A 54311-nucleotide genomic window follows, 5' to 3' on the forward strand; every position below is an offset into this window, starting at 1 on the left:
GCATCCGGCGGTGTTCGGGGTGCTGGAGGAGACGGAGCCGGGCCGTGGCGGGGAGATCCAGCTCACGGATGCGCTGCAGACCCTGGCCCGTCGTGAGGGCGAGGGCGGGGGCGTGTACGGGGTTGTGTTCCGGGGGCGCCGGTATGACACGGGGGACAAGCTCAGCTACCTCAAGGCCGTCGTCACCCTCGCCTGCGGGCGCGAGGAGTTCGGCGAGGACCTGCGGTCTTGGCTGCGTGACTTTGTGTCCGAGGGCGCCGACGTGCCTTCGGCCGCAGGCGCCTGACGACGATGTGGGGGCCGGGCACCTGGCCGGTCTCGCTCGGATCTGGCGATATCGGGCTGCGTCCGATACGCCTTTCGGACCGCGCCGAGTGGATGGCGCTCAGGGCGCGGAATGCCGAGTGGCTTGCACCCTGGGAGGCTTCCAATCCGCAGCCCGGGGGCAGCTTGCCCACCTTCCGCCAGATGGTGCGTTCGCTCAATCAGCAGGCGCGCGAAGCATCGGCGCTGCCGTTCGTCATAACGCTTGCGGATCCCCACAGCAGCCGTCCACCGATCGTCGGGCAGCTGACCGTTTCCTCGATAATCTGGGGCTCCGCGCTCATGGCCACGCTCGGCTACTGGGTCGACCACGAACACGCCGGGCGCGGCATCGCTCCTACGGCAGTAGCGCTTGCGACCGACCACTGCTTCTTTTCCCTTGGGCTCCACAGGATGGAGATCAACATCAGGCCGGAGAACGGGCCGAGCCTTCGAGTCGTAGAGAAGCTCGGGTTCCGGTATGAGGGCCTCCGGCCGCGCTATCTGCACATCGCGGGGCAGTGGGCGGACCACGAGTCGTTTGCGCTCACCGCGGAGGAAGTGCCCGAAGGCCTCACCGCCCGCTGGCTTGCATCGCGAGCCTGAAATCGGCGCGTCTTACTGCAGTATGACGACACACCGGGCGGAATCCGGCGGCCCGATCAGCTCGCCTCCTACGGTTTTGTCATGGACTTCACTCTCAGCAGCTCGACGGTGCTCGGCGCCGCCGTTGTCCTGTGGCTGCTGTGGGGTGCGCCTTACCTATTGCGCCGTCTCCGGCCTGCCGGAGAGACCGGCCTTCTGATGGCCGCGGCCAATCAGGACGACGACGAAGCGGCCCTTGCGCCGTCGTCGGTAGCTGGGTCACAGCGGACAGGGACTGCCACCGCTAAGCCAGCCCAAGCCAATGCCATGCCCGCCCGTCGATCCCCGGAGGAGGGGAAGCACGTGACCGACCAGACCCCAGCCCCCAGCAGGCTGCGAATCCGCTGGGGACGCTGCGCTCTGGCCGGCCTTGGTCTTCTTGGCCTCGTCGTGGCCGTGATCGGGGGTGTCCTCTCGGCATTCCAGATAGCAAGCGGTGCTGTTCCGCTCGGGGGCTTGGCTGTCCTCGTGGTTTCGGTTGCCACTCTGCGTCGGCTTGCAGTAGGGGACAGGCGCCGTCGCCTCGACGCGGCCTTCCGCTCCGCTATGACGACCGCTCCCGCTTCTTCACTGCAGGTGCCCGAGGCGCCCCGCCGCGAGGCCACGGAGGTGTTCGACCATCAGCCAGTTGCCGAACCGGCGCCCGCTCCGTTGAACCGAGACCAACTCCGTGCCGCCGCTCTCGAAGTGGCGCGCGCGGCGCAGAAGTCCGCCGCGGAGGCCGCGAGCCGTGAAGGCGTGGCGGATGCAGATCCTTGGGAGCCGGTCGAGGTCCCGAAGCCTGCCTACATGGAGTCTGCAAAGGCCGATCGAGAGGCGCCTGAACCCTTCGAGCGGCCGGAGCAGCCAAAGCCTGAGGGCAAGGTCACGCTCAAGCCGAAGCCGGAAACTGAAGACGTGCCCGGCGTTCCTACCGTGCCTTCCGCCCGACCGGCGGGGCGTGGGGCGCTCGGCAACTTGGACGCCGTGCTCCAGCGCCGTCGCGCCTGACCTGCGGCAGGGGAATGCGGCTATGGCGGCCGGCCGATAGTCTCGCTTCTATGACGCTCCTCGCTGTCGCGGGCGGCACTGGCCACGCTGGCTCCGCCGTCGTCCGTGAAGCCCTTTCGCGCGGTTATGAGGTCCGCTCGTTCAGCCGCCACTTCCCTCCGAAGGCCGCTGCTGTCGAGGGCGTCGATTACGTGCTCGCGGACGCTGCGACCGGCGAGGGGCTCGCCGCCGCGCTCGATGGCGCCGTGGCCGTTGTGGACGCTCTGGAGGTCCGCGGAAGGGCCGCGCAGCGCGCCTTCCCCGAAGCAGGACGTCGCCTGCTCGCCGCAGCCTACGGCTCTGGCCTCCAGCGCGCGGTCATGCTCTCGATCGCTCAATGCGACCAGGTGTCCTTCGGCTACTACCGCTCAAAGGTCGCCAAGGAGCAGGCGTACGACGGCGCGAAGCTGCCTACCGTCGTCGTGCGCGCCGCGCAGTTCCACTCGCTGTTGGCGGAGGTCTTCGCATACGGGAGCCGTCTCCATGTTGTGCCGTCCTTGCCCGGGGCCCAGATGCAGCCGATCGACACGGCGGACGTGGCGCGGGCGCTCGTGGACGCCGCCGTCGAGGAATCATCGCCGGATCACCTGCGGCGCACAGTGAGCGGGCCGGAGACCAAGCTCGTGCGGGATTTCGCGGAGGAATGGAAGGCAGCCGTGGGCTCGACGGCACGCATCCTGGACCTTCCGGTGCCCGTCCCTTACTTCTCTGAGGGCCGCAATCTCGCCCCGGGGACGGCCTACGGGACCACCACTTTCGCGCAGTGGCTCGAGGGGCGTCGAGGGGCCTAACGAATTTGTCTTGAACGTCTCCGCCCAGTAAGGTTGAACCCGCACCAAGTACCGCGGGGTCTTAGCTCAGTTGGTAGAGCGCTTCGTTCGCATCGAAGAGGTCAGGGGTTCAAATCCCCTAGGCTCCACGTTTTTTTGAACGCCCTCGGCACCAAGGCCGGGGGCGTTTTTGTGTGCCTGTCCGCAGGTTGCCCGGTCGTCTCCGGACTGATCGTCCCCGGACTGATCGTCTCGGACTGATCGTCCCGAACCCTGGTCCCTTAGGCCTGCGGCGGATACGGCTGCTGAGGATACGGCGGCTGCGGGTAGGCCTGGCTCGGGCGGTCGAAGCGCTGCCCCGCGGGATTAGGGGGCATGATCATGAACACGAAGAGCGCGATCCAGCCGAGCACGGGGATGAGTGCGAGCAGGAGGAGCCAGGCACTGAGGTTCGCGTCGTGCAGTCGGCGAGCGCCTACCGCGAGCGAGGGAACGACAGTCGCGAGGAACCACAGACCGCCAAGGGCGCTGGACGTCCCGGTGCTGCCGTTCCCGGTCGAACCGGCGGCGTTGATGATGCCCGAGACGATCGCGGAGGCGAGCGCCCACCACCAGTATTCGCTCCGGCTCGCCCGGCCCCAGAATACCGAGTACTTCTTCCAGAAGCGCTTGATCGCCTCGATAGGCGGTGCTCCGTAGTAAGGGAGCTCGAGCGGGACGTTGGCCTGAGTGGGATATTGGGGCTGATAGCTGGCCATAATTCGGCCCTCCTGCGCCGAGAGGTTCAATAGCGCCCATGCTAGGAGCGTGCGTGCCCCGGCCGGAAGGGCGGAAAGTCCCGTTAGCCGATGCCTGCAGGTACTCCCGCCCGCGATGCCCGGCCCGTCCGCACCGTGCGGCGGGAGATGCGCCGTTCGAGGTAGCGGGCGAGGTGGGAGATGAGGACGTTGGTCACCACGTAGACCGCCGCGATGACGAGATACGTCTGGATGAGGTGGTTCGTGTAGGCCGTGAGGTTGTTCGCGGTCTTCATGAGCTCGGGATAACTCACGGCGTAGCCGAGCGTCGTGTCCTTGAGCAGCACAACGAGCTGGGCCACCATCGATGGCACGACAATTCGCACGGCTTGCGGCAGGACGATGAAGCGCGTTGCCTGGGAATGGCGCAGACCGATGCTCAGCGCGGCCTCGACCTGGCCCGCTGGCAGGGCGAGGATGCCGGCGCGGAAGATCTCCGCCATCACCCCAGAGCTGCACAGCGAGATTGGGATGACGAGCTTCCAGAAGATGTCAGGGTTGATCCCGTACGTCGGGAGCCCACTCACAAAGATGTACACGACGAGCAGGAGCGGGACCGACCGAAAGAACTCGATGTAGATCGTGGCCGGCCAACGGATCCACGCCCGGCGGGAGGTGCGTCCGATCGCCATGAGAAGCGCGGTGGGGATGGCGATCACGGCAGATATCGCCGCAGCGATTGCCGTGTTGCCGAGCCCCGCCAGAAGGAACTGGATGTAAGGCCACTGTGTGAACTCGGCCCATCGATCGCCCGCGAGCTGCCCCGCGGCACCGAAGCGCTGGACTATGAGGACGACGACGGCGGCGATCACGATGATGCTCGCAGCCGTCACGAGCCGGATCACACGCCGGCCTCGGGGACCCACTGCGTCGAAGACATGCTCTTGGGAGCTCATCGTTGCACCCTCCATCGCTTCTCGAGCCAGGCTCCGAACCCTCCGGCGAGGAGGGAGATGATCACATATGCGAACGCGGCGACCATGTAGGCGGTCAGGCCGAGGGCGGCTTGGTTGTTGATCTCCGAGACCTGCAGGGTGAGGTCCTTCACGCCGATCACGCCGGCAAGCGAGGAACTCAGGAGAATGCCGATGAAGACGTTCACGAGCGGCTGCACCACGCTCCGGTAGGCCTGCGGGAACAGGACATGGCGGAGCACCCCGAAGAAATCGAGCCCGATGGACCGCGCTGCTTCAATCTGGCCCACCGAGACGGCGTTCACGCCCGTGCGGATCGCTTCGCATGTGAAGGCTCCGCCGAGCAGAGCCATCGACAGTGCGGCACATGTGAAGAGGTCGAACGTGATCCCGATGTCCGGCAGGCCGAACGTCACGACCACGAGCAGGCTGATCAAGGGGATGTTGACGAACAGCTCGACGTAGAGGCGTCCGACGGCCCGCAGCGGGACGATCGGGCTGATTCGGAAGGCCGCTGCGATCGTCCCGAGCACAAGCGAGCCGATGAAACTCACGGCGGTGAGCCGCGCCGTCATCCATAGGCCTGCGAGCAGCTCGGGCAGGTAGGTGGTGAACAGCTCCTGCATCGCGTTCCCGTGGCCTCAGGCGGTGATGGCGGGGGGAGTGGGTGGCTCCGTCTTGACGACCTGCCCGACGGTTGCCTTCCACAGAGCCGCCCACGAGCCGTCGGCCTCCATGACCTTGAGCCACGCGTTGACGAACGCAAGTGCGTCGCTGCCCTTGTGGAGGCCGATGCCGTAGGGGTCGGCGTTGCCGAAGGGCTGCCCGACGAGCTTCACGTCGTTGTTCTTGGCTGCGTCGGAGAGCAGGATCGACTGGTCGATCACATAGGCATCGACACGTCCTTGCTGGACCGCCGCGAGGCATTTCGGGTTGTCGTCGAACGTCTGGACGTTCGCCTTCGGGGCGTACTTCTGGAGGAGGGCGACGCCGGTGCTCGCCGACTGGGTGGCCACATTCTTGCCTGCGAGGTCGTCGACCGAGTTGATGTCGTTCGTGGTCGACTTGACGAGGATCGCCGACTGCGAGACGTAGTACGGCCCGGCGAAGTCGACCTTCTGCTGCCTGGCCGGGGTGATCGAATACGTTGCGACGACGAGGTCCACGGAGTTGTTCTGAAGGAGCGTCTCACGAGTGTCAACGGTTACCTGGCTCAGGTTTTCCTTGGGCTGGCCGGTGATGTACTTCGCCAGGAGCTGGGAGATGCCGGCATCGAATCCGGCCACCTTTCCCGTCGCGGGATCGCGGAGAGAGAAGAGCGACGACGTGTCCGTGCCTCCGCGGTTGATCACACCGCGCGCCTTGATGGCTTTGGCCCACGAGTTCGCGTCCACGAGCGAGGCATCAGCGACCGCTCCCTTTGCGAGGACGGCGTCGTAGGCAGCGAGGTCTATGACGGAACCAGAAGCTCCACCCGAGGACCCCGAACCCGAGGGGGCCGGGAGGGACGGGGAACTCGAGCACGCAGCGAGCGCACCTCCCCCCAAGGCCCCGATTCCGAGGCCAAGGAGCCCTCGCCGTGTGAGCTCGCCCTGACTGATCTTGAGTCGATCCATCCCAGTTCCTCCACTTCCCCTGATCACTTGCGAATTCTGCCCTCTGCGGCCCCGAGGCCGTTGGTTTCCTACCCGATGAGACCCAGCGTTCGCACGGACTCCCGTTCCTGCTCGAGCTCCTTTACCGACGCTTCGATGCGCACCTTGGAGAACTCCGGGACTTCGAGCCCCGGAACGATCTCCCAACCCCCTTCAATCGAACGGACCGGGAATGAGCTGACGAGTCCCTTGGGTACCCCGTAGGAGCCATCCGAAACGACGCCGGCCGAGGTCCAGGAAGCATCGCCGCCCAGCACCCAGTCATGCACCTGGTCGATCGCTGCGCTCGCGGCGCTTGCTGCTGAGGAGGCGCCGCGCGCCTCAATGATCTCCGTTCCACGCCGAGCCACTCTCGGAATGAACTCCTGCTCAACCCACTCTTGTTCGACGAGCGAGGCGATGGGCTGGCCGCCAGCGGTCGCATGAGTGATGTCGGGGTACTGGGTGGCCGAGTGGTTTCCCCAGATCGTCAGGCCGTCGATCTCGGAGGTACGGCACCCGAGCTTCGCGGCAAGCTGGGCGAGGCCCCGGTTGTGGTCGAGCCGAGTCATTGCGGTGAAGCGCTCGGCAGGCACGTCGGGGGCGTGCGCTGCCGCGATGAGCGCGTTGGTGTTGGCGGGGTTCCCGACGACGAGGACGCGGATGTCGTCAGCCGCGTGGTCATTGATAGCACGCCCCTGCGGACCGAAGATGCTGCCATTCGCGGCAAGCAGATCGGCTCTCTCCATGCCAGCCGCGCGGGGCCGTGCGCCGACAAGGAGGGCAACGTCTGCGCCGTCGAACGCCTCCTCCGCGCGGTCGGTGACGTCGATGCTGTCCAGGAGGGGGAACGCGCAGTCATCGAGCTCGAGAGCCGTGCCCTCTGCGGCGTGGACGGCAGCGGGGATCTCAAGCAGGCGGAGTCTCACCCGAGTCGTGGGACCGAGCATCGCGCCGCTCGCGATCCGGAACAGGAGTGCGTACCCGATCTGGCCCGCGGCACCGGTGATCGTCACTGTGGACTTCTGAGGCTCGGTCATGCTCCTCCTCCTGACGGGTCGTCGTCGGACGGAGCGCGCCCTCAGGCGCGCCGCAGGGCCAGTCTAAGCACGGCACACAGCGCGCTTACGCCATTTAGAGCCACTTACGCCACTTGAAGATGAGCCACAGTACGAACCCGGCGACCACCATGAGACCGAGCCCGTACGGGTAGCCGTACTGCCAGTCGAGCTCTGGCATGTTCTTGAAATTCATCCCGTAGATGCCCGTCACGAGCGCGGGCGCGAAGAAGATCGCCGCCCACGAGGAGATCCTTTTGACCTGCTCGTTCTGCGCGAGAGCCGTCTCGTTCTGGCGGCTCGCAGTGAGCGTCCCGTCGAGGACAAGGGCGTTCTGGAGGATGTCCCTGAACGCATCGGCGCGCGAGATCACCTGCTCTACGTGGTCGCGCACGTCACGGAGATTGCGTTGGAGCTCGAGGTCTACGTGATACTTCTCGAATCCCCGCTCGAGTCCTTCGATGAGGTGGCGCAGCGGGTGGATGGCGCGCTGGAACTGGATGACCTCGCGGGTGAGTTCGTAGATGCGCCGCGAGACGGCCGAGCTGCCTTGGAAGAGCTCGTCCTCGATCTCGTCGATATCGTTCTCGAGGCCTCCGACCACGGGCGAATAGTCGTCCACCACCCGATCCAGCAGGGCGTACAGGACGGCCTGGGGTCCGCACGCGAGAAGGTCGGGCTCGGCCTCGAGACGCTTCCTGACTTCCCCGACGCCCGCGGTCTCGGCATGGCGAACCGTGACCACGAAATTGGGACCGGTGAAGATGTGCAGTTCACCGAACTCGACGGTCTCGGTCGCGTCGTCGTAGCGGGCCGGCCGGAGCACGGTGAAGAGGATCTCGCCGTACCGCTCCGCCTTCGGGCGCTGGTGGGCGTGCACTGCGTCCTCCACGGCAAGGTCATGAAGGCGGAACTCGTGTGCGACCTGGGCCATTTCGTCGGGGGTGGGACGGTAGAGGCCGATCCAGGCCATGCTGCCGCCCAGGGCCTCGAGCGTCTCGAACGTCTGCTCGAGGCTTTCGGGGTGCGCCGCCCGTTGGCCCCCGACGTAGACGGCGTTGTCGATAATCGTCACTGGCACATTATGGCGTGGGTGGCTGGCACACCATCGCGCGGATCACTGACCCTCCTCGGGTGCCTTCGGTTCGCCTTCCGACCGGGCCCCTCCGACAGCATCGAGCGAACGGCGGAGCAGCTGGTCGGCCCGATAGCCGATATGAGTGTGCAGTGCCAAGACGGTCTCGGAGCGGATGACTCCGCGAATGCGCAGGACGCTGCGGAGAGCCGACTGGAGGCCGTGGGTGTCAGTCGCGGCAAGGCGGCACCAGATGTCACCCCGGCCCGAAATCTCGTGTGCTTCGAGGATCGAGGGGATGCGTCTCAGCCCCGCAATGACCGCGTCGAGCTCGCGGTGCACGACCTCGAGTGTCATGAAAGCCACGACGTCGTAACCGAGGGCTTCGAGATCGACTTCCCTGCCACCCCCGCGCAGGATCTCAGCGCGCTGGAGGCGACGGAAGCGGGACTGGACAGTGTTGCGGGCTACGCCGAGGCGTTCGGCCAGATCGGCGATCTGTGCTCTCGGGTCCTCGATGAGGGCCAGGAGGAGCTTGGTGTCGAGGGCGTCGAGCGTGCTCAATGATCACTCCGTTGTGTAGATCCATGAACTCTTCTGAGCATAACGCTCAATTGAGCTTCGAAGGATTGATCGCGAGAGTCAATAATCTCTGACACTTGCATCATGTCCCTCTTCGCTGAGCTCCGCATGCGTCCGCTCGAGTCTGCCCCAGCCAGGACCGATCGCGGCTGGGACGCGTCCCGCAGCGCCCGTCTGGCGCTCAGCGGGGGCACGCTGTTCGTGCTGCTCATCGGGGCCAACCTCGCCACCCCGCTCTACCCGCTCCTCGCGGCACGCCTCGGGCTGAACGCACTCGGCATCTCGGTCGCGTTCGCAAGCTACGTCGTGAGCCTCATGGCCGTCCTGCTCCTCGCTGGACACTGGTCGGATCACATCGGGAGACGGGCCGCTCTGACCCTCGCCGTCCTTCTGGGCATCGCAGGGCTGGCCGTATTCGCGTCCGCAGGGTCCCTGCTCATGCTCTGTGTTGGCCGAGCGCTCCATGGAGCCGCAGTTGCGCTGGCGACCGGGGCGAGTGCTGCCTCACTCCGAGAGCTGCTTCCCGGGCGTCCGCAATGGGCGGCTCGGGCCACGCTCCTTTCGAGCTCCGGAGGAGTTGCGCTTGGCCCGGTTCTGGGCGGTCTCCTCGCGGTGGGGAGCCAGCCGACGGCGCTGCCGTTTCTCGCCTGTGGGTCTGTCCTCGTGCTCTTGCTCGCCCCGCTCGTCCTCGTCCGGGCCCGGCCGGCAATGCGGCCACCGGGAGAGGTGCGCCGCTCGCGTCTCCTCGCCCCACGTGGTCTCTCGCTCGGTCTTGGGACTGCGAGGGGACTGTTCTGGAGGGCGGCCGCTGTGGGATTCCTGAGCTTCGCGGTCTTCGGTTACTGCCTCTCGCTCGCTCCGGGCTACTTCTCCGCCGCGCTCCACCTCACCTCCCTCCCAGCTGTGGGGGCGGTCGCGGGCCTCGCGCTCGCGGCGTCGGCTGCCGTCCAGCTCGCGGGCCGTCGTCGTTCTTCCTCACGGACCTCGATCCCTGCGGCGCCGCTGGGCCTTCTCCTCTTGGGGGCGGGCACGCTGGCCGCCGGGCTTGCCGCCCACGCGGCTGTCGCCGTCGTTCTCGTCCTGGCGATCGTGGCCGCCGGAGTGGGGCAAGGCATCGCGTTTCGTGCGCTCTTCGAAGAACTGGCCGCGGCAGTCGCGCCGGATCGGCACGCGCAGGCGGTGAGCGCGCTCTACGTCGTGACGTACCTCGGGAGCGCGGTACCGGTGGTCGGACTCGGCGCATTGGCGGCAGCAGTGGGCGTATCGACCGCCTCCGACATATTCACATCTGCCTGTGCGGCAGCCGCCGGGATCCTCGCCGTAATCTGCTGGCGGCCGCGTGGTAGCCGGGTTGGCCCGAGCTGATCAGTCCGGAAGCGGCCCGCGGCCGGGGATCTGCTCGAAGACGAGGGTCGTCTCAGTGTGGCCGACAACGGGGTCGGTGGTGAGGTTGTCGAGCACCCAGTCGCGTAGTTCTTCCGTGCTGCCGACGGCGATGTGGAGGAGGTAGTCGACAGCGCCGGACGTGTGGAAGGTCGCGAGCACACCCGGAAGTCCTGGCACCCTCGACGTGAAGGAATCGATCTGGTCGCGATCGTGGGCGCGCAGGCTCACCGAGATGAGGGCCTGGACGCTGCGGCCGACGGCGCTGAGGTTCACCTTCGCCTCGTAGCCCGTGATGATGCCCCGCTCGGACAGCGCACGTGTGCGCATGAGCGCTGTCGACGGCGCGATGCCCACGAGTTCGGCGAGCTGCTTGTTGGTCATCCGAGCGTCCTCGACGAGAGCCGCGAGGATCCGGCGGTCGACATCGTCGAGCGGTTCGGCCATGGCCACGGGGCTCCCTCCTTGGGCGGCTGACGGCAGCCACCCCATCCTAGCGGCCGGCCGGAGCGCCCTCCTCCGCGGGATGGACGACGGCGGCGACCGCGCCGGTTGCGAGTGCGAGGACGGCGATCCCAAGGGCGAGGCAACCCCAGCCGAGGTCTTGGAAGACGAAACCCCCGAGCCAGCCGAGGAGGCTGGACCCGGCGTAGTAGAAGAGGTTGTAGAGCGACGCGGCCTGGGCTTTGCCGGTGCTGGCCAAGGCGCCCGTCCAGCCCGAGCCGAGGCCGTGGGCGGCGAAGAAGCCGGCGGTCAGCGCGACGAGGCCCACGAGGATTGCGGGGAGCCAGTCGACGGCTGTCAGCAGGACACCCGCGGCCATCACTGCCATGCTTGCCACGACGACACTGCGGCGCCCGAATCGCTGGCTGAGGCGGGCGGCATACCCCGACGAGAACGTGCCCGAGAGGTAGGCGAGGAACAACAGGCTCGTGATCGCCACCGGGAGTCCGAATGGTTGCGCCTCGAGCCGGTACCCCAAGTAGTTGTAGACCGCCACGAATCCGCCCATGAGCGTGAACGCCTGAAGGTAGAGCGCGAGGAGGCGGCGGCTGCGGAGCTGGCGACCGAGCAGCTGCACGGCGTGCCGCGCACTTTCGCGCACGCCCTGGGGACCAGCATCATGCCGTTTCCGCAGGGGGACGAATCCGCGCTGCCGGGGCGCTAGGGCCACGAAGGCTCCGGCCGCCACGGCTCCAAGGACGGCGACGGCGAAGATCGCCGCCCGCCAGCCCCACACGTCGGCGAGGGGGCCCGCGACTAGCCGACCCAGGAGGCCGCCAACAGTCGTCCCGGCAACGTAGGTCCCGGCGGCGAGGGCGGCATGTGCTCGCTGGACTTCCTCGTTGAGATACGCCACAGCGAGGGCGGGAACCGCGCCGAGCGCGGCTCCTTCGAGGCAGCGGAGCGTGAGCAGGAGGCCCACCGTGGGCGAGAAAGGGGCGAGCAGGCCGAGGATGGTTGCCGCCGTGACTCCTGCCGTCATTGCGGGGACACGCCCGATGCGGTCTGCGACGAACGACCACGGCAGGACGGCCACGGCGAGGCCCAGCGTCGCGAGCGAAACCGTGAGCGCGGATTGAGCGGCGTCGATGTGGAGCTCGGCCGAGATCCTGGGAAGGAGGGCCTGGGTCGAGTAGAGCTGTGCAAACGTCGCGACACCGGCGAACGCGAGGGCAGCCAGGAGCCTGCGGTAGCCGCGGCTTCCCTTGGCATGCCCAGTCCAAACGGGGGAGATCGAGGGGGAGGACGGCACTATTCCACGGTAGAAGGATCGTTCTCATGCGTCCAATACATTATGATCTGGGACATATGGCTGATTCGCATGAATTACCGCTTCACGGGGAGCTCGCCCGGCTGCTCCCGCTCCTCCCCGTCCTCGACGCGGTCGGGCAGACACGCCATGTGACTGCCGCCGCCGAGCTCTTGGGGGTCCCCCAGCCCACGGTGAGCCGAGCGCTGGCGCGGGCGGCCGCCGTCGTCGGCACCGAACTCGTGCGAAAGGAGGGGCGCGGCATCCGCCTGACCCCCGCCGCCGAGCAGCTACTTCCCGCGGTGCGGAGCGCGCTCGAGGTGCTGCAGGCAGGGCTCGATGACCTGCACGAACGGCGGCAGGAGGCGCGCGGCGTCGTGCGCCTGAGCTTCCAGATGACCTTCGGCGAGGCCGCGGTCCCCGCACTCATCCGCGGGTTCCGGACAGCGCACCCGGACGTGCGGTTCGAGCTCGTCCAAGGGTCCCGGCAGCGGTGTCTCGACGTGCTCGCGGCGGGGGAGGTGGATCTTTCGATCGTCTCGCCCGTGCCGCGCCCGGGCCGCCAGCTCGATTCCGAGACGCTCTGCGTGCAGCCCCTGCGCCTCGCGGTGCCCGCAGGCCATCGCCTCGCATCGCGGGGACGGGTTCGCTTCCAAGAGGCCGCGCGGGAGCCTTTCGTCGTCCTTGAGCGCGGCTATGGAATGCGCAGCATCATGGACAGGCTCTTTCGCGAGGCCGGCGCGCGCCCGGACATCGCCTTTCAAGGCCAGGATTCGCGGACGCTCCTCGGCCTCGTCAGCGCCGGCCTCGGCGTCGCGCTCGTTCCCCCTTCGCGTGCCACGCACTCTGCCGTCCACACGCCCGATCTGGGATGGGTTGAGCTCGAACTCGAGGATGCCGATGCAGTGCGCGAGATCGGTCTCGTCTGGCCGAGAATCGTCGGCGAGCCCCTTCAAGTGCGGCTGTTCCGCGAGCACATCCTGCGCGAGGAGCCGGATGCCTTGCTCGACGCGTTCGGGATCTGACCCCTCGTCCGGGGGATCTCGCCGCTCGTGCCACGTTTCGACGAGTGGCCACGTCTCGCCAGGGATTACTCGGCGAAGCGCGCTACAACCTCCGCCGCCGGCTCATCGCGGGCCTCCCTCCAGCCGGTCCCAGCCCACAGGTTCGTCCCCTCGGGATCGCCTGCGGCCACAGCGGCCGCCCGCAAGGGAGCCGTGAGGTAATGCAGCGTCGGGTAGCCAGCCGGCGCGTCGGCGAAGTCCCGCATGAACGTGTTCTCGAGCCCCCGGGCCGTCTTGCCCGAGAAAGCCCGTGTCTGGGCCGTTCGTTGGAAGGCCGGGTCCGCCAGCGCGGCTCTGTGCACCGGATTCGTCCCCGCCTCTTGCGTCCGCAGGAATGCCGTTCCGAGCTGGACGGCAGCCGCTCCGGCGGAACGGACGGCATGAGCGGCCTGACGCGTGCCGATACCGCCCGCTGCAAGAACCGGGATCCCGACGGCGGCGCGCACCGCAGAGACGAGGTCGGGAAGCTCCCCGGCAAACGCAGGGCCAGGCGAGAACGCCCCGAAGTGCCCGCCCGCAGCGGGATGCTGGACGACGACGGCGTCCACCCCGAGCTCCTCGGCGGCACGTGCCTCGCCGGGGTCCGTCACGGTCTGGATCACGAATGCGCCCGCCCTCCGAAGACTCGCGACGTCGCCGGCGCTCGGGAGGGCGAACGTGAGCGAGACGACCGGCGGCACACGCTCGAGGAGGCGTGCGAGCTTCGCCGGGTGCGCGTCGTCGTCCGTCCATCTCGGCTCCGGAAGTTCGACGCCGAGCCGCTCCGCGAGGGGCCGGAGCCGCTCACGGTAGGCGAGGATGGCCTCGCGGTCTACCGGCTCGCTCGTCGGGACGAAGAGATTGACCCCGAACGCGAGGCCCGTCGCGAACAGCTCGTCCACCTCCCTTGCCATGGCGTCCGGCGTCTTGTAGCCGGCCGCGAGGAAGCCGAGCCCACCCGCGCGGCTCACGGCCTCGGCCAACGCCGGGCGGCTCGGGCCGCCGGCCATGGGGGCGCCGACGACGCCCACCCCGAAGAGCCCTTCGGGCAGTTCTCGATCCATGCTCAGTACTCTAGGCGGGTGAACACAGGCTCAGCCCCGAGGGGCACCATGATCGGGCTCGACATCGGCGGCACGAAGACGCGCGGCATCAAGGTGGTCGACGGCGAGGTCGTGGACGACCGCGAGGCAGGGAGCGCGAACGTCCAGAATGTCACGCGCGAGGAAGCGGCGGCCAACCTCGCCGCGCTCTTCTCGGAGCTTGACGGCTCGGACGCGGCGCGCGTCTTCGTCGGTTCAGGCGGGATCGATACGGAGGCCGACGCTGAGGCGCTCGCTGCACTCATCCGGCCCCACACGCCGAACGCGACCGTCACCGTGGTGCACGATTCGAGGCTCCTGCTGGCTGCGGGGCACGCGCGTACGGGGGTCGCGGTGATCGCGGGAACCGGCTCCGCGGCGTGGGGAACCAACGACGACGGCGACGAAGCCCGCGCGGGCGGTTGGGGCTATCTCCTCGGCGACGAGGGCAGCGGCTACTGGCTCGCCCGCGAGGCGGTCCGCTACAGCCTCCACCGGATGAACCTCGGCCTTGAGCCGGACGAGCTCACCGCCTCGCTCCTGGACAGCGCCGGGCTCGCAGAGCCCGGGGAACTCATCGCGCACTTCCACGACCCCGCAACCGGCCGCCGCTACTGGGCGCAGCGCGCGCGGATCGTGGTCGAAGCGGCGGGCGCCGGCCACGCCGGGGCGGGCTTCATGCTCGACCAGGCGGCCCACGACCTCGCCCGGATGGCCGCCCAGGTGGCGCGGCAGCTCGGCATCGAGGGGCCCGTCATCCTGGGGAGCGGGCTCGGGATGAACGTGAGCAGGCTCCAGGCCGGCTTCCGCGCGGCGCTCGAAGAGCAGGGGATCGAGGACGTCCGGGTGCTCGACCGCGATCCCGTCTTCGGGACGATCGAGCTTGCCGCCCGGGGAGGCTGAGGCGACGGATTTTCAGCGGCGCTCGCGCCCGTGAACGCTGGTAGGCTCGCCTCAGCCAGAGCGGTACAAGCCATCCACCCAGGACAGGCCTCCAAGCAGATGAGAGGCCTTCAAGCGAGGACCAGCATGACCGAAGCCATGATCGAGTTCCGCGAGGTGAGCAAGGTCTACGGCGGAGCCACAGCCGTCGACCGGCTCAGCCTGACCGTGCCTCGGGGCCAGATCACCGTCTTCGTCGGCCCGTCCGGCTGTGGGAAGACCACCTCGCTCCGCATGGTCAATCGCATGGTGGAGCCGAGTTCGGGGACGATCATCGTCGACGGACAGGATGTCTCCACGCTGCCGGCCGCCAAGCTGCGTCGTTCCATGGGTTACGTCATGCAGGCCGCGGGTCTCATGCCACACCGCACGGTCGTCGACAACATCGCCACTGTGCCCCGTCTCAACGGGGTCTCACGGCGAAGCGCCCGGGCCCGCGCGCGCGAGCTGCTCGACGTCGTCGGCCTCCCGCAGGCGCTCGCGAGCCGCTACCCCGCGCAGCTATCCGGGGGCCAGCAGCAGCGCGTCGGTGTCGCCCGGGCCCTCGCCGCCGACCCTCCCGTGCTCCTTATGGACGAGCCGTTCAGCGCCGTCGACCCGGTGGTTCGCCACGAGCTGCAACAGGAGCTTCTGCGGCTCCAGCGCGAGCTCGGCAAGACGATCGTGTTCGTCACCCACGATATTGACGAGGCGGTGCTGCTCGGCGAGCGGATCGCCGTCTTCGGGGTGGGCGGGCGCCTCGCGCAGGTGGCGGGACCTGAGGAGATCCTGCGCGCGCCCGCCGACGACTTCGTGGCCGGCTTCGTGGGCCGGGACCGTGGCTTTCGGCACCTCGGCTTCTACGACGACTCCGGGCTCGCCGTCGAGGGCGCCGAGACTCTGCCCAAGTCGGCCCTGCCCAATGCGCGGCCTGCGGAGTGGACCGTGGTGGTCGACGACGGCGGGAGACCCGCCGGGTGGGCGTCGCCGAAGGAGCCGGGCACGCTCGTCAGCGGGGGCTCGCTGCACCGGGCGGGGGCGTCGCTGAGGACCGCGCTCGATGCCGCGCTGTCCTCGCCCTCGGGGCGCGGCGTGGTCATTGACGACGACGGCCGGTTCCTCGGCACGGTCGGCGCCACAGCGGTCATCGCCCAGGCGGATCGCCGGCGAGCCGAGGCGCAGCGGGAACGGGCCGGGTCCCAGGGAACAGCGCGGGCTGGGGCGGAGACGATGGCTGGGGGTGGCACCTGATGGAATGGGCCATCGCGAATGCCGGTCGCATCCTCTCGCTGGCGGGGCAGCATCTGGTCCTGGCGATCGTGCCGCTCGTGCTCGGTCTGATCATCAGCCTCCCGCTGGCCCAGCTCGTTCGGCACAACCGCGCATGGCGCACAGGGCTCCTGACCCTGAGTTCGGTGCTGTACACGGTGCCCTCGCTCGCGCTGTTCATCATCCTGCCCGTCGTGCTCGGGACCCGGATCCTGGACCCTGTGAATGTCGTCGTGGCGCTGACCGTGTACGCGGTCGCACTCCTCATGCGCTCCGCATTGGACTCCCTCGACTCGGTGGACGGTGGGCTGAGCCTTGCCGCGCAGGCACTCGGACACACCGCGGTCACGCGGTACTTCCAGGTCGACCTCCCGCTCTCGCTCCCCGTCCTCGTGGCGGGCCTCCGGGCCGTCTCGGTGAGCAACATCTCGCTCGTGAGCGTCGCGGCCCTCGTCGGGATGCCGAACCTTGGCATCCTGTTCACCGAAGGGCTCCAGCGCGATTTCGTGACGGAGATCGTCGTCGGCCTCATTGCGATCCTCGTCCTCGCGCTCCTTATGGACCTCCTTCTCGTGGTGCTCGGCCGGTTCCTCTCACCGTGGGCGCGGTTCGCCTCGGGCGGGGTGCCGGGCAGGGGAGCGTCCGGCCGAAGGGCGGCGGCGTGAACCTCTTCGAGCAGACGTGGGCGTGGTTCGCCGATCCCCTCCAGTGGTCGGGATACTCGAGCATCCCCACGCGCCTCGGAGAGCACGTCTTCTACACCCTCCTGACCGTTGTCATCGCGAGCGCGATTGCTCTGCCGATCGGGGCCTTCGTGGGCCACACCGGCCGGGGGCGGGTCGTCGTCGTCGCCCTCGCTGGAGCGTTGCGCGCGGTGCCGACCCTCGGGCTCCTCGTCCTTTTCGTGCTCCTCGCCGGCATCGGGCTCATGCCGCCCATCTGGGCGCTCGTGATCCTCACCGTCCCGCCGATCCTTGCGGGAACCTACTCGGGAATCGCCGCCGTCGCCCCAGTGGTCGTCGATGCGGCGCGCGCGCAGGGGATGCGCGAATTGCAGATCCTGTTCGGTGTCGAACTCCCGAATGCCGCCCCCGTGATCTTCGGCGGAATCCGGGCCGCGGTCCTGCAGGTCATCGCGACGGCGACCGTCGTCGCCTACACGAATCTCGGGGGGCTCGGCCGGTACATCTTCGACGGCCTCGCCCTCTCCGACTACCCCCAGATGCTCGGCGGTTCCGTCCTCGTGGCGGTGCTCGCCGTCGTCGCCGATCTCATCCTTGGCGTGCTTCTTCGGCGCCTCGGTCCTCGCTCGGCCTCCAAGCGGAAGATTCCGGCTCCGGAGGCCCTAAAGGAAGGAATGCCATGACCAGTCACCTGCCCTCCATCCCGCGACGCGGGGCGGTCGCCGCACTGGCCGCGGGCCTTGGGCTGACGCTCGCGCTCAGCGCGTGCGGAGGCTCGTCCAATCCGCTGAGCTCGGGCGGCGCGTCGAGTTCGGCGGCGTCCGGTGGCTCCAAGACGCTCGTCGTGGGGTCCGCGGACTTCACCGAGAGCCAGATCATCGCCGAACTCTACGCCGGTGCCCTCAATGCGGCGGGGATCCCCGCGACGACCAAGCCCAACATCGGCGCCCGCGAGGTCTACTACAAGGCTGTCCAGGACGATTCGATCGACATCGTGCCCGACTACACGGGGAACCTGCTCCTCTACTTGGACCCGAAGGCGACGCAGGTTTCGGCCTCTGACATCGCCTCGGCCCTCCCGAACAAGCTGCCGAAGGGCCTCGGGGTCCTCGATCCGGCCCAGGCCGAGGACAAGGACGCCATGGTCGTCACGAAGGCCACGGCGACGAAGTACTCGCTCGAGAGCATTGCCGACATGTCCAAGGTCTGCAGCGACCTCGTCATCGGTGCCCCGGCGACGTTCGAGCAGCGCGCCTACGGGCTGCCGGGGCTCAAGTCCAAGTACAACTGCGTGCCCAAGCAGTTCCAGCCGTTCAACGACGGCGGCGGCCCGGTCACGCTCAAGGCCCTCCTTTCGAATGACATCCAAGTTGCCGACATCTTCACGACGACCCCGTCGATCCCGGACAACGACCTCGTGGTTCTCGCCGACCCGAAGAACAACTTCATCGCGCAGCAGGTTGTGCCGCTTGTGAACACGGCCAATCTGACCGACGCCGCGAAGAAGGTGCTCAACAACGTCTCCTCCAAGCTCACGACGACCGACCTGATCAACCTGAACCGGGCGGTCAGCGGGAACCAGAAGCAGAGCCCGGCCGATGCAGCGAAGGCCTGGCTCAAGGACAAGGGGCTCGCGTCGTAGCCGCTTTTTGGGCAAGGAACCACGCCACAGGGTGTGAGCAGAATCTCGAAAGAGACGCTCACACCCTGTGGCATTCTTAGGGAATGGCCGAGTTCAAGCAGTCTTCCAAGCTCCACAACGTCCTCTACGACATCCGGGGACCGATCTTGGAGGCTGCCCAGCAGATGGAGGCCGAGGGGCACAAGATCCTCAAGCTGAACATCGGCAACCCGGCGCCGTTTGGCTTCGAGGCGCCAGATGCGATCCTCGTGGACATGATCCGGCACCTTCCGCACGCGCAGGGGTACAGCGATTCGCGCGGTATTTTCTCCGCTCGCACCGCTGTGTCGCAGTACTACCAGACGCGTGGGATCCAGAACATCGGCGTCGATGACATCTACCTCGGCAACGGGGTCAGCGAGCTCATTACGCTCTCGCTCATGGCGCTGCTCGAGCAGGGGGACGAGATCCTGGTCCCGAGCCCGGACTACCCGCTCTGGACGGCGTCGGTCTCCCTCGCAGGCGGCCGCGCGGTGCATTACTCGTGCGTCGAGGAGGCTGACTGGGAGCCGGATCTCGAGGACCTCGAGGCCAAGATCACTCCCCGCACCAAAGGCATCGTGGTGATCAACCCGAACAACCCGACGGGTGCCGTGTACTCCGACTCGACTCTGCGGCGGATTGCGGCGTTGGCCGAGCAGCACGGGCTGATCATCTTCGCGGACGAGATCTACGAGAAGATCCTCTACGACGGGAACACCCACACCAACATGGCGGCGTTCACCGACGAGGAAGTGCTGTGCCTGACGTTCAGCGGCCTGTCGAAGGCGTACCGGGTGTGCGGTTACCGGGCGGGCTGGATGGCGATCTCGGGCCCCAAGAAGAGCGCCTCGGACTACCTCGAAGGCATCAACCTGCTCGCGAACATGCGCCTCTGTGCCAACGTGCCAGCGCAGCATGCGATCCAGACGGCCCTCGGCGGCTACCAGAGCATCAATGACCTCATTCTCCCGGGCGGGCGGCTGCTCGAGCAGCGCAACAAGGCGTACGAGATGCTCAATGCGATCCCCGGTGTCTCGACCCGTCAGGCCAAGGGCGCCCTCTACCTGTTCCCCCGGCTCGACCCCGAGGTCTACCCGATCCAGGACGACGAGCGGTTCGTCCTCGATCTACTGCGAGAGCAGAAGATCCTCCTCTCGCACGGACGCGCGTTCAACTGGCACGCGCCGGATCACTTCCGAATGGTCACCCTTCCGGCAGTCGCGGACATCGAGGAGGCCATCGGCCGCATGGGGGACTTCCTCAGCAGGTACGAAGGGAACTGACCCAGCTGGAGGCGGGCAATGGCGCAGAGTTCCGACAGCAACGTCTTCGAGGACAACCCCGAGCACTTGTTCGGAGTGGGGCCGGGGTTCTCGCTCGCAGCGATCGATCCAGCCTCGACGCCAGCCTTCGGCGGCCGGAAGGCGGATGGCAAGGCGGCGCTCTCCGCGAGGAGCCCTCGGCTCGCCCAGCTCCAGGAGCGCCTCTTCGCGGAAGGCCGCTCCGGCCGTCGTCGTTCGCTCCTCCTGGTGCTCGAGGGGATGGACACTTCCGGCAAGGGCGGGATCGTGCGCCACGTGGTGAGCGCGGTTGACGTTCAAGGCGTCCAGCTTGCGTCCTTCGGGCCGCCCAGCGAGGACGAGGAGCGCCACGATTTCCTCTGGCGGGTGGAACGCCAGGTTCCCCGACCGGGCATGATCGGGTGCTTTGACCGTTCGCACTACGAGGACGTGCTCATCCACCGAGTCCACGGTTGGGCTGAGCCGCAGGAACTCGAGCGGAGGTATTCGGCCATCCAGGACTTCGAGTCGAAGCTCCACGAGGACGGGACCCGAGTCCTGAAGATCATGCTGCACATCAGCAAGGACGAGCAGCTACGCAGGCTTTCCGCCCGTCTCGATAACCCAACCAAGCACTGGAAGTACGATCCGGGGGATGTCGACGAGCGTTACCGCTGGGACGACTACATGGCCGCCTACGAGGCCGCGCTCGTCCGCACCAGCACCGCGTACGCGCCCTGGTATGTCGTTCCCGCAGACAACAAGTGGTACTCCCGGCTGGTCGTGCAGGATCTCATGCTCGGTGCGCTCCGGCGGCTGAATCCGCAATGGCCTCCGGCTTCTTTCGACGTCGAGGCCGAGAAACGGCGGTTAGCGGGGAGTTGAGGAATGGCCTACTCGCCTAGGCCCTGACCGCTGGCCTCGGGCTCGCGGCGGGCGGCGTCGAGCCGGCGTCGTGCGCCCTCGAGCCATTCCTCGCACCGCTGCGCGAGCGCCTCGCCCCGTTCCCAGAGGGCCAGCGATTCCTCGAGACTCACACCCCCCGCCTCTAGCTTCGTGACCACCGCGACAAGCTGCTCCCGAGCCTCCTCGTAGCTCAACTCCGCGAAGGCTTCCTGCTGGGCTTCAGTCATGATTGGTTCCTCCGTCGGCGTTGGGAGAGCTCGGCTGATGGGCGGTGCTTGCGCCGGAAGGGCCGAGTTCGCCTTCCGACGTCGCGACTATCGCTCCGCGCGAGAGGCGCACTCTGAGCGGGGTCCCCGCTGGCGCGTCACCCGGCTCACGGATGACCGCAGCGGCGGGCCCGTCGAGCAGTTGCACGACTGAGTAGCCGCGGTCCAGGGTCTGCTGCGGCGAGAGGGCCCTGATTTGGGCGCGGAGGTGGCGGACAGCGTCATGCCCCCGGACGACGGCGCCGCTCACTGCGTGATGGGCGCGGTTGAGGAGTCGCCCTAGATCGTCGTGACGGACCTCGAGCATCTGCTCTGGGCGGGCGAGGACGGGCCGGCTGCGCAGGAGCGTGAGCTGCTGTTCCTCCCGTGCGACGTGCAGGGCGATCTGCCGCTCGAGGCGTTCGCGGCACTGCCGTACGCGCGCAAGCTCCTCAGTGACTTCTGGGACGATGCGCTTTGCCGCGTCGGTGGGGGTGGAGGCCCGAAGGTCAGCTACATCATCGAGGATGGGCCTGTCCGCCTCGTGACCGATCGCGCTCACTACCGGGGTCTGTGCGTGTGCGACGGCGCGGACGAGGCGTTCGTCGCTGAACGGCAGGAGGTCTTCAAGGGATCCGCCTCCGCGAGCAACCACGATGACGTCGACTTCGGGCAGCGAGTCGAGCTCGCGGAGGGCCGAGATGACTTCGGAGACTGCACTGGCCCCCTGAACGGCCACCTCACGGATCTCGAAATGGACGGCAGGCCACCGCAGAGCTGCGTTTCGCAGCACGTCCTTCTTCGCGTCCGAGTCGCGTCCCGTGATGAGACCGATCCGGTGGGGGAGGAGGGGGAGGCGGCGCTTGCGGGATTCCGCGAACAGGCCCTCGGCCCCCAGCGACTGACGCAATCGCTCGATCCGGGCGAGGAGATCGCCAAGGCCGACGGGTCGGATGTCGCGGACCTGCATATTGAGACGCCCGGTCTTGAGCCACATCTCGGGCTTGATGAGAGCCACGACGCGGGAACCCCGTTCGAGCGGCTCCTTGACCCGGGCCATTACCTGTCCCCAAGCGGAGGCAGAGAGCGAGATCTCTGCCTCGACGTCCCGGAGCGTCAGGAACGCATTCGAACCGCGTTGATTCAGCTCGATCACCTGACCCTCGACCCAGACCTGGGGCGAGCGGTCAATATGCTCCTTGAGCTTGCGTGAGAGCAGCGCGAGAGGCCACGGGTTGTCAGGGCTCGTGTCCGCAGCGCGCTCGGGAAGGCTTGGGCGGACCTCGTCCACTTGGCCTCGCGCACCCTCGGCGAGCGCGGACCCGTCCGCCCCTTCGAAGGCCATGGCCTGCATTGGCTCGATCGACTCGGGCATGTCTTCCCCCTCTCGGCGCTCGGTCATGTCCCACAAGTATCACGGGCAGCCGACACTCGTAGGTGGTCCCTCCCCGGAAGTAATGGGCTTCGCCCTCTACGATAGGTGCGTTGCCGCCGACCCCGGGAAGCCATGCGTACCGTCCTCTCCGCACTCTCAGTGCTGCTCGCCGTCGTCCTCACTGCCGTAGCTGTGCCGGCGCTGTGGCTCGACCGGAACCTCGTCGACGAATCGGGATTCGTGTCGCTGCTCTCTCCGATGAGCACCGACAAGCAGCTCCAGTCGACCCTCGTCTCGAACTTGGACACTGCCGTCCTCTCGGACTCGGGCATCCCCTCGGTGCTCCGTCCGGTGGCCCAGCAGGCGGTCCAAGGGCTTGCGACGAATCTCGTTTCGGATCCGGGGTTTCCGCAGGCTTGGAACGACACGCTGCGTGCAAGCCACCAGCTCAACTTCAGCCCCGACAAAGCCTCGGCAAATGCCTTCGAGCTTGAGCTCTCCCCGATGGCCGGACTCATGGCGCGGCGCCTCGGAAGTTCGCTGAACGTGAACATACCCCCTCCGTCGTCGCTTCAGGTTCAGGTGGGAACTGCGCAGCAGAGGTCGTGGCTCACGGGTGCGCAGCGCCTCGCCGCGTTGTCTCTGCCGCTGGCGCTGGGGGCGGTCCTTGCGTTCGCGCTGGGCTTGCTGTGGGCACGACGGCGGGGGGTCGCCTTGGCGTGGGCAGGCATCGGCCTGCTTCTGATTGCCGCGCTATATCAAGGGGCAGTCGGCCTCTTGCCATCCGTGGTCTCTGCCCAGGCGAGTGCGGGATCGATGTCGTCGACGTTTGGAACCCGGGCGGCTGAGCTCGCTGCCGCCAGCTTTGAGACTTGGATCCTCGGCTTGGCGATCTGCGGCGCCGTGTTCCTTGTGCTGGGGGCGGTGCTCGGAGCGCTTCGCCGCAGGCGGAGGGCCCGGACTGAGTCGACTTGGGGACTCGCTAGCATGGATTCATGACCTCTTCGCCCGTCTCCTTGTCCATGCCTACGGTTCCGCGCCGCCGCCGGACGCCTGAGGACGTGGCTGCTGCGGCAGGAGTCGTGGGGGAGAAGCGGGTTCTGCTTGCCGCTCCGCGCGGTTACTGCGCCGGGGTTGACCGTGCTGTCATCGCAGTCGAGAAGGCCCTCGAGCACTACGGGCCGCCGGTCTACGTCCGCAAGCAGATCGTCCACAACCGTCACGTTGTCGAGACGCTCGAAGAGCGGGGTGCCATCTTCGTCGACGAGACGGACGAGGTTCCCGAGGGTTCTCTCGTCGTCTTCTCGGCGCACGGAGTGAGTCCAGCTGTTGTGCGTTCCGCTGAGGAGCGCGGGTTGCGGACCATCGATGCTACCTGCCCTCTCGTCACCAAAGTTCACCGCGAGGCCGTACGGTTCGCGAAGGGTGACTACGAGATCCTCCTCATCGGTCACGTGGGCCACGAAGAGGTCGAGGGCACGTTTGGCGAGGCACCCGACCACACTCAGATCGTGAACTCGCCGGAAGAAGCGGACACGATCGAGGTGCGAGACCCGGACCGACTCATCTGGCTCTCACAGACGACCCTCTCGGTCGACGAGACGATGGAGACCGTGCGCCGTCTGCGTGAGCGTTTCCCGAACCTTCAGGACCCGCCTAGCGACGACATCTGCTACGCGACTTCGAACCGTCAGGCGGCCATCAAGAAGATCGCCCCCCAGGCGGACCTCGTGATCGTGGTGGGCTCGGCGAACTCGTCCAATTCGGTTCGGCTCGTAGAGGTCGCCCTTGAATACGGTGCCAAGGAGGCGCACCGCGTCGACTTCGCCAACGAAGTGGACGAGTCCTGGTTCGAGGGCGTGGCAACGATCGGGGTGACCTCCGGCGCATCTGTGCCCGAAGTGCTTGTCCAGGACGTCCTCCGGCTCGCGGCCGACTACGGGTACGCCGCAGTCGAGGAAGTCGTGACCGCGGAGGAGGACATTCTGTTCTCACTCCCGAAAGAGCTCCGCGCGACCCTCAAGGAAGCAGGCGACGGCAGCCGGGGGCTCGGCGGGCGCGGCCAGCGCCCTATGAGCTAGCGCGGGCTACCCGGCCTGGGAGAGCTCGTCAAGCAGTTCGGTCGCGCTCAGCACCCTCGGTGTGCTCGCGAGCGGAGCAAGCTCCGGAAGCGTCTCCGGGGCGCCTGGATCGAGCGCGCTGATCCTTCGCGCTGTCGGCAGCACCCGCGATTCGAGGGCGCCGACGAAAGCGTTGTAGCGCTCGACAGAGGACTTGAGCGATGTCCCGAGCTTCGCGACATGACCCCCCATCGTGCCCAGCCGGCCGTAGAGCTGCTGCGACAGCTCGAACAGCTCGCGCGCGTTCTCCGTCAGCAGTTCTTGCCTCCACCCGAAAGCGACCCCCTTCAGTAGGGCGATGAGAGTCGCGGGCGAGGCGAGTGCCACGTTCCGGGAAAACGCGTAGTCGAGAAGTCCTGGGTCTTCGATGAGAGCTTCCGCAAGGAAGGACTCGGCTGGGAGGAAGCAGACAACGAGCTCGGGGCTCGCGCCGATCGATTCCCAGTACTTCTTGGTACCGAGCACATCCACATGGGACCGTAGCGCTTTCGCGTGATCGGCGAGGTGCCGCCTCCTCGCCTCGGCTGCCGGAGCACTTGCATCCTGTGCCAGGCCCTGGGCCTTGAGGTAGGCGCCGAGCGGGACCTTGGCGTCGACGATCAGGTGCTTCATGCCCGGAAGATGCACGACGAGGTCGGGGCGGTGGCCACCCGTCTCTCCGGCGGCAGTCACCTGTTCGCTGAAGTCGACCCTTTCGAGCATGCCGGCTGCCTCCACAACCCGCCGGAGCTGCACCTCGCCCCAAGTGCCGCGCGAGGCGTTGTTGGCGAGCGCGGCGTTGAGTGCGTGGGTGGTCTGCAGAAGGGCGGCGTCCGACTCGCGGGCGGACTGCAACTGCTGGGCCAGCTGCCCGTACTGTTCCACGCGGTCCCGTTCGAGCAGCGCCACCTGGCGCTGGACGGCCCCAAGCTTCTCGGCAACCGGTGCAAGGGCACGGAGGACGTTGTTCTCCTGTTCGTCAAGCGTTGTGAGTGCGGCATTCTGCCGGGCGAGCAAGTCCCGCTCCGCGGTTGCGCCGGCCAACTGGGCCTCGAGTTGCGCGAGGTGAGCCTGCAGCGCCGGTGACCCTCCGCCGTCGTGCGCTGCGCGGCGTCGCGCCAATGTATAGCCGCACAACGCGCCGAGGATGAGGGCAAGGAGTGCTACGAGGAGCGTCACGAGTGTCTGGGTACCGTCCATGCGTTCACGATGCCACGGGGCTCCGACATTTCTGGGCCGACATTTCCGAGACATGGCCGCCGGTATGATGGATGACCGTGGCTCTCACTATTGGCATCGTCGGACTCCCCAACGTCGGAAAGTCGACGCTCTTCAACGCGCTGACGCGCAACCAGGTCCTTGCGGCGAACTACCCGTTCGCCACGATCGAGCCGAATGTGGGAGTCGTGAGCCTCCCCGACCCACGCCTCGGGCAGCTTGCCGAGATCTTCAACTCGGAGCGCGTCCTGCCCGCAACCGTCTCCTTCGTCGATATCGCGGGAATCGTCAAGGGGGCGTCCGAGGGGGAGGGCCTCGGCAACCAGTTCCTCGCGAACATCCGCGAGGCGCAGGCCATCGCGCAGGTCGTCCGTGTCTTCGACGATCCCGACGTCGTGCACGTCGAAGGCCGCGTCGACCCGCGATCCGACATCGAGACCATTCACACCGAGCTCATCCTCGCTGACCTCCAGACGATCGAGAAGGCTCTGCCGCGCGTCGAGAAGGAAGTCAAGAACAAGAAGCGCGACGCCGCCGAGCTCGCGGCTCTCCAAGGAGCCCAGAAGGTCCTCGAGCGGGGCGACACCATCATTTCCTCCGTCCAGAGTGACAAGCTCGACATGGACGCACTCAAGGAGCTGAACCTTCTCACTGCCAAGCCTTTCATCTACGTCTTCAACGCGGATGAGGGTGTGCTCGGCGACCCCGAGAAGCAGGCCGAACTCCGTGAGCTCGTCGCGCCAGCCGACTGCGTCTTCCTGGACGCGAAGCTCGAGGCCGATCTCGTCGAGCTTTCCGAAGAGGAGGCCCGCGAGATGCTCGAGATGAACGGGCAGGACGAGTCCGGCCTCGACCAGCTCGCTCGCGTCGGCTTCCACACCCTCGGGCTGCAGACCTACCTCACCGCGGGGCCCAAGGAAGCGCGCGCTTGGACGATTCACCGCGGCGACACTGCGCCACAGGCGGCCGGCGTCATCCACTCCGACTTCCAGCGGGGCTTCATCAAGGCGGAGGTCGTGCACTTCGAGGACCTCATCAGTGCGGGCTCGATGAACGAGGCTAAGGCCCGCGGCAAGGTCCGCATCGAGGGCAAGGACTACGTGATGTCCGACGGCGACGTGGTGGAGTTCCGGCACGGAATAACCTCTGCTGCCCAGGGCAAGAAGTAGCGCTCCGTGGCTTCCCAGGCTGACACTCGAGAGGCACTGGTCGCCTTGCCATGACCCTGCGCCACCGACGGTACAGCAGGGTCAGCCGATGACCGCGAGAAAGACCAAGCAGTACGTCGCGGCTGCAGTGGAATCGCTGACGCTCGCCATCGAGCTGTTCAACAGGCCGAGCCCGACCGGGCGAGAGCATGCGACTGTGATGATGGCGGCGCACGCCTTCGAGATGCTCCTCAAGGCTGCCATCTACGAGCAGCGTGGCAAGGTCAATTTCTCCGGCAGCGACCGCTCGTTCGACTTGGGCAAGTGCGTCTCGGTCTCCGAGACTGCGCTGGGCGTCATCGACGAGGGGGATCGCGTCGTGCTACTCGCCCTCAAGGAAGACCGAGATGCGGCAACGCATGATGTGATCGCGATGAGCGACGACGTGCTTTGGCTCCATCTCCGTTCTGCGGTGACCATCTTCAGGAAGGTGCTCCTCGCGCTGACTGGGCAGGACCTCACCGACGTAATGCCAGGGCGTGTCCTGCCCGTCTCGGCAAGCCCTCCTACCGACGTCAGCCTGGTCGTGGGGAAGGAGGTCGAGCACATCGCCGAACTGCTACGCCCGGGAAGGCGCCAGACCGCGGAGGCACGTGCGCGACTCCTTCCACTCATGTCCTTGGACCGCGCCGCGCGGGGCGAGACAGAGCCGCCGAGCGAGGCGGAGATCGGTCGTGCGATGCGCGCGGTTAAGGAGAAGAAGGAATTGGCCGCGGTGTTCCCGGGCGTGGTGGGGCTCCAGCTCGTCGGTGGTCCGAGGCCCTCGGACCAAGTCCAAGAGATCAGCCTGAAGATCGACCCGAAGCGTGGCGAGCTGGCAGTCCGTCTGGCCCGAGGCGACGAGGAGGCAGTCGCCTACCGCGAAGTCGACACCTTTGACCGCTTCTCGCTCAAGCTCAGCAAAATGGGGGAGAAGCTCGGCCTGACCCGGCACCAGGGCCTCGCGGTTATTCACGAGCTTGGCCTCAAATCAGATTTGGCGTGTTTCAGGGAGCGTCGCACTCCGAACGGGAGCATCCAGTTCCAAGGCCTGAGTAATGTGGCGTTGGAGCGCGCGAGGAAGGCGCTGGCCGATGGATTGGATGTCGACGCCGCCGTCTCTGCCTACAACGCCAGGAACAAGCCGTAGCGCGCACATTACAGGCACACCGTGCAGGACTCGGGTTGGGCCGACACTCAGCTCTTCTAGGCAGCGGGGGCAGCGGTCTCGTTGACATCACCTAGATGAGACGAGACGGGTTCACGGCCGACGCGCCCGAGAACAGGTCTCGGAATGCTGTCTCCAAAGTCTCCGGCTCAAGTGGGAGCTTACGAGACCCGGCGCGCGCCGCTCCATACGTTGGACAGGAACTCAACCATGGGGTTCCATCGATGCCTTCGCCACGGGTCAGGGGCGCTCGACGGCGTCTGTGCCTTGTCGAGCCATTCCACCGGCTCGCTGCCCAAGCCAGCGGCGACGGCAGTCACCGTGACGCGTCAAGACGTGAGCTCCGAGGTCACCCGGAACCGAGGTAGGGCGTCCCCGATAGCTGCCCATGCCATCGAGGGGTCATTCGGGTAGGCGAGTCAGAGGCGTTCGTAGCTCTGCCCATGGGGACCGACGAGTGCTCGCGGCACGCCGTCCACCGCGACGACGGTCTTCCCGTTCGCGGGCCTGGTGAGCTGTTCAGCAACGGAAGGGATGACATGCTCACCCTCGTTGCTAATCCACGTCACGTCCGGCATGGAGCGCATGAGCTCGACAAACTGTGAGCGATGGCCTGGGTCGAGGTAGACCAAGGACGGCGCTGTGGAAGACGACGATCCTCGAGCCGCGTGGCGCTTGGCCAACCAACGAGGGAATGGTCTCGAGCAGGTCCCCGCCCAGCAGTGTCGGCGGCTCTGCCGCGGCGATGGCGACGGCGGCGCTGAGTCTGGTGCGTCGCGCCTCGTGTTCGGGCCAGACAAGCGCTTCCAGCCACTCGACCTGGGACGGGTCACCGGCGTCGAGTGGGTTCAGGTCGACGCCTGAGCGGGAGACGACCTCGGGCAGCCGGCACGGGACGCTCCCCTGGTCGATACGGCAGGGCAGCTCGAAGCGCTCGGCCCCTCGGACGGATCGAGCGAGACGATGCCGCCCCCGGTGTCATAGCGGTAGCTGTACCTGTCGGGATATAGACACAGGCCAGCCGAGGCCCCTGCCTCGATCAGCGCCAGCGGCCCATCAAGCTCGCTCAGCACCGGCAGCAGCACTGCGCACCGGCCGGCCTCGTTGGTCTGCGTGGACCGTTCCCGGATAACAGGCTCCACCTCTGCCCAGTGCCGGACGAGCCAGGAGCGGAAACCGGCAGAGGGACCTACCGGCGCACCCCTGAGCCGTGCGGCTGCGAAGACGAGGTTCGGCTGGCGCTTGTGCCGCGGCAGGGACTCGATCAGCCCCAGGACCTCGGGGTCCTCGGCGATAGAGGCCGCCCAATCGAAATAGACGGGCGAGACGCCACGTGCCTCGACATTCGCGAAGCTGCGGTAGATCTCCGAGGTCGCACTCTGCATGGACCTCAACCTATGCCACTCGCTCGTTCCATTGTGCCTGCGGAGCGCCAGATCCACACGAAGATCGACTACCGCCTGAGATCTTCGCGTCCTTGAGGGCCAAGGGGCCGTTTCCGACAGTGGCTAGTCGGCAGCACGCCAGTGATCTGGGATTCCCTTGTTCGTGTTCCTCACCCTCGCGACAAGTGGACGATGCCCGAGTCGCTTGGCGTCGTCAATTGCTTGCTTCTGGGTTTGATACGTCCTACCGGTGACGCTTCCACTATGCACGTACTCAAGTGCGTACCCGGTAATGGGAGCTGAACTGCTCTGCGGCAGCGGCTCGACGTAGACATTGGCCATGGCAACTTTCCCTCCCCTTGGAAACACCCCTGTCAGATGCCAGAGAACTCTTTACCATGGAAGCGATCTACCGCGGAAGAGTTCGCACGCAACGCTTTCACTTTCCTGAAGTTAGGTGCCGATTCCCCGAGATCGGCGATAGCTCACACACCCCAAGAAGGATCTGCCCGGGCGACCTCAAGGGACGAGCTGACGGAGCGAACGAGGATGGCCCACAGGGCGATGTCGAGCGCCTGTCCGGGCATGCCGCCGCGCTGGACCCAGAGGGCAACGGCGATGCCGAGGATGCACAGGGCGTAGAAGTGGATCGCGAGTGGGCCTAGCCTGATCGCATTGACCGTCGGTGAGGGGAGGTAGGCGGGCAGGGCGAGCGGGGGGGCCGGTGGTCATGGGAGCTGTCCGAGGGCGTCCTCGACGGCCCTGTGGAAGGTGGGGTAGGCGTAGATCATCTTGCGCAGGCGGTGGATGGGGGTGCGCTCGTGGACGGCGAGGGTGAGCATGGAGAGGACCTCGCCGCCGGTGGGGCCGGCCGAGGTGGCCCCGACGAGGATGCCGCGGCCGGTGTCGGCGACGAGCTTGATCAGGCCTTGGTTGCCGGCCTTGTGGATCCACCCACGCGCGGAGGAGGGGATCTGCGCGATCGCGGTGGCGACGGGGAGGTCCTTCTCGCGGGCCTGCCGTTCGGTGAGGCCGACGGCGCCGACTTCGGGGTCGGTGAAGGTTACCCGGGGCACGGCGTGGTACTCGGCCCCGGTCGTGGGCTCGCCGAGGATGTGGTCTGCGGCGATCCGGGCCTGGTACATGGACATGTGGGTGAAGGCGCCATGGCCGGTGATGTCCCCGATGGCGTAGACGCCCTCGGCGATGCGCAGGTGCCCGTCGGTGGGGACGGTGCGGGCGCCCGTGTCGAGGCCGAGTGAGCCCAGTCCGAGGGCGGCGAGGTCGGTGCGGCGGCCCGTGGCGACCAGCAGCCGCTGGCCGGTGTACGTCCTGCCCCCGGCCGTGACAGTGAAGGCCGTCCCGTCGTGGTCGATCCGCTCGGCCCTGGTGCCGGTGCGGACGCCGATCCCCTCGGCGGTGAGCACGTCCTGGACGAGCTGGCCGGCCTCGGGCTCTTCGAGGGGCAGGAGTGCCTCGAGGGCTTCGAGGACCTCGACGCGGGTGCCGAAGCGGGCGAAGGCCTGGGCGAGCTCGAGGCCGATGGGCCCGCCGCCGAGGACGACCAGGGATTCGGGGGCTTCGGTGGCGGCGATGGCCTCGCGGTTGGTCCAGTACAGGGTGCCGGCCAGGCCGGGGATGGGCGGGACGGCGGGTTCGGTGCCGGTGTTGAGCAGGATCGCCCGGGCAGCCTCGAAGTCCTGCCCGTCGACGCTGACGGTTCGGGGGCCGGTGATGCGGGCGGTGCCGCGGATGAAGCGGCCGCCGGCCTTCTCGAAGCGTTCGACGGCGACGGTGTCGTCCCAGTCGTCGGTGGCCTCGTCGCGGATGCGGCGGGCGACGGGGGCGAAGTCCGGGGCGACCTGGACGGTGCCGGCCAGCTCGGGAACGCGGCGCGCCTCGGCGAGGGAGTCGGCGGCGCGGATCATCATCTTGGACGGGATGCACCCGTAGTAGGGGCACTCGCCTCCGACGAGGTTCTTCTCGATCCCGACCACCGACAGTCCCGCCTGTGCCAGCCGGGCCGCCGCGGCCTCCCCGCCCGGGCCCATGCCGATGACGATGACGTCTGCCTGCTCTGCCATGCTCCGATTCCTCTCCCGTGCGCTGTGCGGCCCTGCCGCGCGTGTGTTCCTGTTCCTCTGGACCGTCCCGGATTCGCCTCCGAGGGGCCTCCGTGTCCGGGTTGCCGCCGCGTTGGTGCCCGCCCCGGGTGTCCTCAGCCTCGGCCGAGGATCCTGGCGAGGATGCCCTTCGCCGGGCCGGGAACCGCGTCCGGCCCGTCGGCCTCCACCACGCGCACGCCCTTCCAGAAGGCGATATGGCCCCTGATCTGGGCGGCGGCGGGGCTGGGGTCGGGGTAGTACCAGGCCGCGTCGCGGTTCGTCTTCCCCTCGGCCTCGACGGTGTAGTAGCTGGCGGTGCCCTTCCAGGGACAGACGCTGGTGTGGGGGCTGGGGCGGAGGAACTCGGTGTTGACCGACTCGGGCGGGAAGTACTGGTTCCCCTCGACCTGGACCGTGCGGTCGGATTCGGCCAGCACCGTGCCGTTCCAGACCGCCCGGTAGGTCCTGCGTGGTGCGGACATCGCCTCTGCCTGCCTTCCTTGGATCGTGCCGGGAGTCTCTCGGCTCCCCTCCCTGGGAAACCTAGCCCCTGGGCGCGGGCCGTTCTGTGATCTGCATTGCAGAGTCCTCGCCGGTGCCGTGATGGGGTGGCAGGGAGCTGCCGCCGCCCTCGGTCAGCGCGTGGTCGGTCCACGGGGCGGCGCGGTGCTGTTCGGGGTTCCGGTGCGGACTTGGATGTGTCCTCCGCGCAGGGAGGAGGCGTGGGTGTCCCGTGAGTCGTGTTCGAGGAGGGTCCAGGGGTGGGCGGAGGGGTCGGAGCCGCCGAGGCGGCAGGCGAGGGCCGCCAGCGGTGCCAGGGCCGCGGCGGCGCCGGTGGGCAGCTGCATGTCCACGACCGAGACTCTGGTCCCCGGTCCGCACAGGGCCACGATCCTTTCCCAGGCTGCTGCCGGGGAACGGGCCACGGAGAGCACGTAGGTGGCCAGGACAGCGTCAACATCCGGCGCGGCCTCGTGGACGAGGCCGGCGAGGGCGGCCGGGCCGACGGCGGTGAGGTCGGCGTGGACGAGGTGGATGTTCGTCCAACCATTCCGGCGGATCCGGTGGCGGGCCCGGCCGAGCATCGCGGGGCTGGCGTCGATGCCCACGATCCGCCCGGACGGGCCGACCGCGGCTTCGAGGTGCACGAAGTTCAAACCCGTCCCGCAGCCGGCGTCCACGACCGTCTGCCCGGGTCGCAGGCCCAGGCCGGCGATGCCGGCCAGGCGCCCGGGCCGGTAGACGGGCTCGCAGGCGAACAGGTCGTAGACAGGAGCGAAGGACTGGTAGCGGTCGGCGGCCACCGGGCCATCGTTGCATCCCTGTGCCATCGTGGGCAGGGCACAGGCAGGATGTGCGGGGCGGAAACGCTCGATGAGGAGGGACGGGATGGCTGATTTCGATCTGGTCGTCGTCGGCGGTGGCTCGGCCGGGCTGGTCGGTGCGCAGACCGCGGCCGGGCTGGGCGCCAGGGTGGCCCTGGTCGAGGAGGCACGTACCGGCGGAGAGTGCCTCTACACCGGGTGCGTGCCCTCCAAGGCCCTCATCGCGGCGGCCCGCGACGGGGCCGGCTTCGAGGAGGCGATGGCCCGGGTGAGGGCCGCGGTCGCCGCGATCGCCCCGCACGACTCCCCGCAGGCGCTGGAGTCCGCCGGGGTGCGTGTGCTGCACGGGCGCGCCGTCCTGGACCCGCACGGGGGCGTGCGGGTGGACGGGCACCCCGTGCCGTCCCGGTCGGTGCTGCTGGCCACCGGGGCCTCCCCGGCCGTTCCTGCCCTGGCGGGACTGGAGCCCGCCGAGGTCCTCACGAGCGAGACGGTCTGGTCCCTCGACCGGCTCCCGGACAGGCTCGCCGTCGTCGGCGGCGGCCCGGTGGGGTGCGAGCTCGCCCAGGCCTTCGCCCGCCTCGGCGCCGAGGTCACGGTCGTCGCCTCCTCGCCCAGGCTGCTGCCCGGGGAGGACCCCCACGCCTCCGCCCTCGTCCGGACGGCGCTGGAGGCCGACGGGGTGCGCGTGATCACCGGCAACGGCGCCATGGCCGCCGCCCGCACCGGCGCGGGCGGCTCACTGCTCACCGCCCACGGCGAACGCGTGCCCTTCACCCGTCTGCTCGCCGCGACGGGCAAGGACCCCCGCACCCACGGCATGGGCCTGGCAGAGGCAGGCATCCGCCTCGACGACAAGGGCCACATCCTCACCGACACGTCCCTGCGGACCGCCAGCCCCCGGGTGTGGGCGGCCGGGGACGCCACCGCCAGGAGCCATCACACCCACACCGCCGGCGTCCACGCCGCGATCGCCGCAGCCAACGCCGTGCTGGGCACCCGCCGCCGCGTCAGCCCCGTCGCCGCGCCGCGCGTGACCTTCACGATGCCCGAGGTCGCCGCGGTCGGCCAGCCCACCGCCCCCGGTGCCCCGCGCATCGTCACCGTCCCGCACACGCGCGTGGACCGCGCCATCGCCGACGCCGACCCGGACGGGTTCACCCGGATCGCCGTCGACCGGCGGGGGCGGATCGTGGGCGGGACCGTCGTCGGGCCCCGGGCCGGGGAGACCCTCGGCGAGCTGTCCCTGGCCGTGCACGCCCGGCTGAAGGCCGCGGAGCTGGCCGGCGCCGTGCACGCCTACCCCACCCACAGCGACGGCCTCTGGGCCGCAGCCATCCAGGAACAGCTGCGGCCACTGGCCTCCCCGCTGCCGCGGGCCGCGCTCCGGCTCCTGCTGGCCCTGCGGAGGGCACTGCGGTGAAGGGAGCCCCACGGCTGCTCCCCGGTGTGTGCACTGGTTCACAGAACACCTCCGCCAGCGTGCGTAGCGTCAGGGCTGTCAGCACAACCTTGACCCGAAAGGCGGTCCTTGAAATGTCCGCAGCGCAGCCTGTTCCGCACGCAGCCTCCCACACCCGCACAGCCTTGGGCCGCAGGGCAGCCGCCGGGGCCCTCGGGGGCCTGGCCGGCGGGGTGGTGTTCGGCATGCTCATGGCCATGATGGGCATGCTCACCACCATCGCCTCCATGGTCGGGTCCCACTCCGCGTGGGTCGGATTCGGCGTCCACCTGATGATCTCGGTCGTCTACGGCCTGGTCCTGACCCTGTTCTTCGGCCGCTTCCTGCACTCGTACGGCAGGGGCAGCCTCACGGGCCTGGTCTACGGGGTGGTCCTGTGGATCATCGGCCCGCTGCTGGCGATGCCGGTGATGCTCGGGATGCCTGTCCTCGCCCTGAACGCGACGGCTATGCTCTCGCTCATGGGACACCTCGTCTACGGGATCATCCTGGCCCTGGTCGCCGTGGCGGTGGTGCGGAAGGCGCACGCGTGAACGAGGAATGCGGCGACGAGGTCGCCTCCGGGGCCGCCAGGGCCGTGCCCTGGTCCCCGCAGGCGCGCGAGAGCGACCCGCTGGACGCCCTCCTGGCCGACGGCGGGGCGTTCGCGTGCCTGAACGAGGTCGACCTCTTCGTCGACCTGTCCGCAGCGGAGATCCGCGAGATGGACATGATGGCCCCCGCGAGGCTGTTCCGCCGCGGCGAGCTGCTCTACAGCCAGGCCCAGCCCGTCAAGGCCCTGTTCATCCTCAAGACCGGCCGGGTGCGCGTCTTCCGGGTGACCGAGGACGGCAAGGCCCTGACCATGGCCATCCTGGAGCCCGGCGCCGTGTTCGGCGAGATGGTCCTGGTCGGCCAGCGCATGTACGACAGCTACGCCGAGGCCATCGAGGACGCCATGGTCTGCCAGCTCGGCGTGGACGACGTCGAGCGGTTCCTGCTCTCGGACCCGCGCATCGCCGTGCGCATCTCCCGGCTCCTGGGCGAACGCGTCGCCGAGCTCGAAGGCCGCCTGTCCGACCTGGCACTGCGGCCGCTGCCGGCCCGGGTCGCCTCCACCCTCCTCGGCATGGCCCAATGGCCCTCCTCGTCCCGGTTCGGGCGCGCCCCCACGATCAGGCTCACCCACGAGCAGGTCGCAGGGCTGCTGGGGGCCACCCGCGAGGCCACCAGCAAGATCCTCTCCGAGTTCGCCTCCCGCGGCCTGATCCGCCAGGGCCGCGGACGCATCACCCTCACCGACCCCGCCCGCCTCAGGGCCATCGCCCGCGGCACCGCATGAGAGGAGAGGACGCCATGGCACCCGCCGCCCACGGACCCGGCGCTCACCCCACCGTCACCGCCTGGTACGGGGACACCTGCCTCGCCCGCTCCGAGCAGACCGTCTACCTGGAGGGCAACCACTACTTCCCTCCCGACTCGATCCGGCCCGGCACCCTCGCCGGCAGCTGGCTGCGGACCCTGTGCCCCTGGAAGGGCATCGCCCGCTACCACCACGCCGAGGTCGACGGCATCAGTGTCCGCAACGCGGCATGGTCCTACCCCCGCCCGTCCCCGCTGGCACGCCGGATCAAGGGCATGGTCGCCTTCGAGCAGGGCACCGGCATCACCATTCGGGAAGGGCACCGATGAGGGGACCGCAGCCCGGCGCCCTCCCGGACCACGACTGGACTACGACCTGGTTAGGAACCCTCGCCGCATGAGCATCGAACGCACAGCCCGCAACGAAGTCTTCGTCGAGTACACCAAGAGCATCTGCCCGGTCTGCAAGGCCGTCCTGGACGCGGAGGTGAACATCCGGGACTCGAAGGTCTACCTGCGCAAGCGCTGCCGCGAGCACGGCCAGTTCGAGGCCCTCGTCTACAGCGACGCCGACGCCTACCTCTCCTCGGCGAAGTACAACAAGCCCGGCACCCTGCCCCTGGCCACCCAGACCGAAATCGCCGAGGGGTGCCCGAGCGACTGCGGGCTCTGCCCGGCGCACAAGCAGCACGCCTGCCTGGGCATCATCGAGGTCAACACGAACTGCAACCTGGACTGCCCCATCTGCTTCGCCGACTCCGGCCACCAGCCCGACGGCTACTCCATCACGCCCGAGCAGTGCGCCACCATGCTCGACGCCTTCGTCGCGGCCGAGGGCGAGCCCGAGGTCGTCATGCTCTCCGGCGGGGAGCCGACCATCCACAAGGACATCCTGGCCTTCATCGACCTCGCCCAGGAACGGCCCATCCGCACCGTCACCCTGAACACCAACGGCATCCGCCTCGCCACCGACAGGGCGTTCGCCAAGGCCCTCGGGGAGCGCAACCGCGTCCCCGGCAAGACGGTCAGCGTCTACCTGCAGTTCGACGGCTTCGACGAGTCCACCCACCTGTCCCTGCGCGGGAAGAACCTCCTGGAGCGCAAGCGCCGCGCCCTGGACCACTGCGCCGAGGAGGGCATCCCCGTGACCCTGGTCGCCGCCGTCGAACGCGGCCTGAACGAGCACGAGGTCGGGGACATCGTCCGGTTCGGCATCGAGCACCCGGCCGTGCGCTCGGTGGCGTTCCAGCCGGTCACCCACTCCGGCCGCCACCACGAGTTCGACCCCCTCAACCGGCTCACCAACCCGGATGTGATCCGGCTCGTCGCCGAGCAGTGCCCGGACTGGTTCACCCCTGCGGACTTCTTCCCCGTCCCCTGCTGCTTCCCCACCTGCCGCTCCATCACGTACCTGCTCGTGGACAGGACCGAGGAGGGCACCACCGTGGTGCCGATCCCGCGCCTGATCGACCTCGACGAGTACATGGACTACGTCACCAACCGCGTCCTGCCCGACCCGGACGTGCGGGCCGCACTGGAGGCCCTCTGGAGCGCCTCGGCCAGCATGGGCTCGGCCACCACCGCCCGGAGCCTTCAGGCCACCGCCGCCGGGCTCGAGTGCACCAGCTGCGGCATCGACCTCCCCGCAGCCGCGCAGGACCTCGGCGAGAAGGCCTTCATGATCGTCGTCCAGGACTTCCAGGACCCCTACACGCTCAACGTCAAGCAGCTCATGAAGTGCTGCGTCGAGGAGATCACCCCCGACGGGCGGCTCATCCCCTTCTGCGCCTACAACTCCGTCGGGTACCGCGAACAGGTCCGCGCCCAGATGTCCGGCGTCCCCGTCGCCGACGTCGCCCCCAACGCCGCCGGCATCCAGCACCTCCTCGCCCCGACCCCGTACGGCTCCAAGACAGCGGCCGACGGCGCCCGGTCCGCTCCCGACGGAACCGGGCCCGACGGAGCCGGGCCGGAGCGCGGCAGGGCCTCCCAGACGAATCTGGGCATGCCGGCGGTGCGCCGATGAGCTCACCCGGCGCAGCATGGCGGCTCCCGGCGGCGGATCCGGACGCTGCCAAGGCCTGCTGTGCGGCCGGGTACGGCACCGACGCGGTCGCCCTGCTCCTGGGCCCCAGCTACCATCCCGGCGGCGCCGAGCTCACCCGGCGCCTCGCCCGTGCCCTCGGCCTCGGCCCCGGGAGCCGGGTGCTGGACGTCGCCTCCGGGCCGGGCACGACCGCGCTCCTGCTCGCCCGGGAGTTCGGCTGCACCGTGACCGGGATCGACCTCGGCACCCGGCAGGTCGGGCAGGCCACCGCGGCGGCGGCCAGCGAGGGCCTGGACCGGCTCGTGCGCTTCACGGTCGCCGACGCCGAAGACCTGCCGTTCGAGGATGCCTCGTTCGACGCCGTGGTGTGCGAGTGCGCGTTCTGCACCTTCCCTGACAAGGCCGGCGCCGCGGCCGAGTTCGTCAGGGTCCTCGCCCCCGGCGGGAAGGCAGGGATCACCGACGTCACCGTCCACGGCGGGCGCCTGCCCGAGCCGCTCGGCGGGATGGCCGCGTGGATCGCGTGCATCGCCGACGCCCGCAGCCGGCAGGACTACGCACAGCTGCTCTCAGCCGCAGGTCTGGCCGTCGAACGCACAGAGGACCACAGCGGTGCCGTCTCCCGGATGCTCGAGGTGATCGAGGCCCGCCTCGCCGTCCTGGCCATGACCGCCCCGGGCACGCTCGCGGCCGCCGGCATCGAACGTGCCGCCGTGCGGCCCTACACCCGGGCCGTGCGCGCCGAGATCGACGCCGGGACGATCGGCTATGCCCTCATCACTGCCCGGAAGCCCTCGCCATGACAGCGGCGCAACACTGGCGCAGCCGGCGCGTCCCGGGCGACGGGGGAAGCGGCAGCGGACCTGTGCCCGGCCCACAGGACCCCGCCGGCCCGGGCACCCGGCGGGGCACAGGCGGGGGAAGGGCCCTGCCGATCGCAGACTACGCCCTGCTCTCTGACTGCCGCTCCGCTGCCCTGGTGGGCTCGGACGGATCCGTGGACTGGCTGTGCTTCCCCCACTTCGACAGCCCCTCGGTCTTCGGCCGCCTCCTGGGCCCCGAGGCCGGACACTGGTCGATCCGCCCGGAGGGGGAGAGTTCGGCGACCCGCCGCTACCTGGGCCCGACGATGGTGCTGGAGACCGTGTACCGCACCCGGGCCGGCAGCGTCACTGTCACCGACGCGCTCGTCACCGGTGCCGGGGAGCGCGGGCACGGCCTGGGCACCGGCTCCCCGGGAGCGCTGGTGCGCTGGGTGGAGTGCACCGAGGGCACCGTGCGGGTAGCCGCGGCCTTCGCGCCCAGGCCCGAGTACGGGCTGGTCGAGCCGGTGCTGCGGGAGGTCCCCGGCGGTCTGAGGGTGCGCGGCGGCGCCGACGTGCTGGCCCTGTCCGCCCCGGTGCCCTTCACGCTCGACGGCGCGACCGCCCGGGCCCAGCTGGAGCTGGGCGCCGGAGAGGGCCTGGGATTCGCGCTGCTGCACGGCTCCAGCTGGGCCGCGCCCCCGCCCCTGTGGGACCAGGAGCACGTCGCCGCCCGGCTCGCGGACACCAGGGACGCCTGGGCCAGCTGGTCCGGCCTCCACCAGGACTACTCCGGCCCCTACCCGGACCTGGTCTGCACCAGCGGACGCGTCCTGCAGGCCCTCACCTTCGCCCCCACGGGCGCGATCGTCGCGGCCCCGACCACCTCGCTGCCCGAAGAAGCCGGAGGCGGGCGGAACTGGGACTACCGGTACGCCTGGATCCGGGACGCCAGCATGACGCTGCAGGCCCTCTGGGTGGCCGCGTGCCCGGACGAGGCCGGGAAGTTCTTCGGCTTCCTGGCCGACGCCGGCGCCAGCCAGCTCCATGCCGGGGACCTGCAGATCATGTACGGCATCGGAGGGCAGCGCGACCTGTCCGAACGCACCCTGGACCACCTGCCCGGCTGGGCCGGCAGCGCCCCGGTCCGGGTCGGCAATGCCGCCTGGCGCCAGCGCCAGCTCGACGTGTACGGCGAGCTCCTCGGGGCTGCAGCACGACTTCCGCAGACTCTTGCGGACGCCGAGCCCGAGACCCGGAAGTTCCTGGCCGACGCCGCCGACGCGGCCGCAGCCCGGTGGCAGGGCTCCGATCACGGCATCTGGGAGGTCCGCGGCGAACCACAGCACTTCCTGCACTCCAAGCTCATGTGCTGGGTCGCACTCGACCGGGCCATCGCCCTGGCCGACGTCCTCCAGGCCCAGGACCGCGTAGGGCACTGGACCCGCACCAGGGCGGAAATCGCCGCCGCGATCCACGAGAAGGGATGGAACGAGCGCGCCAACGCCTACACCCAGGCCTTCGGCTCCGAACTCCTCGACGCCTCCGCCCTGATGCTCTCCATCACCGGCTTCCTGCCCGGAGACGACCCGCGCATGCTCGCCACCATCGAGGCAGTGCAGGAACGACTCACCGACGCCCGCGGCCTGGTCTACCGCTACCTCGGCGCCGACGGGCTCCCCGGCGCGGAGGGGACCTTCCTGATGTGCACCTTCTGGCTCGCCCACGCCCTTGCCCTGGCCGGCAGGACCGGCCAGGCGCGCGAGGCCTTCGGCCGCGCAGCCTCCTACGCCACCGACCTGGGCCTGCTGGCCGAGGAGGTAGCCCCCGACGGCACCGAGCTGCTGGGCAACTTCCCCCAGGCCTTCAGCCACATCGGCCTGGTCAACGCCGCCTGGGCCATCGGCGAAGCAGAAGCCACCCCCCGCCCGGGCGCCACGGACAGGCCCCCACCCCTCCGCCCCCCCCCCCGGAAGGGGACAAGGCCACCAGCCACCAGCAGATACCCCAGCACAACATCCTGAGGAAGGAATCCCCCAATGAGACTCCCCACAGCGTTCCCCGCACGCCCTGCGGCCCTCGCAGCCGGAGCGATCCTCGCCCTCACCCTGTCCGCGTGCGGCGGCGGCTCGGGCAGCCCCCTCTCGACCGCGCCCGCCTCGGGCCAGGCCAGCGCGGGCGGCCCCATTGTGGTGGGCTCGGCGAACTTCACCGAGAGCGAGATCCTCGCCGACATCTACGCGGGCGCGCTCAACGGCGCGGGCGGGCAGGCGACCACGAAGACCGGGATCGGTTCCCGCGAGGTGTACGTCAAGGCCCTCCAGGACGGCTCGATCGACGCCGTGCCCGACTACTCGGGCAACCTCCTGCGCTACTTCGACAAGAACGCCACCGCCGTGAGCGCGGCAGACGTCATGAAGGCCCTCCCCGCGGCCACGCCCCACGGCCTGGCCACCCTGGACGCGGCCAACGCCGAGGACAAGGACTCGATCGTGGTCACCCAGGCCACCGCGGACAAGTACAGCCTCAAGACCCTCGCCGACCTCGGCAAGGTCTGCGACCAGATCGCCCTCGGCATGCCGCCCGAGGCCAAGGACCGCCCACAGGGCCTGCCCGGACTCAAGGCCAAGTACGCCTGCACGCCCAAGCAGTTCGTCCCGCTCAGCGACAGCGGCGGTCCCGTGACCGTCAAGGCGCTGCTCGACGACCAGATCCAGGCCGCGGACGTGTTCACCACCTCGCCGCTGATCTCCCAGAACCACCTCGTGACCCTCGAGGACCCGCAGAACAACTTCGCTGCCCAGCAGGTGGTCCCGCTCGTGCGCACCGACCGGATCAGCGACAAGGCCAAGGGCGTGCTGAACAAGGTCCAGGCTGCGCTGACCACCGCGGACCTCGTCAAGCTCAACGACCAGGTCTCCGGCAGCACCAAGCAGGACCCCAAGGCCGCCGCGGACGCATGGCTCAAGGAGAAGGGCCTCGCAGGCTGAGACGATGGCTGCGGTCCGAGCGAGGGTGTTCAATACGGCAACGGTCCTAGTGGCGGCGAACGCACCGATGACGCTGCTGAAGGTCACCGGCCCCAGGACGTGGTCCGCCGCCGACTGGGCCAGCGACATCGTGCCCCACCTCGGCTATGGGATCACGGCTGGCGCCGTCCTGCGCGCCCTCGGTGCTTAGGGAATCCCGGCCGCGTTCAGTTGCCGCTGCCTCCGGCGTACTGCTGGGGCTGGGCGGCGAAGGCGTCCCGGCAGCCGGTTGAGCAGAAGGCGTACTGGGTGCCGTCGTGGGCGAAGGTCCCGCCTCCGGGATTCTCCGGGTCGATGTCCATGCCGCACACCGGGTCCACGACCGTCGTGGCCTCGGCATGAGTGTCAGCCATGGGCTCGCTGCCCGGGTCCTGGGTGTAGCGGTCGGGGTCTGCGGTGAACTTCTCGTGGCAGCGGTCCGAGCAGAACCAGTAGGTGTGCCCTTTGTGGGAGGCGGTGGCGGGGGCATGGGCCTTCTCGACCTGCATTCCGCACACCGGGTCCTTCGCGTACCGGTCGGCGGTGCCGAACCGTGCCCGGTTCCGGTACAGCCCGTAGAGGACCGCGGCGGCTGCGATGGCGGCCAGGTTCAGCCAGGTGGTGTAGTTCCATTCGAACCGTGCTGGGACGATCTCGGCAGGGCGGTCAGGGGCGGGTATCCCGAGGCCGCGGAAGAGCAGGTCGGTGGCCAGCCCGGCGACGCTCATCACCGCCCAGAACGTCAGGAAGAGCCGCACGGCGATGCGCCGGCCGTAGAGCTTGGCGTAGACGGCTACGAGCGGGAAGGCGATCAGGTCGGCGAAGACGAACGCGACCGTGCCGCCGAAGCCGAGTCCGCCCCTGTACAGGGCCGCGGCCAGGGGGACGTTCCCGATCGAGCAGACGAAGCTGGCGAAGGCCACCAGAGGCCCGACGATGGCGTCCCAGACGTCGGTGAGGAGCCCGTGGCCGGGGAAGAACACCGTCGAGTACACCGCCGGCGGCACGGCGACGGCCAGGACCCCCGCGACGAGGTAGCCGATGAGCAGCTCGCGGCGGAGCATGGTCGCGTCCGAGACCGCGTACCCGGCCGCGTCGGCCCACCCGGCCTTGGATCGCATCCTGGCCCAGAGGCCCTTGCCGTGCTGTTCGGCCTCGTCCGCCTCCTCCGGGCTGCCCCCGCGCGCAGAGCGCTCAGCAAGTCTGGCGCGAGCGTCCTCGAGCTCGGAGACCGGGAAGACCCTCGGGGCGGCGAGCACGAACAGGGCGATCATGATCGCCCCGCCGACGAACTCGGCCAGCGCGAACTGCCACCCGGCGAGCAGCCACAGCACGATCCCGAGCTCGACGACCAGGTTCGTCGAGGCGAGCATGAAGACCATCGCGGTCGTGAAGTCGGCCCCGCGCTGGAACAGCGACTTGGCCAGGGCCGCCGCGGCGTACGAGCAGCTCGAGGACGCCGCCCCCAGCAGGCCGGTGCGGACCACGGTGGCGGGGCGGTGGTCCCCCATCGCCTTCTGCATCTCCCGCCGGGAGACGAACGCCTGCACCGTCCCCGAGAGGGTGAACCCCAGCACGAGGGCCCACAGCGTGCCCCAGAACATGAAGAACGCCTCCAGAACGCTCCGCCATGCGGTGTCCAGGAATGCCATCAGCGCTGCTCCCTTCCATCGGCCGGGGTGCCCTTCCCAGCAGCTGTCCCCTTCGGGTGCTTCCAGTCGTGCAGGGCCTGCCGCAGCTCGCGGAGCGCGAAGCCCCACCGCTCAAGCGGTCCGCTGCCGCAGCCCGGGATCTGGTAGCCCTGCCGCGGGATGCCGCAGGCCTGCTCTGTGCGCATTTCTGGCTCCCTCCGTCCGGGGCCCTCCCCCGGACTCCAGCACGGTATGACCTGGCCCTTGGGGCCGGGTCAAACCGGGCGCCCGGTCAGCCTGCGGCGAGCTCGTCCGCGAGCTCGGTGAGGGAGTCGACGGTCAGGTCGGGGTGGGCGAAGTAGGACGGGTAGGCAGCGCCGGTGCGGTTGACCCAGACGGTGCGCAGGCCGGCGCGGGAGGCGCCGTGGATGTCCCAGGGATGCACCGCTACCAGGAGCATGTCCCGCGCCTCCGTCCCGCACTGCTGGGCGGCGTACCGGTAGGAGGAGGGGTGCGGCTTCCAGGCCGGGGCGTCCTCGACGGAGAGCAGCGCCTCGAACTCGTCGCGGATCCCGGCCGCTGTGAGGAGCTTCTGGGCGACCTGGGCGGAGCCGTTGGTGAGGGTCGCGAGCCGGCGCCCGGCCGCGCGGAGAGCGCGGATCCCCACTGGTACGTCCGGATGCAGGGGAAGGTCGGCGACGGACGCAGCGAGGCGCCGTGCGGTGCCCGCGGGGTCGGGGGCGCCTGCGCCCTCCAGGAGCCCGGTGAGGACTTCGGCGCCGATCTCGCCGAACGGGGCTGCGTCCCCGGCCGCGGCCAAGGCGAAGCCCTCCCGCAGCAGGGTCGCGAACCACAGCTTCGCGAGCTGCTCGGGTGCGCCGGCGTCGGCGAACCGGGCTCCCATGGGGGACATGTCGGAGAGGGTCTCGTTGACGTCGAAGACGATCACCTCGGGTGCTTCGGCCATGTCTGGTCCTTCCTCGATCGGACTGTTCGGGTTGCTACTCAGGCGGTGAGGGGCTCGGCGGCGGGGACGTCGAGCTCGGTGTGGGCGTAGTGGTTGAAGTAGTTGGTGAACAGGTTCACGGCGATGTGCGCGAACGCCTCGGCGAGCTCCGTGTCGGTCCATCCGGCGTCCAGGGCGGCCTGCCAGAGGGGCTCGGGGACGTTGCCGGTGTCGGCGGCGGCGGCCCGGGCGACCTCGGTCAGGGCCGCGAGCCTGGTGTCGAAGCCGACCTCCCCGGCGCGCAGGGCCAGGATCTGGCCGTCGTCGAGGCCGGCCCTGCGGGCGGAGACGGTGTGGGCGCCCTGGCAGTAGTCGCAGCCGTTCTGGTTGCCCACGGCCAGGGCGATCGCCTCCCGGGTGCGCGCGTCGAAGGTGCCGTGCTCGGCGATGGCCTTCTGCATGCCCTGGTAGGCGGCGATCACCACGGGTGAGTGGGCCATGCCGGCGTGGATGTTCATGAGCCGGCCCATCCGCTTCTCCAGCCGTTCGGCGTGCTCGCGGGAGGCCTCGGGGACGGTGTCGAGGGTGTGGGCGGGGATGCGGGGCATGGGTGTGGCTCCTTCTCGTTTCCTTGCGCGCGGCACAACCAGGTTTCTGCCCGGCCTGCCACGGCTCTTGTCTTCTCAGTTGCCCTCTCGGGCGGTCTTCCACGCTACGGCCCGGGCCGTAGCGTGTTCTGTGTGCCTGCGCACACAACGCACGGCAGACCGGTACCCGCGGCGGGTGTGGTTCACACGGCGCAGCAGGAGAGGCGGGAGACGTCGGCGGTGTAGGACTGGGCGGCGATCTTCAGCCCCTCGGCCATCGTCAGGTACGGCGCCCATCGGGAGGCGAGTTCATGGACCGTGGTGCCGGAGGCGATCAGGTGCACCCCCGCGGCGGCGATCTCGCCGGCGTCCTGGGCGACCGCGGTGATGCCCAGGATCCGCCCGGTGCCCTCCTCGGCGACGATCTTGATGAACCCCCGGGTGTCCCGGTTCACCAGTGCCCTCGGCACGAACTCGAGCGCCAACACCCGGCACTCGCAGAGGTGGCCGGCGGCGTTGGCCTGCCGGTCGGTCAGTCCCACCGCCCCGACGGCGGGGCTGGTGAACGCCACCCTCGGCAGCTGGGAGTAGTCCACCTCGAGACCGGCTGCGGCGAAGGCGTTCTCCACTGCCAGGGCACCGTGGGCCGCGGCGACGTTGACGAACTCCCGGTGCCCGGTCACGTCCCCCGCCGCCCAGATCCGCGGGTTCGCGCTCCGCAGCCCTGCATCGACCAGGACCTCCCCGCCGGGCCCGGTGGCGACCCCGACCCCGGCCAGGCCCAGCCCGGCGGTCATGGGGCGGCGGCCGGTGGCCATCAGGACACGTTCCGCCCGGTACTCCTGCTTTGCGCCGCCGACATCGGCCGTGACGACCGCCTCCCCAGTGGAGGGGTCGGTGTGCACCCCGGTGGGGACGGCGCGGCGGACGACCCGGATGCCCTCGTCGTGGAAGACGGAGGCCAGGGCCATGGAGACCTCGGGCTCCTCGCCGGAGAGCAGGCGCGAGCGTGCCAGGACCGTGACCCGGGCCCCGAGGCGGGCGAACAGCTGGGCCTGCTCTACCGCGACGTACCCGCCGCCGACGACCAGCAGGGACTCGGGCACCTCCAGGAGCTCCATCGCGGTCTGCGAGGTCAGGTAGCCGCCCTCCTCAAGTCCGGGCAGCTCCGGCACCCAGGGCGCCGACCCGGTCGCGACCAGGTAGTGCCGCCCCCGCAGCACAATATTGTCCCCGGCATCGCCGGCCACCTCCAGGACCGGCTCGGCTGCGGTCCCAGCGAACACCGCGGTGCCCCGGTGGATGTCCCAGCCGTAGTCATCGGCCAGGTCCAAGTACTTCTGCTGGCGCATCCACCCCACCAGGGCGTCCTTGCCGGCCATGAGGGCGGGCAGGTCCAGTCCCACGGCTGCCGGCTCCAGTCCGGGGAAACGGCCCGCGTCCGCGCCGGCGTGCCGGGCGGCCGCTGCGGCCAGGAGGGCCTTGGACGGCACACATCCGGTGTTCACGCAGGTCCCGCCCACAGTCCCGGCCTCGGCCATCACGACCCGCAGTCCCATGCCCGTGGCCCGGATCGCCGCGGCGAACCCGGCGCTTCCCGACCCGACGACGACCAGGTCGTACTCCTTAACAATCGGCACCTTCGTCTCCTTCACTTCGCATTTATGCTGGTTCGTCGCCGACTTTGCGCCTTCCAGCCGCTGGAAGGTCAAGCCGGGCATACCAGAGCGCCGGCGGCGGTTGAGGCCGTCAGGACCGAATCGGGAGGGAAGGGAGCACACGATGCGCATCTCCGAGGCCGCGGCGGCCGCGGGCACGACCGCCAAGACCCTGCGCTTCTACGAGGACGTCGGGCTCCTGCCCGGCATCGGCAGGACATCATCCGGTTACCGCGACTACCCCCAGGAGGCGGTCCAGCGGGCGGCGTTCATCCGCCGCTCCCGCGCCGCGGGCCTGAGCCTGGAGCAGGCCGGGGCCCTCCTGGCAGTCCATGACGCCGGCACTCGGCCCTGCTCCCACGTCCGCGACCGCCTCGCCGACCAGCTCCAGGCCATCGACGCCCGCATCTCAGAGCTCCAGGCCCTCCGGAACACCCTCGCCGCCCAGCTCGAGGCCGCCGAATCCGGGCCGGCAGGCTGCGATCCCGGGCAGGTCTGCAGCTACCTCTGACCGCCGGGAGTCCCGCCACCGAGGCCACGCCGGTCCCACGGCCCCTCGATGATGCGGCAGAACACCGCCTCCTGCCCGGAGCGCATCGACTCGTCGGCCGTGTCCCGGGCGGCCAGGAGGGACCTGCGCAGCGCCCCGAGCTCGGCCAGGGTGCGCTCGATCTGGGCAAGATGCCCATCCAGCAGCCCGATGACAAGCCCGCAGGGCTGGGCGCCCCCGCGCTGGAGGTCCAGGACCTCGGCGATCTCGGACAGGCTCAGCCCCAGCGACTTCGCCCGCCGGATGAACTGCAGCACCGCCACGTCCCCATCGGTGAACAGCCGGTACCCGCCCGAAGTGCGCTCCGGCGCAGGAAGCAGCCCCCTGGCCTCGTACACCCGGATCGCCTTCCGCGTCACCCCAGCCCTCCGGGCCGCCTCCCCGACGGTGTAGGCGGGGACCTCCTCGACCAGCATGCGCGCCTCCCACGACCTCGGTCACCTCCATCCAGTGTGAACCCTGCCCCAAGGTCCAGCTCAACTCCTGGACCGATCATCATCCCCCGCCCTTGACCTGGCCCCGAGGGCCGGGGTGCAGGATGGACGGACATCCCAGAACCGAGGAGACGAGGAGGACCGTGCCATGCCGTTCCACGAGGGAGACATCTACCGCTGCCCCGACCCCGAATGCGGCTGCGAGGTGACCGTCACCAAGGGCGCAGCCCCCGGCAGGGGCGGCCACAGCAGCCCCACCTGCTGCTGCGGCCTCACCATGCAGAAGCTCCCGGCCCCACCGGCCGCGACCACCTGAGGCGCCCCCTGCCCACCTCACGAGGGCCATCGGACCGTTGTGCGCGGCACGGGCTGGTGCCACGCTTGTGGCACGCCGTCCGCCGGTGCTTGCTGAGAGGCAGTGAACGATCATGGCCGATGCCTTCGACTCCCTGCGCCGCCTGTGCCGGGGCGGGGCGGTCACCCCGGACCAGGATGGGTACGAAGAGGTCCGCCAGGTGTGGAATGGCTCCATCCAGCGCCGCCCCGCCGCGATCCTGCAGTGCGCGGGCGCCGCGGACGTCCTCGCCGGGGTGCGCTTCGCCGCCGAGCGCGGGCTGACGCTCGCTGTCCGCGCGGGAGGGCACAACATCGCCGGACTGGGCACCTGCGAGGGCGGCCTCGTCCTTGACCTGCGCGCCCTCCAGGGAGTCTGGATCGACCCAGGGTCCAAACGGGCCCGCGTGCAGACCGGGGTCACCTGGGGCACGTTCGACCATGAGGCGCAGGCCCTCGGGCTCGCCACGGTCGGGGGGATCATGTCCACCACCGGTGTCGCCGGCTTCACCCTCGGCGGCGGGGTCGGCTGGCTGACCCGCCGCTTCGGCGCCGCCTGCGACAGCCTGCGCTCGGTCGACCTCGTCACCGCCGCCGGCCAGCCCCTCTCCGTGGACGCCGAGAGCCAACCGGACCTCTTCTGGGCACTGCGCGGAGGCGGGGGCAACTTCGGCGTCGCAACGGCCCTGGAATTCGACCTGCACGAGGTCGGGCCCGAGGTGACCGCCGGCCCCGTCGTCTACCCGCTCGAGCAGGCCCGCGACGTCCTCGCCGGGTGGGCCGAGGCCGTCCCGTCTCTACCGGAAGAGGCGATGTCGGTCGCGGTCCTGCGCACCGCCCCACCCGACCCGCCCTTCCCCGCCTCGCTGTGGGGGCAGCCGGTCCTCTCGCTCAGCATGATGTGGACCGGCGACCCCGACGGCGCCGACGCAGCGCTCCGCCCGCTGCGCGCCCTGGGCCGGCCCGCCGTGGACGCGGTCGGCGCCAAGCAGTACACCGCCGTCCAGGCCTCCCAGGACCCCTACTGGACCCCGGGCGCCCAGAACTACTGGAAGGCCGACTACCTCTCCGGCCTGGACGAGGCCGCCATCGCCACGCTCGTCGACGCCGCCGCCGCGTTCACCTCCCCCGGCTCGGACATCAAGCTCGCAGCCCTCGGCGGGGCCCTCGCCCGCACCCCCGAGGACGCGGCCGCCTACGGACACCGCGACGCCGCCATCCTGCTCAACATCAACACCCGCTGGAACAGCGCCGACAGCAGCACCGACCACGTCGGCTGGACCCGGGCCCTCTGGACCGAACTGCACCGCCTCGCAACCGGGGTATACGTGAACTTCCTCGGAGACGAAGGCGACAACCGGATCATCCAGGCCTACGGCGAAGACAAGTACCGGCGCCTGGCCGATATCAAGGCCCGCTGGGACCCCGCCAACCTCTTCCACATCAACCAGAACATCCAGCCCGCCACCACGGCATCAGCAGCCGAAGCTGGCCTGGCCCCGTCGACCGAGGGCGCACCGACCGCCTGAAAGCCACGCCCGAAGAGCATCCGGCTGGGCATCGACATGCTGGTCCCCCGCCTAAACCCTCCCGTGTCCCACACGTATTCCGAGAATGGGATCACAAACACGGGGAAGCTGAACAAGGGCGCGTACACGGCAGACTTTACAAATTGAGGTCCCGAGACCCGCGGCCGGGCGGACGCCTTCTCCGCCTGTCTCGGAAACGCGGGTCGCGCCTATCGAGACGAGGCACCGAGGCCTCTCGCCTACCCCGACCCGAGGGTTAATATGGCCATGCTGGGTCGTCGGCGCTGACACACGCGCCTTCCGGGGCGTTCCGCCCTACTGTTCTCGTCCTCTTTCGAACACGGCCGGTGGTCGCGGTGGCCCCCAGACTGCGAGCAGCAGGAGCGCTTCTCATGACGTTCCTGCTGACCTCCTGCCAAGTTTCCGGCGCCGGCACGCCTGCGTCCTCCAGCGCCGCTCTCCCGTCCGCCGTCGCTCCCCTTGACGAGCAGGCACGGCTGTTGATCGACGGCGGTGCCGTGTCCGCGGTCGTGGAGGTGATCTGGCCGGACGGGCAGTGGTCCAGGGCGTACGGTGTGCGGAGTCTGGACACCAAGGACGCGGCGCAGGCCGGGGATCGGGTCTCGGTGGGCACCGTCACCGAGACCCTCACGGCAGTCGCTGTCCTCAGGCTCGTCGATGACCGCCTCATCGGCCTCGACGACGCGGTGAACACCGTCATCCCCGGGTTCGAAGCCGAGCTGCACCCGCCCGGGCCCGTCACGGTGCGGGAGCTGCTCGGGCAGACCTCCGGCATCCCCAGCCACATCCCGGCGACGAACGGCGGGGACCCAGCCGCTGTCGCCCAGCCGCGGCCGCTGGAGCAGGCCCTGAAGGATGCGGGAGGCCGGCCTTGGCCCGCGAGCAGCGTCGGCACCTACCAGTGGGACGAGACGAACTACGTTGCCCTGGGCCTGCTCGTCCAGACGCTCCGGAAGAAGCCGTTCGCCGACGTGGTCGAGGAGGAGATCATCGCCCCGCTCGGGCTGGCGCATACGTCCCTAACCCGGATCGATCTGTCACAGAAGGACATCCTCCACACGTACATGACCGCCCATGGGCAGAGGATCGACACCACCGACAACATCGACACGGCGGGCTCCCCGAGCGAGGGACTTACCTCCACGATGGGCGAGGTCAGCACCTTCCTCGCCGCCCTCTTCGGGGGCAGGCTCATCTCGCCGTCCTCGCTGGCGCAGATGGAGAAGGGGGCGGGGCCCGCTCCTTACGCCCTCGGTATCGCGAAGGGCCCGCGGGGCTGCACGGCCGGCGGGTCGTTCCACACCGCAGGCGATCAGGGCCGCGCAATCACCGCCGCCGTCTCCAGCAGCGACGGGAGGTACACAGCGGCCATGGCGCTGGTCCCGCAGCCCCTGCCCGGCACGCCTGAGGACCCCAACGCCGACCGCCAGCGCAACACGATCACCGAACAGATGTTCTCCACGCTCGGGGAGACCATCAACTCCCTCTGCGGTTCCCCCTGAGCACCGGACCCGATCCCTCCCCCTCACCGGCCAGTCCTCCCCGGATCCCTCCGGGACGTCCCCATCAGAAAGGTCGCGATCTCAATGGCCAAGAACCCATCCGACCACACGGAGCCAGCATCGGGAGATCGCCCGAGGCGCCACCGGCTGCACCTGGGCGAGTGGCTCAAGCGAGAAGAAGCAGGCATCGCCGGAGGGTCCAGCGGGATCTTCTTCACCTCCCACGACAGGCCCCTCCCACCCGAGAGGACCTGCATCCAAGGACACGAGATCCCCCTAGGGCAAGACCATTGCACCCACGGCCACCCCATCGGCTGACTCCTGCCAAAAGCCAACCTCAGCACCTACCACCCGCCGCGGCGTGCGTTAGTCAGCCCTCGAGGGTGCTCCAAGCGTGCTCAGGGAGGTTCCACGAGTGCGGGTGGCCCTCTGACAGCCAAGAGACCCTGAGGACCAAGTTGCCGAAAATCGACAAGACATCATGGCTTGCCCCTCTCCGCACCTGTGTTCGTCGGGTTCCAGAGGAGCGCCGACAGGTGACACATGACCGTCAACTGGCTTGCTTGGCCAGCTTCTTGACCGCCTCGGGGACTTCCTCTCCAGCCTTCTTCATGGCGACGACCTAGACCTTCGCGGCCGCGGCACGGTTCGCGGCCTTCTTGGACACAACCCGGCATCGCTTTCCGGGTGCCAACGGACGGTCTATCGTCACATAGCAAGGCACAATCTGGCATGACAGGGAACAGACGATGGCCGTACCCGCAGGACCTTCCGACCAGCACGAGGCCCACGACGCAGCGCGCGCCCGGTCTGCAGAACCGATCGCAGCATTGTCCCGCGCGTTGGAGAGCATCGACGGCGACGTCTCGCCGCAACTGGCCCGGGCCGTTCAGGCCAGGATCAACGTGGTGAAGCAGATCGGTCGCGAGTTCGGACTTCTCACCGAGAGCGAAGCCCAGGCCGCCCTCGGACAAGGGAACGCCACGGATCTGCCATACTTCGGGCTCCAGTATCGCGGCGAGACCCTGTACCCGGGATTCCTGTTTGAACGCTCACCTGGCGGTGGGGCGCCGATGAGAGTCCGCCCTCTGTTGAAAGACCTGAAGAAGATCGCCGGCGAATGCGGCTGGGATGGCCAGGACATCGTGGTTTGGATGACATCCCCGACAACCTGGTTCGCGGACCATGGCCGGCCTGTCGACCACCTGCATGAACCTGCCAAAGTCATCGCCGCACTCACCGATCAAGCCGGCACCCAATGGTGATCAGGCCGCCGCGCCGCCCAGCTACCGAACTGGCCACCAACGACCTACTCCACGAGGTCGAGGCCGCCTAGGGGCGCCGGGTCGACCAGTCAGGGGCGACGTCCGTGAACCTCTGCCTGGACTACGCGACGCCGCTGAAGACCATCCGCGAGGACCGCTTCCAGAAGACCGCCGCGGCAGCCAAGGCCTGATGGAAGACGCCTACGACGGGTGAGGCGCAGACTGTGCTCCAACCCGATGAGCTACTCAGGACTCAGGACGATGACGCACGGCAGATCAGCCGAGGGGTCTGAGGGGTTTGGTCAGCAGCGAAAGGATCATGTCCGGTAGGGCTTCGCTGGCCTTTGAGAGCACTGTCTCCAGGGGAACGGCCTGGCGGGAGGTATTGACGTCGACGGCTTGAGTCCAAGCCACCGGCTTGTAGCGCGTGACCATCGAAAGCGCGTATAGGAGCACCCACCATGCCAAGAGCGGATCGAGCGGCTTTCGTCCGGGGCCGCAGGCTGGCATTAAGACGGTACTTTGCCGATAGTCGCGAAGCTGCGATTCAAAGTCTTCGAGCTCAAACAACGCAAGATCGGTACGTTCTCCTGAACTGCCGTCGATGTGCTGGCCGTTGCCTGTCGTCGTGCATAGCAGGCCAGGTGCGAGGTCCGGGTACAGAAGCTTCATAGAGGCGGCGCCGTCGACGGCGGCCTGCGGGCTCAGGGGAATAGTGAATTGATGCTTGCTGCGGAGGAGCGGGGCTGCAGGATCGTATGCAGGGCTCACGGAGAGCGGTACTGGATGGCCGGGCAACAAGGAACCGCGAGGCACCTCGAGGATCATGTTCCATGCTGCTGAAAGCGGAAGAGCCGCTTCGAGGGGATCGGAGTCAAGTAGCCATGCGAGCCTGCCGAAGGACGTACCCGACCCACCTTCTCCCCGGACCTCGGTTTCGAGGAGACCGTCTGCCTTGACGTCATCCAGTCTCAGAACCCTGAGACCGTGCTTGCGCACCTCTGGCGAGACCTTGGGATCGTCTGGAGTGAGAGCAGCCGAAACTGCTCGACCCGCCTGAGACAGACCGTAGTACAAGTTGAGGGATCTGGATTCATAGCCAACGTTCTCAGCGGCCTCGAACTGTTGCTCCGCCTGCTCCAAAGCGCTGACGAACAAGGGCTTGCGGCTTTCGGGCATCCACTTCGGGGGAAGTGACCGGAGAGCCCGGATACGTCGCCAGCTCTCCGCTGCAATACGCCTCGGCATGGAACCATCATGAGTCATGATCAGGCGAATGCGTGTCGACATGCTGGTAAGCGCTAGGCAACGGGCACTGCCGCACGCTCCAATGTCCCCAGACGCGCCCGGATCGGCCGTAGGCACTCTTGTTACGAGCGCGTCAGGGTGGAGGCTTCATCTGGGCCAGTCTCTTCACGGCCTCGGGAGTCGGTCGGCCACGCGCCTCATCGAGGGCGACCCGCAGTTGCGCGGCCCGGATTCCACGGCGCAGGTAGAGCGCCATTTCCCTCCGAGATGCCGGATCCTTCAGGAGCTTCCCGTCCGGGGTCCTGAGGGTGTCGAAGGGTGACGGAAGCGCCGGCATGGGCAGCTGCGCCAGTTGTACGACCGCAGGAGGCGTTGGACGTCCCAGGGCGTCGTCCAGGGCAACGCGCAGCTGGGCCATCCGGATGCCGCTCCGTATCCGTCGGGCCCTCTGTTCCCTGGAGGCCCAGTCCCTACGGGGCCGGCGCTCCTCGCCGCCAGCGGGCATCGGCTCATTCCTCTCTACACGCGCTGCCGTCGTCGGGGACGACCATGGGAACGGTAGGGCCATGCCTGTCAGGTGTCCCGCTGGGCCAGCTTCCGGACAGACTCAGGAACGTCGTTCCCGGCCTTCTTCATCGCCGCAACGTAGACCTTCGCGGCCGCGATCCGGTTCGCTTCTCTCTTGGACATGACACGGCTGGTGGGCACATTCTTGGGCGTGTTGCCGGTCTCGTCGGCCATCTTGGCCAGCTTCTTGACCGAGTCGGGGACTTCCTGCCCGGCCTTCTTCATGGCGACGATGTAGGCCTTGGCGGCCGCGGCACGGTTCGCGGCATTCTTGGTCACGGTCCGGCTGGTGGGCACCTTCCTTGAGGTGGTGCCGGGCTCGTCGGCCATCCTGGCCAGCTTCTTGACTGACTCGGGGACTTCTTCCCCGGCCTTCTTCATGGCCACCACGTAGGCCTTAGCGGCAGCAATGCGGTTCGCGTCCTTCTTGGTCGCGACCCGGCTGCGGGATGCCTTCCTGGCGCTGACGGCCTTGGCTGGGG

General features: G+C 68.8%; 58 protein-coding genes, 1 tRNA gene and 1 pseudogene (1 of these 60 running past the window's edge). 32 read left to right on the forward strand and 28 right to left on the reverse strand.

Annotation, left to right across the window (positions count from 1 at the left end; all coding sequences use genetic code 11):
• The 5 genes and pseudogenes from LK10_RS22350 to LK10_RS14795 form a co-directional block, all read left to right on the forward strand.
• Positions 1-286: pseudogene (locus LK10_RS22350) on the forward strand (UTP--glucose-1-phosphate uridylyltransferase); the annotation flags it as partial.
• Positions 287-291: 5 nt separating this feature from the next.
• Positions 292-909 carry a GNAT family N-acetyltransferase gene (locus LK10_RS14780; RefSeq protein ID WP_043125241.1) on the forward strand — a complete coding sequence of 206 codons (618 nt, stop codon included), beginning with the start codon at positions 292-294 and terminating at the stop codon, positions 907-909.
• An 81-nt stretch (positions 910-990) separates the two neighbouring features.
• Complete coding sequence (locus LK10_RS14785; protein WP_043125245.1) at positions 991-1938, forward strand: hypothetical protein; 948 nt, start codon at positions 991-993, stop codon at positions 1936-1938.
• A gap of 50 nt (positions 1939-1988) precedes the next feature.
• A complete protein-coding gene (locus LK10_RS14790; protein WP_043125247.1) occupies positions 1989-2768 on the forward strand; it encodes an SDR family oxidoreductase in 780 nt (259 codons plus the stop codon).
• Between the two features lie 55 nt (positions 2769-2823).
• Positions 2824-2896: transfer RNA gene (locus LK10_RS14795), tRNA-Ala, on the forward strand.
• Positions 2897-3028: 132 nt separating this feature from the next.
• Here the strand turns inward: LK10_RS14795 and LK10_RS14800 are convergent.
• From LK10_RS14800 to LK10_RS14830, 7 genes are all read right to left on the reverse strand, one after another.
• Entirely contained in the window at positions 3029-3505 is a 477-nt protein-coding gene (locus LK10_RS14800; RefSeq protein WP_052207407.1) for a DUF805 domain-containing protein, read from the reverse strand.
• Positions 3506-3588: 83 nt separating this feature from the next.
• Complete coding sequence (locus LK10_RS14805; protein WP_052207408.1) at positions 3589-4440, reverse strand: amino acid ABC transporter permease; 852 nt, start codon at positions 4438-4440, stop codon at positions 3589-3591.
• Positions 4437-5084 carry an amino acid ABC transporter permease gene (locus LK10_RS14810; protein ID WP_043125249.1) on the reverse strand — a complete coding sequence of 216 codons (648 nt, stop codon included), beginning with the start codon at positions 5082-5084 and terminating at the stop codon, positions 4437-4439. Before LK10_RS14810 ends, LK10_RS14805 begins: the two co-directional genes overlap by 4 nt.
• Positions 5085-5099: 15 nt before the next feature.
• Positions 5100-6074 carry a glutamate ABC transporter substrate-binding protein gene (locus LK10_RS14815; RefSeq protein WP_043125251.1) on the reverse strand — a complete coding sequence of 325 codons (975 nt, stop codon included), beginning with the start codon at positions 6072-6074 and terminating at the stop codon, positions 5100-5102.
• A gap of 68 nt (positions 6075-6142) precedes the next feature.
• Positions 6143-7132, reverse strand: a complete 990-nt coding sequence (locus LK10_RS14820) for a malate dehydrogenase (RefSeq protein WP_043125253.1) — start codon at positions 7130-7132, stop codon at positions 6143-6145.
• 94 nt (positions 7133-7226) lie between these two features.
• Positions 7227-8225: a magnesium/cobalt transporter CorA gene (corA, locus tag LK10_RS14825; protein WP_043125255.1), complete on the reverse strand. Its 999-nt coding sequence runs from the start codon at positions 8223-8225 to the stop codon at positions 7227-7229.
• Positions 8226-8267: 42 nt separating this feature from the next.
• Complete coding sequence (locus tag LK10_RS14830; RefSeq protein WP_052207409.1) at positions 8268-8789, reverse strand: Lrp/AsnC family transcriptional regulator; 522 nt, start codon at positions 8787-8789, stop codon at positions 8268-8270.
• Positions 8790-8891: 102 nt separating this feature from the next.
• Between LK10_RS14830 and LK10_RS14835 the strand changes: the two genes are divergently transcribed.
• Positions 8892-10172: an MFS transporter gene (locus tag LK10_RS14835; RefSeq protein ID WP_043125257.1), complete on the forward strand. Its 1281-nt coding sequence runs from the start codon at positions 8892-8894 to the stop codon at positions 10170-10172.
• Here LK10_RS14835 and LK10_RS14840 read toward each other — a convergent pair whose 3' ends face one another.
• Together LK10_RS14840 and LK10_RS14845 are read right to left on the reverse strand one after the other, a co-directional pair.
• Positions 10173-10637, reverse strand: coding sequence for an Lrp/AsnC family transcriptional regulator (locus LK10_RS14840; RefSeq protein ID WP_052207441.1), 465 nt, complete (start codon positions 10635-10637; stop codon positions 10173-10175).
• Positions 10638-10683: 46 nt separating this feature from the next.
• A complete protein-coding gene (locus LK10_RS14845) occupies positions 10684-11946 on the reverse strand; it encodes an MFS transporter (RefSeq protein ID WP_043125262.1) in 1263 nt (420 codons plus the stop codon).
• A 56-nt stretch (positions 11947-12002) separates the two neighbouring features.
• Here LK10_RS14845 and LK10_RS14850 point away from each other — a divergent pair, with 56 nt between their 5' ends.
• Positions 12003-12968 carry a LysR substrate-binding domain-containing protein gene (locus LK10_RS14850; RefSeq protein ID WP_043125265.1) on the forward strand — a complete coding sequence of 322 codons (966 nt, stop codon included), beginning with the start codon at positions 12003-12005 and terminating at the stop codon, positions 12966-12968.
• 65 nt (positions 12969-13033) lie between these two features.
• Here the strand turns inward: LK10_RS14850 and LK10_RS14855 are convergent, their stop codons facing one another.
• The gene (locus LK10_RS14855; RefSeq protein WP_043125514.1) at positions 13034-14050 is read right to left on the reverse strand and encodes a nitronate monooxygenase; all 1017 of its coding nucleotides are present in this window, start codon (positions 14048-14050) and stop codon (positions 13034-13036) included.
• Positions 14051-14098: 48 nt separating this feature from the next.
• On the opposite strand from LK10_RS14855, the gene LK10_RS14860 reads away from it, so the two are divergent.
• The 7 genes from LK10_RS14860 (at position 14099) to LK10_RS14890 (ending at position 20769) form a co-directional block, all read left to right on the forward strand.
• Positions 14099-14971, forward strand: coding sequence for an N-acetylglucosamine kinase (locus LK10_RS14860; protein ID WP_081998577.1), 873 nt, complete (start codon positions 14099-14101; stop codon positions 14969-14971).
• 126 nt (positions 14972-15097) lie between these two features.
• Positions 15098-16240, forward strand: coding sequence for an ABC transporter ATP-binding protein (locus LK10_RS14865; RefSeq protein WP_052207410.1), 1143 nt, complete (start codon positions 15098-15100; stop codon positions 16238-16240).
• Complete coding sequence (locus LK10_RS21975) at positions 16240-16923, forward strand: ABC transporter permease (RefSeq protein WP_052207411.1); 684 nt, start codon at positions 16240-16242, stop codon at positions 16921-16923. Before LK10_RS14865 ends, LK10_RS21975 begins: the two co-directional genes overlap by 1 nt.
• Positions 16920-17624: an ABC transporter permease gene (locus LK10_RS21980; protein ID WP_043125268.1), complete on the forward strand. Its 705-nt coding sequence runs from the start codon at positions 16920-16922 to the stop codon at positions 17622-17624. Before LK10_RS21975 ends, LK10_RS21980 begins: the two co-directional genes overlap by 4 nt.
• Positions 17621-18583, forward strand: coding sequence for an ABC transporter substrate-binding protein (locus LK10_RS14880; protein ID WP_043125269.1), 963 nt, complete (start codon positions 17621-17623; stop codon positions 18581-18583). The genes LK10_RS21980 and LK10_RS14880 overlap by 4 nt, the downstream gene beginning before the upstream one ends.
• Positions 18584-18666: 83 nt before the next feature.
• Positions 18667-19887: a pyridoxal phosphate-dependent aminotransferase gene (locus LK10_RS14885; protein WP_043125272.1), complete on the forward strand. Its 1221-nt coding sequence runs from the start codon at positions 18667-18669 to the stop codon at positions 19885-19887.
• An 18-nt stretch (positions 19888-19905) separates the two neighbouring features.
• Entirely contained in the window at positions 19906-20769 is an 864-nt protein-coding gene (locus LK10_RS14890; protein ID WP_043125276.1) for a polyphosphate kinase 2 family protein, read from the forward strand.
• Positions 20770-20777: 8 nt separating this feature from the next.
• Here LK10_RS14890 and LK10_RS14895 read toward each other — a convergent pair whose 3' ends face one another.
• Together LK10_RS14895 and xseA are read right to left on the reverse strand one after the other, a co-directional pair.
• Complete coding sequence (locus tag LK10_RS14895) at positions 20778-21017, reverse strand: exodeoxyribonuclease VII small subunit (RefSeq protein WP_043125279.1); 240 nt, start codon at positions 21015-21017, stop codon at positions 20778-20780.
• Entirely contained in the window at positions 21010-22437 is a 1428-nt protein-coding gene (xseA, locus tag LK10_RS14900; protein WP_231567790.1) for an exodeoxyribonuclease VII large subunit, read from the reverse strand. Before xseA ends, LK10_RS14895 begins: the two co-directional genes overlap by 8 nt.
• 105 nt (positions 22438-22542) lie before the next feature.
• Between xseA and LK10_RS20990 the strand changes: the two genes are divergently transcribed.
• A complete protein-coding gene (locus LK10_RS20990) occupies positions 22543-23409 on the forward strand; it encodes a hypothetical protein (RefSeq protein WP_052207412.1) in 867 nt (288 codons plus the stop codon).
• Entirely contained in the window at positions 23406-24491 is a 1086-nt protein-coding gene (locus LK10_RS14910) for a 4-hydroxy-3-methylbut-2-enyl diphosphate reductase (protein WP_043125282.1), read from the forward strand. Before LK10_RS20990 ends, LK10_RS14910 begins: the two co-directional genes overlap by 4 nt.
• A 6-nt stretch (positions 24492-24497) precedes the next feature.
• On the opposite strand, the gene rmuC is transcribed toward LK10_RS14910, so the two are convergent.
• Entirely contained in the window at positions 24498-25709 is a 1212-nt protein-coding gene (gene rmuC / locus LK10_RS14915; RefSeq protein ID WP_043125284.1) for a DNA recombination protein RmuC, read from the reverse strand.
• Between the two features lie 77 nt (positions 25710-25786).
• Here rmuC and ychF point away from each other — a divergent pair, with 77 nt between their 5' ends.
• Positions 25787-26896: a redox-regulated ATPase YchF gene (ychF, locus tag LK10_RS14920; protein WP_043125286.1), complete on the forward strand. Its 1110-nt coding sequence runs from the start codon at positions 25787-25789 to the stop codon at positions 26894-26896.
• 88 nt (positions 26897-26984) lie between these two features.
• The gene (locus LK10_RS14925; protein WP_043125290.1) at positions 26985-28064 is read left to right on the forward strand and encodes a DUF3644 domain-containing protein; all 1080 of its coding nucleotides are present in this window, start codon (positions 26985-26987) and stop codon (positions 28062-28064) included.
• Between the two features lie 437 nt (positions 28065-28501).
• On the opposite strand, the gene LK10_RS22690 is transcribed toward LK10_RS14925, so the two are convergent.
• From LK10_RS22690 to LK10_RS14945, 6 genes are all read right to left on the reverse strand, one after another.
• A complete protein-coding gene (locus LK10_RS22690; RefSeq protein ID WP_231567799.1) occupies positions 28502-28660 on the reverse strand; it encodes a hypothetical protein in 159 nt (52 codons plus the stop codon).
• Positions 28638-29006 carry a DUF2332 family protein gene (locus tag LK10_RS22875; protein ID WP_331377494.1) on the reverse strand — a complete coding sequence of 123 codons (369 nt, stop codon included), beginning with the start codon at positions 29004-29006 and terminating at the stop codon, positions 28638-28640. Before LK10_RS22875 ends, LK10_RS22690 begins: the two co-directional genes overlap by 23 nt.
• A complete protein-coding gene (locus LK10_RS22880) occupies positions 28931-29467 on the reverse strand; it encodes a DUF2332 family protein (RefSeq protein ID WP_269429517.1) in 537 nt (178 codons plus the stop codon). The genes LK10_RS22875 and LK10_RS22880 overlap by 76 nt, the downstream gene beginning before the upstream one ends.
• A 728-nt stretch (positions 29468-30195) precedes the next feature.
• Positions 30196-31551, reverse strand: a complete 1356-nt coding sequence (locus LK10_RS14935; RefSeq protein ID WP_043125295.1) for a dihydrolipoyl dehydrogenase family protein — start codon at positions 31549-31551, stop codon at positions 30196-30198.
• A 134-nt stretch (positions 31552-31685) separates the two neighbouring features.
• Positions 31686-32054 carry a DUF427 domain-containing protein gene (locus LK10_RS14940; RefSeq protein ID WP_043125297.1) on the reverse strand — a complete coding sequence of 123 codons (369 nt, stop codon included), beginning with the start codon at positions 32052-32054 and terminating at the stop codon, positions 31686-31688.
• A 153-nt stretch (positions 32055-32207) separates the two neighbouring features.
• Positions 32208-32876, reverse strand: coding sequence for a class I SAM-dependent methyltransferase (locus LK10_RS14945; RefSeq protein WP_052207413.1), 669 nt, complete (start codon positions 32874-32876; stop codon positions 32208-32210).
• Positions 32877-32961: 85 nt separating this feature from the next.
• Between LK10_RS14945 and LK10_RS14950 the strand changes: the two genes are divergently transcribed.
• The 9 genes from LK10_RS14950 (at position 32962) to LK10_RS14990 (ending at position 41730) form a co-directional block, all read left to right on the forward strand.
• Positions 32962-34320, forward strand: coding sequence for a dihydrolipoyl dehydrogenase family protein (locus LK10_RS14950; RefSeq protein WP_043125299.1), 1359 nt, complete (start codon positions 32962-32964; stop codon positions 34318-34320).
• A gap of 113 nt (positions 34321-34433) precedes the next feature.
• The gene (locus tag LK10_RS14955; protein ID WP_231567791.1) at positions 34434-34892 is read left to right on the forward strand and encodes a hypothetical protein; all 459 of its coding nucleotides are present in this window, start codon (positions 34434-34436) and stop codon (positions 34890-34892) included.
• The gene (locus LK10_RS14960) at positions 34889-35680 is read left to right on the forward strand and encodes a Crp/Fnr family transcriptional regulator (protein WP_231567792.1); all 792 of its coding nucleotides are present in this window, start codon (positions 34889-34891) and stop codon (positions 35678-35680) included. Before LK10_RS14955 ends, LK10_RS14960 begins: the two co-directional genes overlap by 4 nt.
• Positions 35681-35694: 14 nt before the next feature.
• A complete protein-coding gene (locus tag LK10_RS14965; RefSeq protein ID WP_052207415.1) occupies positions 35695-36030 on the forward strand; it encodes a DUF427 domain-containing protein in 336 nt (111 codons plus the stop codon).
• 67 nt (positions 36031-36097) lie between these two features.
• Positions 36098-37726 carry a radical SAM protein gene (locus LK10_RS14970; RefSeq protein WP_081998580.1) on the forward strand — a complete coding sequence of 543 codons (1629 nt, stop codon included), beginning with the start codon at positions 36098-36100 and terminating at the stop codon, positions 37724-37726.
• Complete coding sequence (locus tag LK10_RS14975) at positions 37723-38550, forward strand: methyltransferase domain-containing protein (RefSeq protein WP_043125301.1); 828 nt, start codon at positions 37723-37725, stop codon at positions 38548-38550. The genes LK10_RS14970 and LK10_RS14975 overlap by 4 nt, the downstream gene beginning before the upstream one ends.
• Positions 38547-40574 carry a glycoside hydrolase family 15 protein gene (locus LK10_RS14980; RefSeq protein ID WP_081998581.1) on the forward strand — a complete coding sequence of 676 codons (2028 nt, stop codon included), beginning with the start codon at positions 38547-38549 and terminating at the stop codon, positions 40572-40574. Before LK10_RS14975 ends, LK10_RS14980 begins: the two co-directional genes overlap by 4 nt.
• Before the next feature lie 15 nt (positions 40575-40589).
• The gene (locus tag LK10_RS14985; protein ID WP_043125302.1) at positions 40590-41540 is read left to right on the forward strand and encodes an ABC transporter substrate-binding protein; all 951 of its coding nucleotides are present in this window, start codon (positions 40590-40592) and stop codon (positions 41538-41540) included.
• A 4-nt stretch (positions 41541-41544) separates the two neighbouring features.
• Positions 41545-41730 (forward strand): hypothetical protein, encoded by a 186-nt coding sequence (locus LK10_RS14990; RefSeq protein ID WP_043125304.1) that lies wholly within the window; start codon positions 41545-41547, stop codon positions 41728-41730.
• A 16-nt stretch (positions 41731-41746) separates the two neighbouring features.
• Here the strand turns inward: LK10_RS14990 and LK10_RS14995 are convergent, their stop codons facing one another.
• The 5 genes from LK10_RS14995 to merA all read right to left on the reverse strand — a co-directional run bounded on the left by LK10_RS14995 (position 41747) and on the right by merA (position 46356).
• Positions 41747-43210: a permease gene (locus LK10_RS14995; protein ID WP_052207416.1), complete on the reverse strand. Its 1464-nt coding sequence runs from the start codon at positions 43208-43210 to the stop codon at positions 41747-41749.
• Entirely contained in the window at positions 43210-43395 is a 186-nt protein-coding gene (locus tag LK10_RS15000) for a hypothetical protein (protein ID WP_043125305.1), read from the reverse strand. Before LK10_RS15000 ends, LK10_RS14995 begins: the two co-directional genes overlap by 1 nt.
• A gap of 86 nt (positions 43396-43481) precedes the next feature.
• Positions 43482-44156: a haloacid dehalogenase type II gene (locus LK10_RS15005; RefSeq protein ID WP_043125309.1), complete on the reverse strand. Its 675-nt coding sequence runs from the start codon at positions 44154-44156 to the stop codon at positions 43482-43484.
• A 38-nt stretch (positions 44157-44194) separates the two neighbouring features.
• On the reverse strand, positions 44195-44743 hold the full coding sequence (locus LK10_RS15010) for a carboxymuconolactone decarboxylase family protein (protein WP_043125311.1): 549 nt from the start codon (positions 44741-44743) through the stop codon (positions 44195-44197).
• A gap of 182 nt (positions 44744-44925) precedes the next feature.
• Positions 44926-46356: a mercury(II) reductase gene (gene merA / locus LK10_RS15015; RefSeq protein ID WP_043125538.1), complete on the reverse strand. Its 1431-nt coding sequence runs from the start codon at positions 46354-46356 to the stop codon at positions 44926-44928.
• A gap of 148 nt (positions 46357-46504) precedes the next feature.
• Here merA and LK10_RS15020 point away from each other — a divergent pair, with 148 nt between their 5' ends.
• Positions 46505-46891: a MerR family transcriptional regulator gene (locus LK10_RS15020; protein WP_043125314.1), complete on the forward strand. Its 387-nt coding sequence runs from the start codon at positions 46505-46507 to the stop codon at positions 46889-46891.
• Here LK10_RS15020 and LK10_RS15025 read toward each other — a convergent pair.
• A complete protein-coding gene (locus LK10_RS15025; RefSeq protein ID WP_052207417.1) occupies positions 46882-47346 on the reverse strand; it encodes a heavy metal-responsive transcriptional regulator in 465 nt (154 codons plus the stop codon). The two genes, LK10_RS15020 and LK10_RS15025, sit on opposite strands and share 10 nt — an antisense overlap.
• Positions 47347-47512: 166 nt before the next feature.
• Between LK10_RS15025 and LK10_RS22355 the strand changes: the two genes are divergently transcribed.
• The 4 genes from LK10_RS22355 (at position 47513) to LK10_RS15040 (ending at position 52014) form a co-directional block, all read left to right on the forward strand.
• Positions 47513-47680, forward strand: coding sequence for a hypothetical protein (locus LK10_RS22355; RefSeq protein WP_197061954.1), 168 nt, complete (start codon positions 47513-47515; stop codon positions 47678-47680).
• A gap of 112 nt (positions 47681-47792) precedes the next feature.
• Entirely contained in the window at positions 47793-49226 is a 1434-nt protein-coding gene (locus LK10_RS22885; RefSeq protein WP_081998583.1) for an FAD-binding oxidoreductase, read from the forward strand.
• Positions 49227-49618: 392 nt separating this feature from the next.
• A complete protein-coding gene (locus LK10_RS15035) occupies positions 49619-50749 on the forward strand; it encodes a serine hydrolase domain-containing protein (protein ID WP_081998584.1) in 1131 nt (376 codons plus the stop codon).
• Between the two features lie 842 nt (positions 50750-51591).
• The gene (locus LK10_RS15040) at positions 51592-52014 is read left to right on the forward strand and encodes a hypothetical protein (RefSeq protein WP_156144192.1); all 423 of its coding nucleotides are present in this window, start codon (positions 51592-51594) and stop codon (positions 52012-52014) included.
• Positions 52015-52290: 276 nt separating this feature from the next.
• Here LK10_RS15040 and LK10_RS15045 read toward each other — a convergent pair whose 3' ends face one another.
• The 3 genes from LK10_RS15045 to LK10_RS15055 all read right to left on the reverse strand — a co-directional run.
• Positions 52291-53172 (reverse strand): YaaC family protein, encoded by an 882-nt coding sequence (locus LK10_RS15045; protein ID WP_156144193.1) that lies wholly within the window; start codon positions 53170-53172, stop codon positions 52291-52293.
• A gap of 223 nt (positions 53173-53395) precedes the next feature.
• A complete protein-coding gene (locus LK10_RS15050) occupies positions 53396-53680 on the reverse strand; it encodes a hypothetical protein (protein ID WP_156144194.1) in 285 nt (94 codons plus the stop codon).
• A 155-nt stretch (positions 53681-53835) separates the two neighbouring features.
• Positions 53836-54311, reverse strand: the 3' portion of a protein-coding gene (locus LK10_RS15055) for a hypothetical protein (RefSeq protein WP_043125324.1). Its footprint extends 13 nt past the window's final position; 476 of the gene's 489 nt are visible here — the last part of the coding sequence; its start codon lies off the right edge, out of view — the gene reads right to left on this strand; the stop codon is at positions 53836-53838.

It is taken from the genome of Sinomonas humi, assembly GCF_000802235.1.
GTDB lineage: Bacteria > Actinomycetota > Actinomycetes > Actinomycetales > Micrococcaceae > Sinomonas > Sinomonas humi.

Excerpts from the sequence above, each read along its gene's own strand:
- LK10_RS14805 (WP_052207408.1), bottom strand. The coding sequence starts at position 4,440 with ATGAGCTCCCAAGAGCATGTCTTCGACGCAGTGGGTCCCCGAGGCCGG.
- LK10_RS15010 (WP_043125311.1), bottom strand. The coding sequence starts at position 44,743 with ATGCCCCGCATCCCCGCCCACACCCTCGACACCGTCCCCGAGGCCTCC.
- LK10_RS14880 (WP_043125269.1), top strand. The coding sequence starts at position 17,621 with ATGACCAGTCACCTGCCCTCCATCCCGCGACGCGGGGCGGTCGCCGCA.
- LK10_RS14925 (WP_043125290.1), top strand. The coding sequence starts at position 26,985 with ATGACCGCGAGAAAGACCAAGCAGTACGTCGCGGCTGCAGTGGAATCG.
- LK10_RS21975 (WP_052207411.1), top strand. The coding sequence starts at position 16,240 with ATGGAATGGGCCATCGCGAATGCCGGTCGCATCCTCTCGCTGGCGGGG.
- LK10_RS14785 (WP_043125245.1), top strand. The coding sequence starts at position 991 with ATGGACTTCACTCTCAGCAGCTCGACGGTGCTCGGCGCCGCCGTTGTC.
- LK10_RS14865 (WP_052207410.1), top strand. The coding sequence starts at position 15,098 with ATGACCGAAGCCATGATCGAGTTCCGCGAGGTGAGCAAGGTCTACGGC.
- LK10_RS14800 (WP_052207407.1), bottom strand. The coding sequence starts at position 3,505 with ATGGCCAGCTATCAGCCCCAATATCCCACTCAGGCCAACGTCCCGCTC.
- LK10_RS14810 (WP_043125249.1), bottom strand. The coding sequence starts at position 5,084 with ATGCAGGAGCTGTTCACCACCTACCTGCCCGAGCTGCTCGCAGGCCTA.
- LK10_RS22690 (WP_231567799.1), bottom strand. The coding sequence starts at position 28,660 with ATGCCGGACGTGACGTGGATTAGCAACGAGGGTGAGCATGTCATCCCT.
- LK10_RS14815 (WP_043125251.1), bottom strand. The coding sequence starts at position 6,074 with ATGGATCGACTCAAGATCAGTCAGGGCGAGCTCACACGGCGAGGGCTC.
- LK10_RS20990 (WP_052207412.1), top strand. The coding sequence starts at position 22,543 with ATGCGTACCGTCCTCTCCGCACTCTCAGTGCTGCTCGCCGTCGTCCTC.
- LK10_RS14855 (WP_043125514.1), bottom strand. The coding sequence starts at position 14,050 with ATGGATCGAGAACTGCCCGAAGGGCTCTTCGGGGTGGGCGTCGTCGGC.
- LK10_RS14950 (WP_043125299.1), top strand. The coding sequence starts at position 32,962 with ATGGCTGATTTCGATCTGGTCGTCGTCGGCGGTGGCTCGGCCGGGCTG.
- LK10_RS14895 (WP_043125279.1), bottom strand. The coding sequence starts at position 21,017 with ATGACTGAAGCCCAGCAGGAAGCCTTCGCGGAGTTGAGCTACGAGGAG.
- LK10_RS14860 (WP_081998577.1), top strand. The coding sequence starts at position 14,099 with ATGATCGGGCTCGACATCGGCGGCACGAAGACGCGCGGCATCAAGGTG.
- LK10_RS14970 (WP_081998580.1), top strand. The coding sequence starts at position 36,098 with ATGAGCATCGAACGCACAGCCCGCAACGAAGTCTTCGTCGAGTACACC.
- LK10_RS14955 (WP_231567791.1), top strand. The coding sequence starts at position 34,434 with ATGTCCGCAGCGCAGCCTGTTCCGCACGCAGCCTCCCACACCCGCACA.
- LK10_RS14980 (WP_081998581.1), top strand. The coding sequence starts at position 38,547 with ATGACAGCGGCGCAACACTGGCGCAGCCGGCGCGTCCCGGGCGACGGG.
- LK10_RS14890 (WP_043125276.1), top strand. The coding sequence starts at position 19,906 with ATGGCGCAGAGTTCCGACAGCAACGTCTTCGAGGACAACCCCGAGCAC.
- LK10_RS15025 (WP_052207417.1), bottom strand. The coding sequence starts at position 47,346 with ATGCTGGTCGAGGAGGTCCCCGCCTACACCGTCGGGGAGGCGGCCCGG.
- LK10_RS14990 (WP_043125304.1), top strand. The coding sequence starts at position 41,545 with ATGGCTGCGGTCCGAGCGAGGGTGTTCAATACGGCAACGGTCCTAGTG.
- LK10_RS22355 (WP_197061954.1), top strand. The coding sequence starts at position 47,513 with ATGCCGTTCCACGAGGGAGACATCTACCGCTGCCCCGACCCCGAATGC.
- LK10_RS15000 (WP_043125305.1), bottom strand. The coding sequence starts at position 43,395 with ATGCGCACAGAGCAGGCCTGCGGCATCCCGCGGCAGGGCTACCAGATC.
- LK10_RS14910 (WP_043125282.1), top strand. The coding sequence starts at position 23,406 with ATGACCTCTTCGCCCGTCTCCTTGTCCATGCCTACGGTTCCGCGCCGC.
- LK10_RS14850 (WP_043125265.1), top strand. The coding sequence starts at position 12,003 with ATGGCTGATTCGCATGAATTACCGCTTCACGGGGAGCTCGCCCGGCTG.
- LK10_RS14820 (WP_043125253.1), bottom strand. The coding sequence starts at position 7,132 with ATGACCGAGCCTCAGAAGTCCACAGTGACGATCACCGGTGCCGCGGGC.
- LK10_RS14935 (WP_043125295.1), bottom strand. The coding sequence starts at position 31,551 with ATGGCAGAGCAGGCAGACGTCATCGTCATCGGCATGGGCCCGGGCGGG.
- LK10_RS14985 (WP_043125302.1), top strand. The coding sequence starts at position 40,590 with ATGAGACTCCCCACAGCGTTCCCCGCACGCCCTGCGGCCCTCGCAGCC.
- rmuC (WP_043125284.1), bottom strand. The coding sequence starts at position 25,709 with ATGGACGGTACCCAGACACTCGTGACGCTCCTCGTAGCACTCCTTGCC.
- LK10_RS15050 (WP_156144194.1), bottom strand. The coding sequence starts at position 53,680 with ATGGCCCAGCTGCGCGTTGCCCTGGACGACGCCCTGGGACGTCCAACG.
- LK10_RS14885 (WP_043125272.1), top strand. The coding sequence starts at position 18,667 with ATGGCCGAGTTCAAGCAGTCTTCCAAGCTCCACAACGTCCTCTACGAC.
- LK10_RS14995 (WP_052207416.1), bottom strand. The coding sequence starts at position 43,210 with ATGGCATTCCTGGACACCGCATGGCGGAGCGTTCTGGAGGCGTTCTTC.
- LK10_RS14965 (WP_052207415.1), top strand. The coding sequence starts at position 35,695 with ATGGCACCCGCCGCCCACGGACCCGGCGCTCACCCCACCGTCACCGCC.
- LK10_RS22880 (WP_269429517.1), bottom strand. The coding sequence starts at position 29,467 with ATGCAGAGTGCGACCTCGGAGATCTACCGCAGCTTCGCGAATGTCGAG.
- LK10_RS14975 (WP_043125301.1), top strand. The coding sequence starts at position 37,723 with ATGAGCTCACCCGGCGCAGCATGGCGGCTCCCGGCGGCGGATCCGGAC.
- LK10_RS15020 (WP_043125314.1), top strand. The coding sequence starts at position 46,505 with ATGCGCATCTCCGAGGCCGCGGCGGCCGCGGGCACGACCGCCAAGACC.
- LK10_RS15005 (WP_043125309.1), bottom strand. The coding sequence starts at position 44,156 with ATGGCCGAAGCACCCGAGGTGATCGTCTTCGACGTCAACGAGACCCTC.
- LK10_RS14840 (WP_052207441.1), bottom strand. The coding sequence starts at position 10,637 with ATGGCCGAACCGCTCGACGATGTCGACCGCCGGATCCTCGCGGCTCTC.
- LK10_RS22885 (WP_081998583.1), top strand. The coding sequence starts at position 47,793 with ATGGCCGATGCCTTCGACTCCCTGCGCCGCCTGTGCCGGGGCGGGGCG.
- LK10_RS15035 (WP_081998584.1), top strand. The coding sequence starts at position 49,619 with ATGACGTTCCTGCTGACCTCCTGCCAAGTTTCCGGCGCCGGCACGCCT.
- LK10_RS14780 (WP_043125241.1), top strand. The coding sequence starts at position 292 with ATGTGGGGGCCGGGCACCTGGCCGGTCTCGCTCGGATCTGGCGATATC.
- LK10_RS14940 (WP_043125297.1), bottom strand. The coding sequence starts at position 32,054 with ATGTCCGCACCACGCAGGACCTACCGGGCGGTCTGGAACGGCACGGTG.
- xseA (WP_231567790.1), bottom strand. The coding sequence starts at position 22,437 with ATGACCGAGCGCCGAGAGGGGGAAGACATGCCCGAGTCGATCGAGCCA.
- LK10_RS14835 (WP_043125257.1), top strand. The coding sequence starts at position 8,892 with ATGTCCCTCTTCGCTGAGCTCCGCATGCGTCCGCTCGAGTCTGCCCCA.
- LK10_RS14790 (WP_043125247.1), top strand. The coding sequence starts at position 1,989 with ATGACGCTCCTCGCTGTCGCGGGCGGCACTGGCCACGCTGGCTCCGCC.